The 57671-nt window shown below is 57.6% G+C and carries 56 protein-coding genes (2 of these 56 cut by a window edge); 23 read left to right on the forward strand and 33 right to left on the reverse strand.

Translation table 11 applies throughout. The features are described from left to right. The 7 genes from P4L78_RS04075 to P4L78_RS04105 form a co-directional block, all read left to right on the forward strand. Positions 1 to 532, forward strand: the final stretch of a protein-coding gene (locus P4L78_RS04075; protein ID WP_309327037.1) for a LacI family DNA-binding transcriptional regulator. It extends 554 nt beyond the left edge of the window; only the last 532 of its 1086 coding nucleotides appear in the window; the start codon falls outside the window, past its left edge; it ends in the stop codon at positions 530 to 532. A gap of 91 nt (positions 533 to 623) precedes the next feature. Next, a complete protein-coding gene (locus P4L78_RS04080; protein WP_309327038.1) occupies positions 624 to 1601 on the forward strand; it encodes an ABC transporter substrate-binding protein in 978 nt (325 codons plus the stop codon). 63 nt (positions 1602 to 1664) lie between these two features. Beyond that, complete coding sequence (locus P4L78_RS04085; RefSeq protein WP_283148901.1) at positions 1665 to 2012, forward strand: hypothetical protein; 348 nt, start codon at positions 1665 to 1667, stop codon at positions 2010 to 2012. Beyond that, positions 2009 to 3559: a sugar ABC transporter ATP-binding protein gene (locus tag P4L78_RS04090; RefSeq protein WP_309327039.1), complete on the forward strand. Its 1551-nt coding sequence runs from the start codon at positions 2009 to 2011 to the stop codon at positions 3557 to 3559. The genes P4L78_RS04085 and P4L78_RS04090 overlap by 4 nt, the downstream gene beginning before the upstream one ends. After that, entirely contained in the window at positions 3556 to 4527 is a 972-nt protein-coding gene (locus tag P4L78_RS04095) for an ABC transporter permease (protein WP_309327040.1), read from the forward strand. The genes P4L78_RS04090 and P4L78_RS04095 overlap by 4 nt, the downstream gene beginning before the upstream one ends. Before the next feature lie 3 nt (positions 4528 to 4530). Then, a complete protein-coding gene (locus tag P4L78_RS04100) occupies positions 4531 to 5565 on the forward strand; it encodes an ABC transporter permease (protein ID WP_309327041.1) in 1035 nt (344 codons plus the stop codon). Positions 5566 to 6033: 468 nt separating this feature from the next. Further along, positions 6034 to 6678 carry a PEP-CTERM sorting domain-containing protein gene (locus tag P4L78_RS04105; RefSeq protein WP_309327042.1) on the forward strand — a complete coding sequence of 215 codons (645 nt, stop codon included), beginning with the start codon at positions 6034 to 6036 and terminating at the stop codon, positions 6676 to 6678. 86 nt (positions 6679 to 6764) lie between these two features. Here the strand turns inward: P4L78_RS04105 and P4L78_RS04110 are convergent, their stop codons facing one another. Next, on the reverse strand, positions 6765 to 7721 hold the full coding sequence (locus tag P4L78_RS04110) for a hypothetical protein (protein WP_309327043.1): 957 nt from the start codon (positions 7719 to 7721) through the stop codon (positions 6765 to 6767). Between the two features lie 229 nt (positions 7722 to 7950). On the opposite strand from P4L78_RS04110, the gene P4L78_RS04115 reads away from it, so the two are divergent. From P4L78_RS04115 to P4L78_RS04130, 4 genes are all read left to right on the forward strand, one after another. Then, positions 7951 to 8472, forward strand: coding sequence for a GNAT family N-acetyltransferase (locus P4L78_RS04115; RefSeq protein WP_309327044.1), 522 nt, complete (start codon positions 7951 to 7953; stop codon positions 8470 to 8472). Beyond that, positions 8463 to 8792, forward strand: a complete 330-nt coding sequence (locus P4L78_RS04120; protein WP_309327045.1) for a DHCW motif cupin fold protein — start codon at positions 8463 to 8465, stop codon at positions 8790 to 8792. Before P4L78_RS04115 ends, P4L78_RS04120 begins: the two co-directional genes overlap by 10 nt. Positions 8793 to 8866: 74 nt before the next feature. Further along, the gene (locus P4L78_RS04125; protein WP_283148909.1) at positions 8867 to 9379 is read left to right on the forward strand and encodes a cupin domain-containing protein; all 513 of its coding nucleotides are present in this window, start codon (positions 8867 to 8869) and stop codon (positions 9377 to 9379) included. Positions 9380 to 9434: 55 nt separating this feature from the next. Beyond that, a complete protein-coding gene (locus P4L78_RS04130; RefSeq protein WP_309327046.1) occupies positions 9435 to 9755 on the forward strand; it encodes a hypothetical protein in 321 nt (106 codons plus the stop codon). Between the two features lie 27 nt (positions 9756 to 9782). Here P4L78_RS04130 and P4L78_RS04135 read toward each other — a convergent pair whose 3' ends face one another. Both P4L78_RS04135 and P4L78_RS04140 read right to left on the reverse strand, forming a co-directional pair. Beyond that, positions 9783 to 10952 (reverse strand): MFS transporter, encoded by a 1170-nt coding sequence (locus P4L78_RS04135; RefSeq protein ID WP_309327047.1) that lies wholly within the window; start codon positions 10950 to 10952, stop codon positions 9783 to 9785. A gap of 89 nt (positions 10953 to 11041) precedes the next feature. Beyond that, positions 11042 to 11884, reverse strand: coding sequence for a DeoR/GlpR family DNA-binding transcription regulator (locus P4L78_RS04140; RefSeq protein WP_309327048.1), 843 nt, complete (start codon positions 11882 to 11884; stop codon positions 11042 to 11044). 372 nt (positions 11885 to 12256) lie between these two features. Here P4L78_RS04140 and P4L78_RS04145 point away from each other — a divergent pair, with 372 nt between their 5' ends. The 5 genes from P4L78_RS04145 (at position 12257) to P4L78_RS04165 (ending at position 15565) form a co-directional block, all read left to right on the forward strand. Next, on the forward strand, positions 12257 to 13165 hold the full coding sequence (locus P4L78_RS04145; RefSeq protein ID WP_309327049.1) for an ATP-binding protein: 909 nt from the start codon (positions 12257 to 12259) through the stop codon (positions 13163 to 13165). Further along, positions 13162 to 13848, forward strand: a complete 687-nt coding sequence (locus P4L78_RS04150) for a response regulator (RefSeq protein WP_309327050.1) — start codon at positions 13162 to 13164, stop codon at positions 13846 to 13848. The genes P4L78_RS04145 and P4L78_RS04150 overlap by 4 nt, the downstream gene beginning before the upstream one ends. A 125-nt stretch (positions 13849 to 13973) precedes the next feature. Next, positions 13974 to 14672 (forward strand): flagellar basal body L-ring protein FlgH, encoded by a 699-nt coding sequence (locus P4L78_RS04155; protein WP_283148915.1) that lies wholly within the window; start codon positions 13974 to 13976, stop codon positions 14670 to 14672. Next, complete coding sequence (locus tag P4L78_RS04160; RefSeq protein ID WP_283148916.1) at positions 14672 to 15214, forward strand: cell division protein FtsI; 543 nt, start codon at positions 14672 to 14674, stop codon at positions 15212 to 15214. Before P4L78_RS04155 ends, P4L78_RS04160 begins: the two co-directional genes overlap by 1 nt. A gap of 189 nt (positions 15215 to 15403) precedes the next feature. After that, on the forward strand, positions 15404 to 15565 hold the full coding sequence (locus P4L78_RS04165) for a hypothetical protein (RefSeq protein WP_309327051.1): 162 nt from the start codon (positions 15404 to 15406) through the stop codon (positions 15563 to 15565). A gap of 118 nt (positions 15566 to 15683) precedes the next feature. On the opposite strand, the gene P4L78_RS04170 is transcribed toward P4L78_RS04165, so the two are convergent. Next, a complete protein-coding gene (locus P4L78_RS04170; protein WP_283148918.1) occupies positions 15684 to 16241 on the reverse strand; it encodes an NADPH-dependent FMN reductase in 558 nt (185 codons plus the stop codon). Positions 16242 to 16496: 255 nt separating this feature from the next. Continuing rightward, positions 16497 to 16757 (reverse strand): hypothetical protein, encoded by a 261-nt coding sequence (locus P4L78_RS04175; RefSeq protein ID WP_283148919.1) that lies wholly within the window; start codon positions 16755 to 16757, stop codon positions 16497 to 16499. A 297-nt stretch (positions 16758 to 17054) separates the two neighbouring features. Between P4L78_RS04175 and P4L78_RS04180 the strand changes: the two genes are divergently transcribed. Next, positions 17055 to 17312, forward strand: coding sequence for a hypothetical protein (locus P4L78_RS04180; protein WP_283148920.1), 258 nt, complete (start codon positions 17055 to 17057; stop codon positions 17310 to 17312). 125 nt (positions 17313 to 17437) lie between these two features. Here the strand turns inward: P4L78_RS04180 and P4L78_RS04185 are convergent, their stop codons facing one another. After that, positions 17438 to 17665: a hypothetical protein gene (locus P4L78_RS04185; protein WP_283148921.1), complete on the reverse strand. Its 228-nt coding sequence runs from the start codon at positions 17663 to 17665 to the stop codon at positions 17438 to 17440. A 434-nt stretch (positions 17666 to 18099) separates the two neighbouring features. Between P4L78_RS04185 and P4L78_RS04190 the strand changes: the two genes are divergently transcribed. Beyond that, positions 18100 to 19017, forward strand: coding sequence for a bestrophin family ion channel (locus tag P4L78_RS04190; protein WP_309327052.1), 918 nt, complete (start codon positions 18100 to 18102; stop codon positions 19015 to 19017). A gap of 18 nt (positions 19018 to 19035) precedes the next feature. Here the strand turns inward: P4L78_RS04190 and P4L78_RS04195 are convergent, their stop codons facing one another. The 6 genes from P4L78_RS04195 to P4L78_RS04220 form a co-directional block, all read right to left on the reverse strand. Continuing rightward, the gene (locus tag P4L78_RS04195; RefSeq protein WP_309327053.1) at positions 19036 to 19998 is read right to left on the reverse strand and encodes an alpha/beta fold hydrolase; all 963 of its coding nucleotides are present in this window, start codon (positions 19996 to 19998) and stop codon (positions 19036 to 19038) included. A gap of 105 nt (positions 19999 to 20103) precedes the next feature. Then, positions 20104 to 21120 carry a hypothetical protein gene (locus P4L78_RS04200; RefSeq protein ID WP_309327054.1) on the reverse strand — a complete coding sequence of 339 codons (1017 nt, stop codon included), beginning with the start codon at positions 21118 to 21120 and terminating at the stop codon, positions 20104 to 20106. Next, positions 21110 to 22045, reverse strand: a complete 936-nt coding sequence (locus P4L78_RS04205) for a carbohydrate kinase (protein WP_309327055.1) — start codon at positions 22043 to 22045, stop codon at positions 21110 to 21112. The genes P4L78_RS04200 and P4L78_RS04205 overlap by 11 nt, the downstream gene beginning before the upstream one ends. 138 nt (positions 22046 to 22183) lie before the next feature. Next, positions 22184 to 23221, reverse strand: a complete 1038-nt coding sequence (locus P4L78_RS04210) for an ABC transporter permease subunit (protein WP_283148926.1) — start codon at positions 23219 to 23221, stop codon at positions 22184 to 22186. Between the two features lie 46 nt (positions 23222 to 23267). Beyond that, positions 23268 to 24782 (reverse strand): sugar ABC transporter ATP-binding protein, encoded by a 1515-nt coding sequence (locus P4L78_RS04215; protein ID WP_309327056.1) that lies wholly within the window; start codon positions 24780 to 24782, stop codon positions 23268 to 23270. Between the two features lie 120 nt (positions 24783 to 24902). Continuing rightward, entirely contained in the window at positions 24903 to 25841 is a 939-nt protein-coding gene (locus P4L78_RS04220) for an ABC transporter substrate-binding protein (protein ID WP_283148928.1), read from the reverse strand. Between the two features lie 276 nt (positions 25842 to 26117). Here P4L78_RS04220 and P4L78_RS04225 point away from each other — a divergent pair, with 276 nt between their 5' ends. Next, the gene (locus P4L78_RS04225) at positions 26118 to 27200 is read left to right on the forward strand and encodes a LacI family DNA-binding transcriptional regulator (protein ID WP_309327057.1); all 1083 of its coding nucleotides are present in this window, start codon (positions 26118 to 26120) and stop codon (positions 27198 to 27200) included. A 128-nt stretch (positions 27201 to 27328) separates the two neighbouring features. Further along, on the forward strand, positions 27329 to 28420 hold the full coding sequence (locus P4L78_RS04230; RefSeq protein WP_309327058.1) for a hypothetical protein: 1092 nt from the start codon (positions 27329 to 27331) through the stop codon (positions 28418 to 28420). 4 nt (positions 28421 to 28424) lie between these two features. On the opposite strand, the gene yjfF is transcribed toward P4L78_RS04230, so the two are convergent. From yjfF to rquA, 7 genes are all read right to left on the reverse strand, one after another. Then, complete coding sequence (yjfF, locus tag P4L78_RS04235; RefSeq protein ID WP_283148931.1) at positions 28425 to 29516, reverse strand: galactofuranose ABC transporter, permease protein YjfF; 1092 nt, start codon at positions 29514 to 29516, stop codon at positions 28425 to 28427. Continuing rightward, complete coding sequence (locus tag P4L78_RS04240) at positions 29513 to 30595, reverse strand: ABC transporter permease (RefSeq protein WP_283148932.1); 1083 nt, start codon at positions 30593 to 30595, stop codon at positions 29513 to 29515. Before P4L78_RS04240 ends, yjfF begins: the two co-directional genes overlap by 4 nt. Further along, positions 30592 to 32130 carry a sugar ABC transporter ATP-binding protein gene (locus P4L78_RS04245; RefSeq protein ID WP_309327059.1) on the reverse strand — a complete coding sequence of 513 codons (1539 nt, stop codon included), beginning with the start codon at positions 32128 to 32130 and terminating at the stop codon, positions 30592 to 30594. The genes P4L78_RS04240 and P4L78_RS04245 overlap by 4 nt, the downstream gene beginning before the upstream one ends. Before the next feature lie 136 nt (positions 32131 to 32266). Beyond that, a complete protein-coding gene (locus P4L78_RS04250) occupies positions 32267 to 33232 on the reverse strand; it encodes an ABC transporter substrate-binding protein (protein WP_283148934.1) in 966 nt (321 codons plus the stop codon). Positions 33233 to 33288: 56 nt separating this feature from the next. Further along, complete coding sequence (locus P4L78_RS04255; protein ID WP_309327060.1) at positions 33289 to 33540, reverse strand: hypothetical protein; 252 nt, start codon at positions 33538 to 33540, stop codon at positions 33289 to 33291. A gap of 164 nt (positions 33541 to 33704) precedes the next feature. Further along, complete coding sequence (locus tag P4L78_RS04260) at positions 33705 to 35474, reverse strand: DEAD/DEAH box helicase (RefSeq protein WP_309327061.1); 1770 nt, start codon at positions 35472 to 35474, stop codon at positions 33705 to 33707. Between the two features lie 281 nt (positions 35475 to 35755). Continuing rightward, positions 35756 to 36496 (reverse strand): rhodoquinone biosynthesis methyltransferase RquA, encoded by a 741-nt coding sequence (gene rquA, locus P4L78_RS04265; RefSeq protein ID WP_309327062.1) that lies wholly within the window; start codon positions 36494 to 36496, stop codon positions 35756 to 35758. Positions 36497 to 36792: 296 nt separating this feature from the next. Here rquA and P4L78_RS04270 point away from each other — a divergent pair, with 296 nt between their 5' ends. Together P4L78_RS04270 and P4L78_RS04275 are read left to right on the forward strand one after the other, a co-directional pair. Continuing rightward, positions 36793 to 37887: an NADH:flavin oxidoreductase/NADH oxidase gene (locus P4L78_RS04270; protein WP_309327063.1), complete on the forward strand. Its 1095-nt coding sequence runs from the start codon at positions 36793 to 36795 to the stop codon at positions 37885 to 37887. A gap of 14 nt (positions 37888 to 37901) precedes the next feature. After that, the gene (locus tag P4L78_RS04275) at positions 37902 to 38786 is read left to right on the forward strand and encodes an NAD(P)-dependent oxidoreductase (RefSeq protein ID WP_309327064.1); all 885 of its coding nucleotides are present in this window, start codon (positions 37902 to 37904) and stop codon (positions 38784 to 38786) included. A gap of 254 nt (positions 38787 to 39040) precedes the next feature. Here P4L78_RS04275 and P4L78_RS04280 read toward each other — a convergent pair whose 3' ends face one another. Then, positions 39041 to 39529: an AtaL-like protein gene (locus P4L78_RS04280; RefSeq protein WP_309327065.1), complete on the reverse strand. Its 489-nt coding sequence runs from the start codon at positions 39527 to 39529 to the stop codon at positions 39041 to 39043. A 93-nt stretch (positions 39530 to 39622) separates the two neighbouring features. After that, positions 39623 to 40204: a TetR/AcrR family transcriptional regulator gene (locus tag P4L78_RS04285; protein WP_283148940.1), complete on the reverse strand. Its 582-nt coding sequence runs from the start codon at positions 40202 to 40204 to the stop codon at positions 39623 to 39625. A 142-nt stretch (positions 40205 to 40346) separates the two neighbouring features. On the opposite strand from P4L78_RS04285, the gene P4L78_RS04290 reads away from it, so the two are divergent. Then, the gene (locus P4L78_RS04290; RefSeq protein WP_283148941.1) at positions 40347 to 41291 is read left to right on the forward strand and encodes an NAD-dependent epimerase/dehydratase family protein; all 945 of its coding nucleotides are present in this window, start codon (positions 40347 to 40349) and stop codon (positions 41289 to 41291) included. 15 nt (positions 41292 to 41306) lie between these two features. On the opposite strand, the gene P4L78_RS04295 is transcribed toward P4L78_RS04290, so the two are convergent. The 12 genes from P4L78_RS04295 to P4L78_RS04350 form a co-directional block, all read right to left on the reverse strand. Next, positions 41307 to 42614 carry an autotransporter outer membrane beta-barrel domain-containing protein gene (locus P4L78_RS04295; protein WP_309327066.1) on the reverse strand — a complete coding sequence of 436 codons (1308 nt, stop codon included), beginning with the start codon at positions 42612 to 42614 and terminating at the stop codon, positions 41307 to 41309. Between the two features lie 7 nt (positions 42615 to 42621). Continuing rightward, positions 42622 to 44178 (reverse strand): hypothetical protein, encoded by a 1557-nt coding sequence (locus P4L78_RS04300; protein WP_309327067.1) that lies wholly within the window; start codon positions 44176 to 44178, stop codon positions 42622 to 42624. Between the two features lie 245 nt (positions 44179 to 44423). Next, positions 44424 to 45173: a YdcF family protein gene (locus tag P4L78_RS04305; RefSeq protein ID WP_283148944.1), complete on the reverse strand. Its 750-nt coding sequence runs from the start codon at positions 45171 to 45173 to the stop codon at positions 44424 to 44426. A gap of 119 nt (positions 45174 to 45292) precedes the next feature. Further along, positions 45293 to 46009, reverse strand: a complete 717-nt coding sequence (locus P4L78_RS04310) for an ABC transporter ATP-binding protein (protein WP_309327068.1) — start codon at positions 46007 to 46009, stop codon at positions 45293 to 45295. Continuing rightward, a complete protein-coding gene (locus P4L78_RS04315) occupies positions 46006 to 46776 on the reverse strand; it encodes an ABC transporter ATP-binding protein (protein WP_309327069.1) in 771 nt (256 codons plus the stop codon). Before P4L78_RS04315 ends, P4L78_RS04310 begins: the two co-directional genes overlap by 4 nt. Further along, positions 46769 to 47920 carry an ABC transporter permease subunit gene (locus P4L78_RS04320; RefSeq protein ID WP_309327070.1) on the reverse strand — a complete coding sequence of 384 codons (1152 nt, stop codon included), beginning with the start codon at positions 47918 to 47920 and terminating at the stop codon, positions 46769 to 46771. Before P4L78_RS04320 ends, P4L78_RS04315 begins: the two co-directional genes overlap by 8 nt. A 120-nt stretch (positions 47921 to 48040) precedes the next feature. Beyond that, positions 48041 to 48970, reverse strand: coding sequence for a branched-chain amino acid ABC transporter permease (locus P4L78_RS04325; protein ID WP_283148948.1), 930 nt, complete (start codon positions 48968 to 48970; stop codon positions 48041 to 48043). Positions 48971 to 49799: 829 nt separating this feature from the next. Beyond that, positions 49800 to 51284, reverse strand: a complete 1485-nt coding sequence (locus P4L78_RS04330) for an efflux transporter outer membrane subunit (protein ID WP_283148949.1) — start codon at positions 51282 to 51284, stop codon at positions 49800 to 49802. Continuing rightward, positions 51277 to 54429: an efflux RND transporter permease subunit gene (locus P4L78_RS04335; protein WP_283148950.1), complete on the reverse strand. Its 3153-nt coding sequence runs from the start codon at positions 54427 to 54429 to the stop codon at positions 51277 to 51279. Before P4L78_RS04335 ends, P4L78_RS04330 begins: the two co-directional genes overlap by 8 nt. A 9-nt stretch (positions 54430 to 54438) precedes the next feature. Beyond that, positions 54439 to 55644 carry an efflux RND transporter periplasmic adaptor subunit gene (locus tag P4L78_RS04340; protein ID WP_283148951.1) on the reverse strand — a complete coding sequence of 402 codons (1206 nt, stop codon included), beginning with the start codon at positions 55642 to 55644 and terminating at the stop codon, positions 54439 to 54441. 199 nt (positions 55645 to 55843) lie between these two features. Beyond that, positions 55844 to 56839, reverse strand: a complete 996-nt coding sequence (locus tag P4L78_RS04345; protein ID WP_283148952.1) for a ChbG/HpnK family deacetylase — start codon at positions 56837 to 56839, stop codon at positions 55844 to 55846. A 199-nt stretch (positions 56840 to 57038) separates the two neighbouring features. After that, positions 57039 to 57671 carry the end of an ATP-binding protein gene (locus tag P4L78_RS04350; RefSeq protein WP_309327071.1) on the reverse strand. The gene runs 2178 nt beyond the window's last position, so 633 of the gene's 2811 nt are visible here — the last part of the coding sequence; its start codon lies beyond the right edge, outside the window — the gene reads right to left on this strand; the stop codon is at positions 57039 to 57041.

Raw genomic sequence — 57671 nt, forward strand, 5'->3', positions numbered from 1 at the left:
GACTGAATATCTGATCAACGCGGGCCACACCCGCATCGGTTTTATCAACGGCGAACCGTGGATGGACGCGGCCAAAGACCGCTTCAAAGGTTACCGCCAGGCCCTGGCGACTGCCGATCTCCCGTTCGATCCCAAGCTGGTGCGCGATGGTGACTGGATGTCTGGTACCGGCTTTGAACAGACCTTGTCTTTGATGGCCGAGCCACGTCCGCCGACCGCCATTTTTTGCGCCAATGACCTGATGGCGCTGGGTGCGCTGGAGGGTTTGAAACAGCTGGGTCTGAAGGCGCCAGACGATGTGGCGATCATGGGTTATGACGATCAGGAAATCGCCCGGCATACGCATCCACCGCTGACCACCGTTCTGCTGCCTAACTATGAAATGGGCCGTTGGGCCATTGATACGCTCATTGCCGAAGCCGCTGCGCCCTTCGAAACCACGGGTCAAAATGGCCAGCGCAAGCGTCATATCAAGATGGAATGCCCGCTAGTGGTGCGTGATTCAGTGGAGTGCTCGCAATATGATCAATAATATTGGCAAATATTATTAATGAATCAAGAATCCTCTTCGTAGTCTCAAAACAAGAAGTACATTTTGCGAATGACGTTCCCCGAGGAGGTTCATGATGCGAGTACGATCTGCAGGCCTGGCTGTCTTGATTGCCAGCTTTGCCTTGGCCACTGCGACTGCAATGGCTGACGGCGTGCCTAAACTACCCAAGAAAGCCAGCTACGAAGTCGGCTTTGCCCAAACCGAAAGTAATAATCCCTGGCGTATCGCCGAAACCCAAAGTTTGAAAGACATTGCCGGCAAGTGTGGCTGGACGCTGGTGTACACCGATGCCGCCAGTTCTGCTTCCAAGCAAGTGGCTGACGTGCAAAGCATGATCGCGCAAAAAGTTGATCTGATCATCCTGGCACCGCGCGAAGAAAAGCCGCTGGTACCGGCAGTCATGGCCGCCAAGAAAGCCGGTATCCCGGTGATCGCCATTGACCGCGATCTGGATCAAAGCGTGGCCAAGCCGGGCCGTGACTACGTTACCTTTATTGGTTCTGACTTTATCGATCAAGGCCACCGCGCTGCGCAATGGCTGATCAAGGCTACTGGCGGCAAGGGCAAGATCATTGAACTGGAAGGCACCACCGGTTCATCGCCTGCCAACAACCGTAAAAAGGGTTTTGACGACACGGTGAAGAAACAGGCTGGCATGCAGATCATCGCTTCGCAAGATGGTGACTTTGCGCGCGATAAAGGTCGTCAGGTCATGGAGTCGCTGCTGCAAGCGCATCCGGATGTGACCGCTGTGTACGCGCACAACGATGAAATGGCGATGGGTGCCATTGCTGCGCTGGAAGCCGCTGGCAAAAAGCCGGGTAAAGATGTGATTGTGGTGTCGATTGATGGCACCAAAGACGCACTGCAAGCCATTATCGACGGCAAGCTGGGCGCCACCGTGCAATCGAGCCCATTCTTCGGCCCGATCTCCTGCAAAACCGCGCAAGAGTACGCCGATGGCAAGAAGATTCCGCCTTGGGTCAAGGTGTCGGACATGTTCTTTGACAAGAGCAATGCCAAAGAAAATCTGGCTAACGGGTTCTGATCTGACTGGTTGATTTTACCTGGCTGGCTCGTTCGGCAGCCGGGTTCTCATCCCAGGCGTTTTGTGATCCACACTGCAAAAAAAGTTTGTTCAAACTGCTCAGGGAAAAATACGAGAAGAATTCCGCCGGTGCCATTACGGCGCTGGTCTGTTACGCAAGCTGCGGCTTGCCGATGTTTGCTTCGGACAGAATTGGCGGTGCCGCGCGACTTCGCTGGTTCTGTCTTCCTCTCTCAGGCCGGCTTGCCGGCCATTTTTTTGCGCAGCAGTTGTTTTTCAGTGTTTTTTTCCATAAAAACCAGAAATATTTTCCATGAGATGCATGCTGTAAAGCTGCGGCTCAACGCGGCGGCGGTTCTGCGTGCCCCAGTGCAGATTGCCACCATGCTGGAGGAAACAGATACACCATGACTCAACCTGCTAACACTCCCTTGCTGCAGATGAGCCAGATCAGCAAGGCGTTTTCCGGCGTGTCTGCGCTCAAAGAGGCTCGCCTGAGTATTGCGACTGGCGAAGTCCACGCCTTGATCGGGCAGAACGGTGCGGGTAAATCCACGCTGATCAAGATTCTCACTGGCGCGTACAAGCGTGACAGCGGCGAAATCCTGTTTGCCGGTCAGCCCGTCAATTTCACTACACCGCTGCAGGCGCAACGCGGCGGCATCAGCACCATTTATCAAGAACTCAATCTGATTCCGCTGCGTTCTGTGGCAGAGAACATCTTTCTTGGGCGCGAACCACGCCGCTTTGGCCTGATCGACTGGCCGCGCATTCATGCTGACAGCGAGGCGTTGCTGGAAAAACTCGGCATCGGGGCTGACGTGCGTTTGCCGCTGAATCAGTGCAATACCGCTACGCAACAGATGGTGGCCATCGCCCGCGCCGTATCGCTGCAAGCCAGATTGGTGATCATGGATGAGCCGACTTCATCGCTGGATGAGCAAGAAGTCGAAACGTTATTCCGGGTGATACGCCAATTGAAAGCGGATGGTGTGTCGGTGATTTTTGTCAGCCACCGGCTGGATGAACTCTATGCCGTGTGTGATCGCGTCACGGTGATGCGTGATGGTCAAACCGTGGCCGAAAGCAGCATGCAGGATATGAACAAACTGCAACTGGTGACCACCATGCTGGGCCGCGAGTTGGCCAGCACCGTGGCGCGCGCCGCCAGCGAAGAAGTCGCGCAGGACGAAACCCGGCAGGCCACGGTGCAGATTTCGGCACTCAAAAGCGGCGTACGGGTGAACGATGCGTCGCTGGCGGTGTATCCGGGTGAGATCGTCGGTCTGGCCGGTTTGTTGGGGTCGGGCCGTACCGAACTGGCGCGCTGTGTCTTTGGGGCCGACCGCGTGGGCAAAGGTGAAATTCATCTCAAAGGCCAGAACGTGAAATGGCAATCCCCGGCCGATGCCATTGCGCACGGCGTGGCGTATCTGTCTGAAGATCGCAAAATCGAAGGCATCATTCCCGAGATGTCGGTGGAAGAAAACCTCACGCTGGTGTTGCTGCCACGGCTGGTCAAACTGGGTGTGGTCGATCGCAAGGCGCAGCAGCAGATCGTGCAGAAATTCATTGAGCGTTTGCAAATCAAAACCTCCGGTCCCAAACAGAAAATCCGCGAGCTTTCTGGCGGCAACCAGCAAAAAGTGCTGCTGGCGCGCTGGCTGTGCGCAAAGATTGATTTGCTGATGCTGGACGAACCTACACGCGGCATCGATGTGGGCGCCAAGGCCGAAATTCTCACGCTGATTCGCGAACTGGCTGACGACGGCCTGGCCGTACTGATGATCGCCTCCGAACTTGAAGAACTCACCGCCTACGCCCAGCGGGTAGTGGTGCTGCGCGACGGTTATACCGTGCGCGAACTCACTGGCGGGCAGATCAGCGAAAACAACATCATGGCGGCCATGGCGAATGCCGCGCTCAAAGAGACTGCCTTGCCGGAGGAATCCGTATGACCGCGCTTGCTTTACGGCTGACGCAAAGTCGGCGCTATATCCCGTCTGGCGCCTTGCTGGGACTGGTGTTGTTGCTGGTTTTCAATGTGGCGTTTACGCAGAATTTTTTGTCAATCCAGACCTTCAATATCAACCTGACTCAGGTCTCGACCATCGTGATTGTGGCGGTGGGCATGACCATGGTGATCGCCACCGGTGGCATTGATTTGTCGGTGGGCTCGTTGATGGCGATTTCTGGTGCGCTGGCGCCGCTGATTTTTGGCGCAAACAGCGGCCCGTTCGCCAATCCGGTAGTGGGCATGATCGGCGCCATCATTCTGCCGATTCTGGCCGCTGCGCTGGGTGGTGTGCTGAACGGCACGCTGGTAACGCGCTTTCGCATTCAACCGATTGTGGCGACGCTGATCTTGTTCATCGCCGGGCGTGGCGTTGCCCAGGTGATGACTAACGGCAATCTGCAAACCTTCAACAATGAGGAGTTTCGCTGGCTGGGTCTGGGCAAGGTGCTGGGTTTACCGGTGCAGGTGTGGTTGATGCTGGTGACGGTTGCGGCGGCGGCATGGATTATGCGCTCCACCTTGTTCGGGCGTTACATTCTTGCCACGGGTGGCAATGAGCGCGCGGCGCGGCTGGCCGGCGTGCCCGTTGCGCGGATCAAACTGGCGGTGTACGTGATTTGCGGAGCGCTGTCTGGGCTGGCTGGACTACTGGTGATTGCCATCAATTCGTCCGCCGATGCCAATCTGATCGGCATGGGCATTGAACTGGATGCCATTGCCGCCGTTGCCGTGGGCGGCACCTTGCTCACCGGCGGCCGTGCACGCATCCTCGGCACGCTAATTGGGGCGTTGATTATTCAAATGGTGCGCTACACCTTGCTGGCTCACGGCGTGCCCGATGCCGCGGCGCTGGTGGTGAAAGCCGCCATTATTCTGGCTGCGGTTTACCTGCAAAAGCGGGAGAGTTAAGTGATGTCCAAATCATTACATGCGGCGGCTGGCGTGGCGCTGACGCCGTTAACGGCAGCACCGGGCAACAACAAACTGCGGCGTCTGCATTTTCTGCGCACGCAAGGCGTGCTGGTCGCGCTGGTCTTGTTGCTGATCTTTGGCGCGCTGCGCTACGACAACTTTCTGGGCGCATATAACGTGCTCACCCTGCTGCGCTACAACGCCATGTTCGGGCTGATCGCCGTGGGTATGGCGTTTGTCATCATGACCGGCGGGATCGATTTATCTGTAGGCACCACGGCCGCGCTGGCCAGCGTGATCTCTGCCACGCTTAGCCCGCACGGTATCTGGCTGGCGTTGGCGGGCGGCGTGGGAGCGGGGCTGGTGATCGGCGCGGTAAATGGGCTGGTGATCACCCGACTGCGCATTCTGCCTTTCATTGTCACGCTGTGTACCTTCCTGGCGGCGCATGGGCTGGCGTTATTGTTTGCCGGAAACCAATCCGTATCGGTGTCATGGGACAGCGGGTTTACCGATTTTGGCCAGGGCGATTTTCTGGGCTTGCCGATTCCGGCATGGATAGGCGCGGTGGCGTTCATTGCCGGTTCGGTGTTGCTCAATTTCTCTGGCTTTGGCCGCACTGTGTTGGCGATTGGTGGCAATGAAGAGGCCGCCCGCTTGATGGGCTTGCCGGTCGAACGTGTCAAATTCCTGGTTTATCTGTTGAGCGGTGCGCTGGCTGGTTTGGCGGGAGTGATCCTCGCTTCGCAGTTTGGTGCAGGCCAACCCAATGAAGGCAATGGCTGGGAGTTGTTTGCCATTGCCGCAGTGGTGGTGGGTGGCACGCGTTTAAGTGGAGGCGAAGGCTCGATTGGCGCGACTTTGTCGGGCGTGCTGCTGCTGGGGCTCATCTTCAACATTCTCAACTTCGAGAATGGCAAAGGCGTGATCAGTTTGTCGGCCTATTGGCAGTCGGTGATCCGGGGAGTGTTCTTGCTGATTGTAGTGATCCTGCAAGCGCGCCTTGCACGCAAAGAGACCGATCTGCTGCATTGACGTCGCCGCACATTGGGTGATATTCGCCAAAAACAAAAGCCCGGTATTTGCCGGGCTTTTGTTTTGCTGCTGCAACTGGCCAGCTTTATACCGTGCAAACAAACCGGGCGGATTCTTTCCCGGCATATCAGTTACCAGTGCGCGGGTGAACCGAATACAGTCCTGTCTTCAAATTCCGCTTATACCGGCAAAAGCTGAGGTTCAGTATCTAACTTACTTATCGAAACAATCAGCCAGAAGCACATGCATGCACCGCTCTTGTTGCACTGCATCCAGGTATTGTTTGCGTTCAGGCTGGATTGGGTGAGTTTTTTCTGAAATGCCGTTGGTCTGAAACGTTGCGATCGCTTCCAGTGTGCGTCTCATATTCTTACTTTTAAGGAAAGTAAGCATTGATTTTAATGCGAGTGTCACATAGAGTAACTGTCAGGGAGCACAACCAGAATCATTGACATCGGGAGAGATGCAATGGCTTTATCAATACCAAGACTTTGCTGTGTTGCGGCCGCATTGTGGGCTTGCAGCGCGGCGGCGCAGGCCACTGTTTACCAGTTCGGCGATCTGCTCTCGGGTGGCGGACCGGCAACTGCCAATTTTGCTTCCCTCACCGTGACAGGAGAGGGGACTTCGGCGTTGCACTTCAGTTTGGCGCTGAACCCGGCCATGGTGAGCATTTTTGGTTCCAACAGCTTCATTGGCTCAATGGCTGTGGATGTGAGTGGAATATTTGGCACGGTCGGCATAACTGGCATCACCGGTACCGGGGTTGGCTGGGTGCCCAAGGTTACCAAGGCCAATGGCGGCGGGCCCGGTGGTGTCTGGGATTTTCGCTTTGACTTTGGCCAGGGCAATGACCGGCTCAAAAGCGGTGACACAATAAACTGGGTCGCCACATTTGGTAACGGCCATGTAGACCCGGTTCTGGCGGGAAAGGACTTTGCGTTACATCTACAAAACACCAGCTTCTGTAATGATGACAGCGCATGGTATGTGCCAAGCCAGCTCACGGTGCCAGCGGTACCAGAGCCAGAAACATATGCCTTGCTGGGCATGGGACTGGTTGGTTTGGTGGTTGCGCGCTCCAGACGAAGCAAGCCTGCTGCCAAGCAGTGATAGATGTCCCGGTAACGTGGGGCAAGCAAAAGGCCGATCAGAAGATCGGCCTTTTTCATGTCTGCATCGCGGATCTCGGTTGTTTTTCAAACTGAGATATTGAGCGCTTCGCTCGGGGTCTGATCCTGGCCTTGCCGGTAATGATGACTATGACCGCCATGCGCTTTAGCGCCTTGAGTCGCGCTGTTCTGCACGCTCGCCAGCGCGTCTGTGCCACCGGCGGAACTGCCGGTTGCGTTGGCCACGTTGCTGCTGGCAGCCAGACTGTCCGGCAATATATGGCTGGCGCCGCGATCTTTCAGCCAGTCACTCATTTGCTGCAGCAACATTTGATTGAGACTGATCACAAAACGCGCGACGCCATCTGCCGATGCCGATGCCGGAATCAGATTGCCGGTGCCCGCATTGGCGGCGCTCTTGCGGGCGGTGGGTGTCGCGCTTGCCGCGCTGCTGCCGGATTGCGGATTGGTCAGCGAAATTGAGGGCCAACCTGAGGTATCAAAGCGGGTTGGCGCGCCGGTTTGCTGGTCGCCGCTGCCACGGGCCTGGTTGCCACTATTGAAGGAGGCAACGGTGGCCGAGGTGGAAACCTGCAGCAAGCTCATGCCTGCCGAAAAACTGATCGTGCGGCCATCGCTGGTGGTGAGCGTGCCTTTGGCGTTCAGCTGGATCGCCTCGGCGGCATAACTGACACTGGCGCCTTGCGCGTGGTTGCCCTGCTGGCTGACTTGCGCCGCGTTGCCACTCTGCGCTTGTTCGCTGATATCGCCGCTAAATTGCATGGCCTGAATACTCACGCCCAGCATTTGCTCCAGCATGGACTTGAAAATGCTCATCTGCGGGCTGATCACCGAGTTCATATTGCCCGGATCATTGGCTGCCGCTTGCTGGCCAGCCGTGGAAATCTGCACGTCACTGCTGGGCGATGTCCCGCTACTGGCACCGCTGGCGGCGGAACTGGCCGTGTAAGTGCCGCTGAACTGTTGCTCGGCCTGGAATGAATACGCTGAGGCCAGCGTGACTTGAGAAGAATCGATACGCATGAGGGTTGCCTGATCGGCTTTTGGTCTATGTTGTATCGGCTTGTATCTGGCTGACTTGAGTCTGGTGCGGGCGAAAGTCGACCGATGGTCAGTCGTCGGCCTGAGTCTGCCGTGCTGGCTCGTTTTGCATCTTGCGCGTAATGAGGCGATGCGCCCCTGCAGACAAGAAAACCCGGGCAGACTGCGCTACTATTTGCTCCAACTTCACCTGCTTGTGGATGCCCCGATCTTGAATCTCATCACTTCAGAGCGCCTGAGCCTGCGTTGGCTCACTGCCGATGACGCGCCGTTTATTCTGGAACTGCTCACCAATCCATCATGGCTGCAATATATTGGTGACAAGGGTCTGAAAACCACCGAGGACGCCCGCAACTACATCGTTAGCGGGCCTATGGCGATGTATGAAAAGTACGGCTTTGGCTTGTACCTGGTAGAGCGGGTTGCCGATGGTGCAGCGCTGGGCTTGTGCGGCCTGATCAAGCGCGACGGGCTGGCCGATGTCGATATTGGCTATGGCTTCATGCCGCGGTATTGGTCACAGGGATACGCGCTGGAATCGTCACTGGCCGTGCTGGACTATGGCCGTAAAGCGCTCGGCATTGAACGGGTGGTGGCGATAACCTCGGACGACAACCAGGCCTCGGTGCGACTGCTGGAAAAACTGGGCCTGCGCCACACCGCCAACGTGCGCCTGAGTGATATTGCCCCAGAACTCATGCTGTTTACCCCGCAGGACGCCATATGCATCTAGCTGAAATTCCGTCTGGCACGACCGACTGGACCACGATCACCCGCACCGAGCATCCCGGTGAAACCGGCATGGCTTATTGGCGTACGCAGCACTTCGGCAGTATCCGCGTGCGCATGGTCGAGTATTCGCCAGGTTATCTGGCCGATCACTGGTGCGTGAAAGGGCATATTCTGCTGTGTCTTGAAGGCGAGTTGCATACCGAGCTGGCCGATGGTCGCCAGTTTGTGTTGGCTGCCGGCATGAGCTATCAAGTGGCAGATAGGGCCGAACCACATCGTTCTTCGACCGCCGTCGGTGCCCGATTGTTTATTGTGGATTGAGCCTTGCGCTCGTTTGGCCTTTCCCCCGAATGCCGGGTTTATACAAGCAGAATACTGTTATTGGAGTTGCCGCTTTGAGCCGTCCCGATTGCATTAAAAACTGGCGCGAGATCCAGTTGCCCGATGAAGGCAGTTATCCGGGTAGCCAGGAACTGTTTGGGCTCACCTCGTCATTCAGCCCGGTATTCGGCCTGACTCGGCTGGGAATACACCACGAAGTGTTGCCGCCGGGTCGCCGCACCTCTTGGCCGCATGCGGAAAAAACCGAAGAAGAATTTGTATTTGTGATTGAAGGCACGCCGGACGTCTGGCTGGATGGCGTATTGCACCGCCTTGCGCCGGGTGATGCCGTGGGCTTTCCGGCGGGCACCGGTGTTTGCCACGTGCTTATCAACAACTCACAAAGCGACGTGCGTTTGATGGTGATTGGCGAGCGTACCAAACCAGATAACCAAATCCACTACGCATTACACCCTCAGCGCAACGCGGAAATTGGCGAGCGCCACTGGCACGACGTGCCACTGCAACCGCAGGGCGATCACGATGGTTTGCCAGATCAATTGCGCGAATCGAACGGCCCGTTTTAATCAATGACGCGCGCTGGTCCGGCGTGCGTGGACATAACACAAGAAGAGAAAAACGATGCTGGTGATGGCGGTGTGGTTTGGTCTGGCTTTGTTGTTTTCAATCTTTGTTGATCAATGCCATCGGGCGCGCTGGCAAATTGAAAAACATTATCCGGAGTTTTTTGCGAGCGATGCCAAGCCGCCGATTGCGGGCATCCTCAACAGAGTGAACATCTATCAAAGCATTACCGATGTGCACGAGTTTCTGGATTCCGGCATTGGTCTGGAGAACTTGCCTGCGGATTGCCAAGTGCGGTTCACACGGATTCGCTGGCTGAAATGGACCATGCTGCTTTACCTGGTGACGGTGCTGGTGGCGGCATTCGTGCTGGGTTGACACGAACGCCATCACCATCCAGGTCGATTAATTAGCCCGTGGTTTGACGATCCGTGCGTTGAAAGCCACAAAGGCCATCAGCACGGCAGTACCGCCCAAGGCGATCGGTAGAGAAGTGGCGCGGGACAAAAAGCCGATCGCCGCCGGGCCAGCCAGCATGCCGGTATAGCCACACATGGTCACCAATGGCAACGCGGTGCTGGCCGGTACGCCAGGTATCTTGGCCGAGGCGCTGAACAGCACTGGCACAACGTTGGATGCGCCCATGCCCACCAGCACAAAGCCCAACAGGCTTAGCGGTACCCACGGCGCCGCGACAATCGTGACCAAGCCAGCGGCAGCCAGTAAACCGCCCACCAGCACCACTTTTACTGGCCCCAGTCGATGGGTGATGAAGTCACCGGTAAGCCGCCCGGCAGCCATGGCGACTGAAAACGCCGCGTAACCCAAGCCCGCACCCGCTTCAGATACGCCGCGTTCAAAGCGCAAGAACACCGCACCCCAGTCGAGCATGGCGCCTTCGGTGAGAAAACCAAAGAAACACAGCATGCCCAGTAGCCAGACCATGCTGGGCGGAAAGCGAAATTTGTCGTGCTGTTCATGCTGCGGTTCGGTCTGGGCATGCGGCAGCAAATGGCGTGATTGCAGCAATGTCGCCAGCGTAAACGCCGCGCCCACTGCCAGTGCGCACCAGGTCATGGTCATGCCGGTTTTCAGCAGCGCTGCGATTCCGACGCCACCCAGCAAACCGCCCAGTGAAAACAAACCGTGGAAAGACGACATTAACGGACGCCCGGCTTGGGCTTCAACAAACACTGCCTGGTTGTTCATGGTCACGTCCACTGCACCCAGCAGCGCGCCAAACAAAAACAACGCTACGGCCAGCCAGATAGGCGAGGGCGCAATGGCCAGCAAGGGTACCGAGATCACCATGGTGCTGCCGGCCAGCGTCAATACCCGGGCGCTGCCATAGCGTTTCATCAGCACGCCAGTCAGCGGCATGGCCAGCATGGCACCGCAGCCCAGTGCCAGCAAAATACTGCCCAGTGCGGCGTCGTTCAGGTTCAGCCGCAGCTTGGCAAACGGCACCATGGCCGCCCAGGCGGCATTGGCGATGCCGGTCAGCAAAAACAGCAGGCGGGTGGCGCGGCAGGAAAGATGCCAGTGCGTGCTGCTGGCAGTGTCGTTCGGTTTCATGTTGTTCCGTGGATTGACGGGCTGTTATCGCAGCCCTTGTTGGTCTTGGCTGGCCGGGCCAAAGCCCGGCTGATTGCATTGTCATATTTTCAGTCAGCACGCAGGATGTTGATTCCTGCATCAGTCAAACTTGTTCCTGCTTCAGCCAAGTGCTGGAGGTGTGTGGGTTCGGCATCGGCTTCCACGACCAGATGGGTAATTTCTGCCAGCGGGGCAATGGTGAACGGCGCGCCCGTACCCAGCTTTTCATTGGTCACAACAGCGACGATTGCGCCGCTAATGGCAACTAACTGCCGCTTGAATGCGGCATCTTCGGCCTGACTGGCACCAACGCCGGCCAGCGCGTCAATTGAGCAGATGCCCAGAAAACAAATGTCCGGGCGCATTTGCTGAATATCGAGCAAAGCCGCAGTCCCCAAAGTGCCGCCCACATGGTGATCCAGCGTGCCGCCAATCAGGATCACCCGCAGGTCTTCGCGCCCCACTAGCGCTGCGGCAATGGCGGGGGAGTTGGTGGCAATGGTCAGGCCGATGTCTTCTGGCAACACCTGTGCCACGGCCAGGTTGGTCGTGCTGGCATCCAGAAACACCAGTTGCCCGCCCTGAATCAGCCGCACTGCGCTTTGGGCCAGCCGCACTGCGCTTTGGGCCAGCCGCACTTTTCTGTCGACATGCTCCCTGCTGCGCTCGCCGATGGGGCGTCCGTTACTAGACATGGCAATCGCCCCGCCATAGACCCGCTGGCATTCGCCTGCCGCAGCCATTTCGCGTAAATCGCGGCGCACCGAATCTTCGGACAAGCCAAATTCCACCGCCAGTTCCGAAGCCAGCACACGACCATCGCGCTGTAAGCGTTCGCGGATTAACTGGTGCCGATCTATCGGTAATGCAGTGCCTGATTTAAAACGTTCACGACGTAAAGTGTTGCCCATCTCAAAATCCTGGCCGGTGATCAGTAAAAACTGCTTCAACTAATCGTGCATTAACGTGTATTAATTTGCAATATTTTATGCACAATTCAGCAAAATATTGCTCGAAATATATCTTGTTTGTGCGTGTTTTGGATCGTAAATGCAAAAAACAATGACATACGCAAACATGGTTGGCCGATGCCAACGGCATGGCTGATGTCCCGGATGTATCTGCACCCAGGTTGTTTTGTACCTGCTTGTGTTAAACGAACCCTCGACATCCGGCGCTACATTTAGATTGTTGTCAGGCTTTATTGACATTGCATAATGCGCCGCTTCGAGCGAACAGCATCCTGTCTGGCTCGGCTTGATCCTGTTAGAGCGAAAACAATAATGCACGCACAATTCAATTTGGGACCGCGCAACACGCTGGGCCAGGCCGGTCTGGTGGCGTTTGATCTGGCCCTCATCATGGCGCTTTGCTGGCCGCTGGCACACCAGTACGGATATGCCAGTGCGACGATGTGGATCATGGTGCCGGAGTTGGGCGTGCCCGGTTTTATCTTGCTGCTCAGTCGGCAGCAAACAGGTGCAAATCGCCGATCATTTGTTGCTGCATGGAAATCCTGCCGCCTTGCCGATCTGGCCCATGAGTTGCGTTCGCCGCTAACCGTGCTGGCGGGCGAAATTGAGGCGATGCAGATTGGTTTGCGCGAACCGGATGCGGCCACCCTGAATGCGCTGGCCGGGGAAGTACAACGCCTTTCCAGGTTATTGCGAGATCTGGAGCAGCTGTTGGGGCACACCAGCGGCGCGGAGCTGCCACCCGAGACGGTCGATGTGGGCCAGTTGATCGAGAACCTGCTGCGCCGGCATGACCGGCCCTTGCGTAAATCGGGCCTCACGGTGGATTTGCAGCTGGAACCGGCGCCATCGATACAGGGTGATCGGCTACGCCTGGAGCAACTGTTTACCAACTTGCTGCAAAACAGCTTGCGCTACACCGATGCGCCCGGCCGTATTTTGATCACGGTAAGCGAAGTACAAGCAGGTGTGTTGCAGGTGACGTGGGAAGACAGCTCCCCCGGCGTACCCGGTGGCGAGTTGCCCAGACTGACCGAGCGTTTTTACCGCGTGCCGGGCCACGGCGTGCGACACCCGCATTCCAGCGGATTGGGTTTGGCCATCGCCCGCGCCATTGCCGAAGCGCACAGCGCATCGCTGCATGCCCGGCACAGCGAACTGGGTGGTTTGTGCTGGACTTTGCGCATAAGCGCAGCTGACATGGAGATTTTGCAATGAGCCCGGTGGTACTGCTGGTTGAGGATGAAGCACCCATTGCCAGATTGCTGGCAGATTATCTGCGTAGTGACGGTTTTGAACCGATCTGGCAACGCACTGGCGACGCGGCGCTGAACTGGCTGGCCGAAAATGAAGCGGCGTTGATGTTGCTGGATCTGGGCTTGCCCGGCGTGCCTGGTATGGAAGTCTGTCGCCGGGTGCGTCAGACCTCAACCTTGCCCATCATCATGTTGACCGGGCGTGACAACGAAATGGATCGGGTACTTGGCCTGGAGATCGGGGCCGATGATTACATCTGCAAGCCCTACAGCCTGCGCGAAGTATGTGCGCGCGTGCGCACTGTGCTGCGCCGGGGGCAACCGGCACCTGCGCCAGCGCGAGAGCAGCTGATCCTGGATGACGATGCCGGGCGGGCGAGGGTGGCGGGGCGCGACGTGCTGCTTACCGTGGTCGAATATCAGTTACTGCGCTTGCTGGCGGCGCGGCCGGGACGATTGTTTTCCCGTGCCCAGTTGATCGATGGCATGTATGCCGATGGCCGCGTCGTGACGGAGCGTACGGTGGATAGTCATGTGCGCAAAATCCGCCAGAAACTGGCCGTGGTGGCGCCGCGTGTCGAGTTTATCCAGTCCGCTTATGGCGCGGGCTATCGCTACGAGATTGCCTCCCGCCGCCTGAGTTAAGCCGTATCGACTGACTTTCACATTTGCTGCACATTTGCTGCGCAATTGGTTTGCACACTGCACACAAAGCTTGACGACGCCCGCAGGGGCGGGTCGACCAGGCGATGTTTTCAGCGAGGCAGACCGTGGCATCCCGATATTTCCCGGATTATTTGCGTTTGGCAGCATGTGGTACGGCTTTGGCGCTGCTTGCCGCATGCAGTAGCGAGCCGCAATCCATGGTGACCCGGCCGGTGCGCGCCATTCCGCAGCAGCCGCTCAGCGCCTTCGATAACCAAGGCTCGATTTTCCAGACCGCCACCGCGCAAATGCTGTACGAAGAAGCCGTGGCCAGCCGGGTTGGCGACACACTGACCATCCAGATTCAGGAAAGTCTCACCGGCAGTAACTCCGCCACCACCAACGCCAGCAAAAACGGCAGCGTAGCCTTCAAGGGACCAGGGTCGACCTCATCCATGAGTGGCGTGGTCAAAGAACTGTTTGACCTGAACGTGACCTCTAGCGGGTCCGATACTTTCAAAGGCACCGGAACCACTAACAATACCAACAGCATGACGGGCACGCTGGCGGTGTCGGTGATCGACGTTCTGCCTAATGGCATGCTGGAAATCGCTGGCGACAAACGCATAGCGGTCAATGGCGATACCAATGTGCTGCGTTTTTCCGGGCTGGTGAAAAAACGCGATATCAAAACCGGCAACGTGGTGTCGTCGCAAAAAGTGGCGGATGTGCGGCTCGAACAAGTCGGCCACGGCGTGGTGGGTGATGCCAGCACAGTGGGCTGGTTGCAGCGCACATTCATGAGCGTGCTGGGTTTCGATTGATGTCATTGCGTTCATGGGCTCAGGTCGTCGTGCCACTTGTCATTACGTTGGGCCTGTCGGGCTGCGTGGTGGTGCCAACTTTTCCGCTGGGCGATGCAATCTCTGCCACGGCAGACGGGATAGCCACGGTGGTTTCGGTTGCACCCTCGTTCGGCTCGAACTCGCCTTTTGAATATGTGCGGCCTTATCTCTCACTCAAAGAAGTCTGCATAGACTGGAACGAAGTGGTATCCGTGCCCGACTTTGTGCCGTCTTTACAAGTACTGCTCAAACGCTACGGCGTGGAGAGCCGGGTGTATTCGCCAGGCAGCGCGCCCGCTGGCTGCGCCCAGCTCACCTATACGGCAACCCGCAAATGGGAGCGGCGTTGGGGCAACGATGAAGACTCTGCCTATCTGGCCGCAGCCTCGCTGGTCCTGCGGCGTAATGGCCAGTTACTGGGCAGCGCCACCTACGAATCCGGCAATTACGGTTTTGATAAATGGAAAAACACCGGCGCCAAGCTTGCTCCGGTGGTTGATACCCTGCTGGCCGGCAATTAAGCCTGTGCATAACTGAAAGCCGATGCCTGTGGTCGCCCAAGGCCGCTCGGGGTGATCGTTTGGAGCAATCCGGAAGATGGTCCGGCAGAGGGGTTCAAGAGGCCGGTGGCAGGGGTAATCAGAAATGGATAGGCGCAAGCGCGGGCTGGCATTTTTGCGCCTCTGGCGCTTTCTTGATGGAGAGTCTGTATGACGATCAATGCTGTCGGTTCAACCATGCCGCAGCCACAACGGCCAGCCAGCACCAGCCGTCCTGTGGCGCAAGCCCGGCCCCAGGTCGAAACTGCACCTGCGGTAACCACCCCGGCTGCACCGCAAGCAGTCAGTGGCTCGGTAAACGTGCGTGCTTGAGGCAACAAAGTGTGGCCGGTTTAACCATCGGCCGCACTAGCAAGGCAAAAGGCGAACCGGCTGACTGGTTCGCCTTTTTTTCTGGCAAAAACGGTGAACCTGGCGATGCCCTGGCAAATCAGCCCAGTTGTTTCTCTACCCAGGCAGCGTAACCATTGATGAAGTTCTGCAGGAAGGTGCGACTGCGTTCGTTATTGAGTTTGCCGTTCTCGTCAAAGATATCGCCAGCGCCGCCCACATAAGCTTCGGGCTGCTGCATGCACGGCACGTCCAGAAACACCAGTGACTGGCGCAGATGGTGATTGGCCCCGAAGCCGCCTACCGCGCCGGGCGAAACGCTGACCACTGCGCCCGGTTTGCCGCTCCACACTGATTTGCCATAAGGCCGCGAACCCACGTCGATGGCGTTTTTCAATACAGCGGGCACGGAGCGGTTGTATTCCGGCGTGACAAACAGCACGGCGTCGGCGGCTTTGACCTTGTCGCGAAAGGCAACGTAGGTGGCAGGAGGTGTGGCGTCGATATCTTCGTTGTACAACGGCAGATCACCGATCTCGACGATCTCCAGTTGCAATGATGCGGGCGCCAGTTCGGCCAGCGCCAATGCCGTTTTGCGATTCAGCGATGCTTTGCGCAAGCTGCCAACGAGGACGGCTACTTTACGGACAGTGCTCATTGCTGGGGACTCCATGGGTGAGGGAATGCTTGCCGCGCTGGCAACATGCCAGGCGGGTTGACGCTGGGCCACTTGATTCACTTTAGTTGCTGGCGCTGCACATCGCGGCAACGCGCCAGCCTCACGGTTACGGTGAGTGGCGGAACGGCGTGCTGATCAACGATCAACAAGTACGACTGACGCTGTAGCGCGCAGTTGCAATGGCCCGACGTGCCTCTCTGACCCGACTCCACGCCACCGGCCAAGCTGCGCGGATTAGTGCGCCCAGTCGCTGTCTTCTATTTCGTCGTCATCCAGATCATCGTCTTCATCTTCCAGTTCGGGATGCAGGATTTCCAGCGCCTCGTCATAGGCCGAATCCAGCCCGCGGCAGTATTCCGGTTGATCCCAGCCCTCACGCTCAAATGATTCAAGCATTTCCAGGTAAAAGTCGCGCCGCAGATCTTTATCGAGCACCGCTTTCTGTGCTGCGGTAATCAGATCTTCGAAGAGTTCACTGCCACCTTGCCATGACATCGGTGTTCTCCTGTTGCACTGCGGTAAAAAACGCGCTACCGATTGTCGGGTAGTGCCTGCGCTGTGTTTCTCGCGCCAGGCCGCGTCATTACTGCGATTAAGTGGAATTGTTTCAAACGTTCATTTAAGTGCTTTCACCTACAGACACTAATTATGCGACTGGATATGTTGCATTGCAGCAAGTTAGTGGAGTAGCTTGAAGGCATTCGGAGTTTTTGCTCGCCCCATGCGACAGGCGTGGTGGCAAAAAGTGCGATATCCGATGCGGTTTTCGTGTTTTGTGCAAGGAGATCAATCATGCAACAGCATCAGGGCTATCTAATCGAAACAGGCGCCGAGCTAGATGTAGAAACGCTGGAGTGGTATCCCACGTTGTCTATTGGCGTGGCCACCGACGGCGTTGACCCGCAGTTTGTTTTTCCGTGGCAGCGCGTCTCCAAACCGACCGAATACTGGTCCGAAGCAGCGGCCAACGCCGAGGCACTGAGGGTGGCGCGGCATATTATCGAGTCCGGCAAATTGCCGGCCCGCCACAGCCAGCGGGCGCTTGCCTGAACCGCTGAATCGGGTGGTGCGGACATAAAAAGGCGGACCAGATGGTCCGCCTTTCTGTTTTTGCTCATCGCCTGCTCATCTCTATATTCGTCTGTATTTGTGCCAGCTGGTGCTGCGGTCGGGGTTTACTGAGCCAGCAAGGGCTGCAGCAAATCCGGGCCTTTAACGGTCAGATGCAACAACATGTGCTCGGCTTTGCGCATGCTGGCATAAGGGCCGCCCACTTCCTGGCCGTGCTGAAACAGATACAAACCGGCAAAGCGGCCGATGCCTGTCTCATCGACATGCACGCATTCCCGCAGTTCGTAGCCTTCGTCCTTTCTCCAGGTTCTGGACCAACGTGTCAGCGCCATTTGTGTTCTCCCGATCTAGCCAAAAGCCATCATCCCGCGCGAAATGCACAGCGGGCATAGGTGCGGCAGATGCCGAAGGCTCGCTGACCTGGCGGGCATCAGAAGCCGCCGTGGTTGCAGCGAGGATTACGCCTGCCAGAAGTGCACATCAACCGGTGACATTCTTGCGCGAGCGATACGCAAAACACGGGCTGATACCTGGCTGGGCTTTTCTTTCATACCTGTAAAGATATAGCCAATATTTTGGTAGTGGGGGATGCCGCATCGCACCATAACCGGCCTGGCCCGCATTCCAGCTAGACATGCTCCCGACATACGGTACGTGAACGCATGTCATCACGGCGATTTCTACCTTTTGATACGCCCACCAGGAAGATTCTGAAAGAGTGCTCAGGTAATATGACGTCTGCCTGGTCCTTTCTGTCTTTATTCCCATGATTATTCGTCCCCACGCCCACTGGTTGCGCTTGTTGTTTGTCTGGCGCGGTTCGGTGTTGAGTCGCTTGCTGGAACGATTGACGCTGGTCTGCGCCGTGTCTGTGCTGGCTGTTTTGGCGCGCGGCTGGTGGACCGCTGAATTTGCCAATTCGTCATTGAGCATTCCGCCCTTTACCTTGATGGGTATTGCTCTAGCGATTTTTCTGGGCTTTCGTAATTCGGTAAGTTACGAGCGCTATTGGGAGGCGCGCAAGCTGTGGGGCGGTTTGCTGGTAACGGCCCGATCCATCACCCGCCAGGTCAGTTCCAGCGCGCCGCGCTCAGCCACAGGCACGGCTCTGAGCAAGGGCATGGTCGCGTGCGCCTACGCGTTGCAAGGGCAATTGCGTGGTAACGATACCTGGGCAGACGTACAACGTTTGCTGCCGCCCGAGTGCTGGCCCGCGCTGCAGCAGGCAAGCTTCAAATCCGCGTTTATCTTGCAATGGTTGGGTGAGCAGGCTGGCCAGATGCGCCGTGCTGGCGAGCTGACCGACTGGCAATGGCAGGCGGTGGATCACAACTTCAATACGGTGTCGGAGATCATTGGCGGCTGCGAACGTATTGCCGGCACGCCGATTCCGTTCAGTTATCGCGTGCTGCTCAATCGCACCATCACCTTGTATTGCATGTTGTTGCCGATTGGCCTGGCCACCAGCATAGGCTGGTTAACGCCGCTGATTTCCACCTTTGTGGCGTATACCTATCTGGCGCTGGACGTGATCGGTGAAGAGCTGGAAGAGCCTTTTGGCACCGAACCCAATGATCTGCCACTGGCGGCGTTATGCCACACCATCGAAGCGGCCACCTTTGAGGTACTGGGCGAACCGCTGGCTGTGACCGCACCGCTGCCGGACAACTACATTCTGCGTTGAACGAGCGGGGCGACTGGCTCAGGCGTCGCTAGCGAGTTGCATTGCAGCCTGGGCGTGCTGGGCTGGATGCTCGGTCGGCTCGGTGGCGGCAGCAAAATGCGCGGCCAGCAGCGGCACCAGGCGGGCGCAAACTCCGGGCGGCATATCGTGCGCCATGCCGGGAATCTCTTCAAACTGCGCACCCGGTATCTTGCGCGCCGTGTCGCGGCCACAGGCAATGGGCACCAGCGGGTCGTCGCTGCCATGCACCACCAGCGTAGGTGCGGTGATATGAGCCAGCAGCGGGCTGCGATCCGGGCTGGCTACAACGGCCATCAACTGGCGCAGCACGCCTTGCGGATAAATCGAACGCTCCAGGCTTTTGCCGATACGCTCCCGCTGCATTTCAGGTGCAGTTTCAAAGCCGGGGCTATGCAATACCCGCCAGTTTTCCTGCAGAAAATCGATCAGTGCCTCGCGCTGCGCCGGGTGATAAAGCCTGGCAGGCGTGCCGCGCAATAGCGCTATTTGTGCGGCCTTGGTCGGGCCGGGCAGGGTACGGTCCCCCGTGGTGCTCATGATGCTGGTCAGTGACAGCGTCCGCTGCGGCGCCTGAATGGCCAGCAGTTGCGCGATCATGCCGCCCATTGATGCGCCAACGATATGCGCTTGCTGTATATGCAAAGCGTCCAGCAAACCCAGACTGTCACGCGCCATATCTGCCAGCGAATACGGCGGACGAATCGGCAAGCCCAGTTTGTGTTTCATGGCCGCCCACAGCAATTTGGGCTTGCCCAGATGATCCAGATGCGACGACAGACCGACATCTCGGTTATCAAAGCGGATCACAAAATAGCCCTGTGCCGCCAGCGACCGGCAAAAATCCTCCGGCCAGCCGAGCAACTGCATACCCAAACCCATAATCAGCAGCACAGCCGGATCAGCCGGGTCGCCAAAGGTTTCGTATTCGAGTTCGATATGATTGGCAGCAACGTGGGTCATGGTGGGATGTGGTAGTGGGCCAATGCTTATAGATTGCGTGAATCACCCGGCTACGTCCACCCCAGGAATTGCTATCGGTTGCGTGATAAATACACGGCAGCGATTTCAGGTGTCTGACTGGCCCGGCCCTGCAGCGACGCTGATCCGGTATTGCAGCGTGACCGGTTTACCCGCATGGAGCTGCAGGCCGCGCCCGGCCAGCGGATGGCCAGCGGGTGGCCGTACCACACCGCCCAGTTCAAACACGCCATTGACCGGCTCGATACCCAAGGCAAAATTGCGGCCCAACCACGGCGCCTGGTCCCGCCCGCCATTGCTGATCCACAAAACGGCATCGGGTAACTGGCTGGCGTCCCAGTTCAGGGTTACCACTACGTTTTCTTGCTGATAATGCAGTGCAAATTCACCATCGCAATCCACCAGTTGCAGCAATTCTTCGCACGGCTGCGCCATGGGCAGATGGCTGAAGTCGTGCGTGCCACCATTCAGACCAGGCAGTGCGGCCAGATCGTGCGCCAGCTTGCTGTGGGCCAGTTGCGAGCTGGGTTCAAAAGCCGTCGGGAAGGTAACCGCCCTGGCGAAAGTTCCCGGGCGCAAACTCAAACTGCCGACTTCTTTGGGGACCCGAAAAGTAGGGTGCAAGGCAACCGGCATGATCGTAGCTACGCGCGGCAAGATGCGCAGGCTGATCTCCAGTGCCGCGCTGTGCGGGTCGGCTTTGATCTCCCGGCGCAAGCTGGCGATGGCCGAGTCGGCAGGGTAGTCGATGCCCAGCACAATGCGGTTGGCGTCGCGTTCCAGTAACTGCCATTCCTGGTTGGCACCGGGCCCGTGAATCTGTTGATAGGCCGGATCTTCCGGCCGGTGAATGGTCCAGCCGGGGGCGAGTTCGGTCGGGGTTTCGACCCGACTGAACGGCACGCAAGGCCATTCTCCACGCATGCTGCGCAGCAAGCCGGGTAGCGCTGGATCGCAAGCCCACGGTGCCACGTAAAACGGTTGAAAATGGCGCTCTTCAGACAGGCGAAAATAAACCGGCCCCAGCATGCCGCCCAGTGCTTTGATGCACGCGGTGCCATGCGGCCAGACCAGTTGCCAGTTGCCAGGGGTGTCACTGTGCATGCGGAGATTCCGTGATCTGTTGCGCCAGCAGGCTGCTGACTTCCTCCCAACAAGGGGCATAGGCGCCAGTTCTGGTGGCGACCAGTGCCGCTGTGGCGGCAGCGAAACGCAGGTGAGTGGCGGGGGCAGCGTCTGGCTGGCGCAGCAGACTGGCCATCCAGCCGCCCATGGCCGCATCGCCGCAGCCAACCGTGTCAGCCACGGTGACAGGGAAAGCCGGTTGCGTGTATTCGATCCCATCACAGAACAAGCTCATTCCTGCGGCGCCACGTGTCACCATGATCTGCGCAAAAGGTGCCAGCGCCCGTAGATGGGCGATAGCCTCACGCTGGTTAATGCCAGGAAACAGGTGCTGCAAGTCTTCGTCGGACACCTTGAGATAATCTGTGATGCCAGCCATCACATGAAAAGTGTCACGATAGGCGGCGTGGGTCATCAGATTGCGCCAGTTCGGGTCAAATGCGATGCGCTTGCCGGCCAGATGCGCAGCCAATGCCACTTCAACCAATTTGCTGGCCAGCGGCTCTCGCGCCAGGCTGATACAGCCAAAGTGCAGAATCTGGGCGGCGCTCCGCCAGCCGACGGGTAAACGGTCTGGATCAAACCGCAAGTCGGCACTGCCTTCGCCGATAAAGAAGTATTCCGGCGGTTGCGTAGACGGCACCATTGCCAGTAGCGGCGGCGCATCGAAGCGCTGGGTAAAGCGCATATCCAGCCCGGCTTCGGCGGCCAGCATGTAGAGGGCATCGCCAAACAGATCATTGCTGACAGAACCGGCATAACCAGCGGCAACGCCCAGGCGTACGCCAACGCAAGCCACATTCCAGCAGGCGCCGCCAGGTTGCGCGGCCCAGCGGCCATCGCTTTGCCGGATAAAGTCGGTAAGTGCTTCGCCAAATACGACGTAAGCGGGCAGGGTCGACATGATGCTCTCCTGGCAAATTGCGGCGTGCAGTGGCCCGCATGCTGCGTTTGCGGCAAGGTCGGAAAAACAAACGGAGAATGCGGGGCCGGTCAGGCAAGGCTCCGGCCCACGATCATTGGGGGTGGAGCGTGCGGAATATCAGTTGGTGCTCGACTGCTGCTGACGCCATTTATCCAGCATGACTGCCAGCACAATCACCACGCCCTTGGCCACGTATTGCCAGAAACTGGACAAGCCCACGATAGTCAGGCCGTTGTTCATTACGCCGATAATCAGTGCACCAATCACGGTGCCCCAGATCGAGCCGACGCCACCCATCAAACTGGTCCCGCCCAACACGACTGCGGCGATGGCATCCAGCTCATAACCGGTGCCCCAGTTGCCATTGGCGCCATACAAGCGGGACGCGCTCATGGCACCGCCGACGCCAGAGAACAGGCCGTTGATGGCATACACGAACATCAGCACGGCGCTGACGCGAATGCCGGTCAAGCGTGCGGCTTGCGGGTTGCCACCTACGGCGTAGATATGCAGCCCCAAGACAGTCTGGCGCAGGATGAACCAGCTGATCAGCACTACGCCGATCGCTACCCAGATCAGCCACGGCACGCCCAGAAAATTGCTGTTACCCAGCCATTCAAACGAGGGAATGTCGCGGTTGAGTACGGTGGTGCCATCGGCAAACAGGTAGGCCGCACCGCGCAAGGCAGTCATGGTGCCCAGGGTGACCACAAACGGGTTGATCTTGAACCCGGCCACCATCACACCGTTGAGCGCACCCATGACCAGCCCGGACAGCAAGAACACTGGCAAAGCCATGGCCGCCATGTGTCCCGGCAGTGACGCCAGCATGCCCAGTACCGCCGATACCGCCAGAATTGAACCCACCGACAGATCGATCCCCGCCGTGAGAATGACAAATGTCATCCCGCAAGCCAGCACCAGATTGATGGAGGTCTGACGCAAGATGTTCATGGTGTTGCCGGTGGTCATGAAGTTCGATGTGCCGTCATCACTGAGGTAACGCGTCAGGAAATAGAACGCGATATACATCAATACCAGCACCGGCAACATGCCGACGCGGTTGAATATTTCTTTGAAACCCATATGGGTTTTGGGCTGGCTGGGCGCCGGAGTAACTGGCGCCAGGCCGTTGGCAGAAAGAGGGTTGGCCATGATGATGTCCTTGATTCGGTGTTGCGTGATCAGTGTTCGGTGCGCGTCAGGCGGGTTCGGCAATGCGTTCGGGCACAGCCAGCGTGGCGTAGGTCATGATGGTTTCCTGGTTGATTGCTGCGCCAGTGACTTCGCCTGTTACATGGCCTTCGCGCATGACAACAACGCGATCACAAATGCCAATGACCTCGGGTAGTTCGCTGGAAATCACCACTACCGCTACACCGCTGGCAGCCAGTTGGCTGATGATGCGGTAGATCTCGCTCTTGGCACCGACGTCTACACCACGTGTGGGTTCGTCCAGAATCAGCACCCGCGGCTTGATAGCCAGCCAGCGAGCCAGCAACAGTTTTTGCTGGTTACCGCCGGACAAACCACCGACGATGCCGTCCGGCCCTGGTACTTTCACGGAAAGTTGCTTGATGGCGTCTTGCGTCAGCTTGCGCAGCGCCTTGTGGTTCAACAGGCCAAAACGCGAGTTTTGCTGCAGTACGCTCATGGTGGTGTTGGCCAGCGCCGACAACTGCAAAAACAACCCCTGGCCTTTGCGGTCTTCCGGCAGATAGCCAATCCCCAGTTTCATTGCGTCCAGTGGTTCGCGGATTTGCGCCGCCTTGCCGTCCACCAGGATTTCACCGGCAAGCATGGGATCAGCGCCAAAAATGATCCGCGCCAGTTCAGTGCGACCAGCACCCACCAGACCGGCCAGCCCAAGTACTTCCCCGGAACACACATGAAACGATGCATCGTTGATCTTGCCGCTGCGCACGTTACGCACTTCCAGGCGCACTGGTCCCGGGGCAGCGGTTTCGCGGCGCTGGTAGAAATCGTCGAGCGGGCGGCCGACCATCATCTGGATCACGCGTTCGGGCACGGCTTCGGCGCGCAGCAGCGTGCCCACATAGCCGCCATCGCGCATCACCGCCACGCGATCAGCCAGTTCGGTCATCTCAGCCATGCGGTGGCTGATATAAACAATGGCAATGCCATCGGCACGCAAGCGGCGGATCACTTCAAACAGGCGCTCCGTTTCGCGGTCTGACAGGGCGGCGGTGGGCTCGTCCATGATCAGTACGCGGCTTTTGTGGATCAGCGAGCGGGCGATTTCCACCTGCTGCTGGTCGGCAATACCCAATGAGCCCGCCAGCGTGTCAGCACTGAAGCGCGCACCTAGCGAGGCCAATACCTCGGTGGTGCGATTGCGCATTGTGGTCAGATCAACCCGGCCAAAACGGCCTTTGGGTTCGCTGCCCATAAACACGTTTTGCGCCACGGTCATGTGCGGCGCGACGGCCAGTTCTTGATAAATCAGATTGATCCCGGCCGCGCGGGCATCGCCGGGAGAGTTGAGTTTGACCACTTGCCCGCCAAGGCGGATCTCACCGGCATCGGGTTGGTAAACGCCGGACAGCACCTTCATCAAGGTGCTTTTGCCCGCGCCGTTCTCGCCCATCAAGGCCAGAACTTCGTGACTGCGCACTTGCAGCGCAACGTCATTCAGCGCTTTGGTGGCGCCGAAACGTTTGCTGATGTGCTCCATTTCCAGAACAATTTCGTTCATGGCAGAACTCCAGGGTGTGAGAAGGAGAGCGAGAGGAGCGAGGCGTGGGTTGATCTGGTGCGGTGACTGTTGCTGGCAGGCAATATGTCCGCACCGTACGCCAGGCTCCTCACACGTCGCCTACTTCACCCAACCTTGGTAGGTGGCGATATTGGCTTTGGTAATGGCCGGAGTAGGCAGCAGCACCACGTTCTTGGCGGGCTTTTTGCCATTCATCAAGTCGTAACCCATTTGCACGGCGGTCTCGGCCATTTTGTATGGGTCTTGCGCGGTGGAAACCGCAAACAGGCTGGACTTGTCTTTCAATGCGGCTTGAGCGTCCGGCGCACCATCTACCGAGGCGATCAGTTTTACGTCGGTGCGGGCAGCCTGTTTGATGGCCAGCTCAGCGCCAATCGCAGATGGGTCATTAATCGCAAATACGCCGTCAATTTTCGGATGAGCCGTCAGCAAGTCGGCCATGACCTGCATGCCACCGTCGCGGCTGCCTTTGGCGTCTTGATTGTCAGACAGCACCTTGATGCCCGGGTAAGTGGCCAGTAGCTTCTTGCACCCCGCAACGCGGTCGATCACAGAAGTCACGGGCGGGCCATTCACGATCACCACATTGCCCTTGCCATTCAGTTGCTTGGCCAGAAAACGGCAAGACTCCGTGCCGGCCATGGTGTTGTCTGACATGACGGTGATGTCGGCACCCTGTGCGCCAACGTCCACGGCCAGCACGATCACACCAGCGGCTTTGGCTTTTTCCAGGGCGGGAGCAATGCCTTTCGGATCAGCCGCGTTGACGATAATCATGTCGGCTTTATTGGCGACGAAGTTTTCAATCTGGCCGACTTGGGTATTCAGATCGTACTTGCTGGAAACGGTCGTGACTTTGACATTGGGGCCAGACAGTTTTTTGGCTTCATCTTCCGCACCTTTGCCGATAGCGACGAAGAACGGGTTAGCCAGATCCCCCACGGTGACGCCAATGTACTTGATTGGCTTGGCCGCAAACACGGGCATGGCAAATGCAGCTGCACACGTGGCTACAATAAGGCGTTGGGCAATACGCATTGTCGGACTCCTGATCCATATGAAGAAAAATGCCTGCTGTGAGCTGCTTTGGCATTGGTGCGGTGATTGGTTTTGTCTTCCGCTGGAAATAAATGTACACGTGTACACATTTAAAGGCGAGTATGCACCAATCATGGGCTGACGGGCGGTATAAGGTGTTTTTTGTACTTAATAATGGTGCACTACAACAAATAAAACGGTCGTTAGAGCAGCTTGTGGCAAGTATTTCGCCGGTTTGTGTACACTGTCCTTTACACGCGTTCATATTGATTTCACATGACAAATAGCCCAGGCGGGCAACCCGTGCCGCCAACCGAAACAGTCGCCACGCCGGATGGATTCGCCGGGGTGGTCACCATGAATGACGTGGCTGCTGCGGCCGGTTTGTCGCGCACCACGGTCAGCAAATTTTTCAACGGCAGCGCAACACTCAAGCCTGACACCCGCGAAAAAATCGAGCGTGCATGTCGCGAACTCAACTATGTGCCGGACTTGCACGCGGTGAGTCTGGTGACGGGGCGCTCCAACCTGGTGGGCGTGGTGCTGCCGTTTATTGCCGAGCCGTTTTTTGGCAAGGTGTTGCAACTAATGGAGCGTGAAGCCGCCGCTTTGGGATTGCAGATTGTGATTCAGGCATCCAACAACGACACTCGCCGTGAAGCTGCCGCGTTGATGGCATTACGCGCCATGAAGGTGCACGGCATTATCCTCACGCCGATTGAATCGGAAGATAACCGCGCTTTGCTGGCCAGCCTGCAAAAAGAAATGCGCATTGTTTTTCTCGATAGTTTCATGGACGAAAATTGCCACTTCGTCATGAACGATAACCATCAAAGTATCGGTTTGATGGTTAACTACCTGTTAAGCCGCAACGTGATTCCCGCCTACCTGGGTACGCCCAAAATCGCCAACCCATCACGCCCCGAGCGCCAGGCCGGTTATGAAGCGGCCATGCGGCAGGCCGGTGAAAAACCAAGGGTGATTCCGGTGATGCTCGATACGCCCACCTGGCAATTTGAGGCGTTTGCCTACGAGCAATTGCTGAACTGGTGCGGGCAGGGTGGCCTGCGTGATTCCGGCGTGGGCGCCATCATGTGCACGACCGATCGCGTGGCTTTCGGCGCGGCCAAAGCCTTGCGCCGCTTTGGCAAACATCCGGGCAAAGACATGTTGCTGGCGGGCCATGATGATCTGGATATCTGTGAATACATGGACCCGCAACTGACCACAGTACACCAGGATATCGAACGCATCAGCAAGGCGGCGATGCACTTCATCCAGCTTGATCCGGGTGCGCTGGCGGGAAAGTATTATCAGCAACGGTTCCCGGGACGGCTGGTGATACGCGAATCGGCGTGAACCTGTCCCACACGCTGTAGTCGCACCACTGACAAACTTGTGAAGCAATTGCTGTCAGAATCGGGTGACATTCATGTCCCGATTGAGTCACTGCGGATGTTTCCATCAGCCGCGTGACCGATCTGCCTATGCGAATTTTGCTGCTTTCTTCGGCGATTATGGTGACATCGTCGCCCATTTTTGCCACGCCGTGCCAATCCATTACCAATAACAAGCAGCGCCTGGCTTGTTACGATGAATTCTTTGGCCGCCCGGACAATGCCCCGCAAGACATCCCCGCTGATGCGCTCAATGCTGCGCAAGCGACTCAACCTGCGACGACACGCAGCAATGCCGCGGCCAGTGCTGTCGTCAGTGCGAATCCCGCCAAACCGGGTGCACTTGCGGCCTCCGACGCCGCTGCGGCTTCCGCTCATCACTTCTGGAACGACTTTGCGCTGCGTGACGGCCCGGGCCCCAATGCCACCAACCCGGCGGTACTGGCGATAACCCATGGCTCCGAGAATTCATCCTCGCTCGTCCAGGCGGGGCTGACTTGGCGGCTGGGCAAAAATTTTCTGCCACAAACACTCACGGATTGGGGCTGGCGCTGGTATTCGGCGCTGTGGATCAACATGAATACCGAGTCTGACAACCCCTACAACACGCGTGGGGCGCAACTGGGCGCAGCAGGAACGCTGTTCGATGCCAGGCAGGACGGGTTTGCTTTGGGCAGCTCGGCCAACATCAATATCAAACAGGATTCGCAAAACCACACGCAATCACAGGGCGTGGCGTTTGATACGCGACTGATCCTGCCGGGCTGGCTGGTGATCGGTAAACCCTACAGCCCGGATCGCGCTTCGTGGTTTGTTTACCCCTTGGGCGGCGTGTATGTGGACCACCTGGCGCGCGTGGTCAAAGGTGATGAGACCGGCACGACCATGGGCGGTTATGCTGGGGTCTCGGGCGATTATTATCCGGGTGGCTGGCTGTGGCGGCTGCGCTTTCACGCCTCATTCCTGGCCGCCAAAGACCTGGAAAGCACGCCGGGTTTGAATCGGCGCTACTCGCGCTTAAACCGCTTTGGCGTCGATTATTCACTGGCACCAAACAAGGATGGATCGCGCCCATCGGTGATGCCGTCGATCTCGCTGGAGCGCATTGTGGGCGACAACTATATCGACGGCACCGCCTACACTGCGCAGACGGTGCTGTCGCTGAAGTTGCTGACCAATTAACGCATTAGCGCGCGCTGCCTTGCTGCAGCGGGATGGCGGCTTCGGCAGCCACTGGCGTTGTCGGCGGCGCTGCAACTTTGCGGACGTTACTGTGCGCAGTGCGGCGAGCGGCGGTGTGGCGTTCCAGCAGTCGCTGCATGACGCAGAAAGCGCAGAGCAAAGCGCCAATGACAATGCGGGTCCACCACGAACTGAGCGTGCCATCAAAGGTGATCAAGGTCTGGATCACGCCCAGTATCAGTACGCCAAACAGCGTGCCGGTGACATAACCAACGCCGCCCGTGAGTAGCGTGCCGCCGATGACGGTAGCGGCGATGGCATCCAGTTCCATGCCCTGCGCGTGCAGGCCGTAGCCAGACAGCATGTAAAAGGTAAATGTCACCCCGCCCAGCGCCGCGCAAAACCCTGACAACGTGTACACCAGCACTTTGGTGCGCGCGACCGGCAGACCCATCAACAGGGCAGAGCGCTCGCTGCCGCCGATGGCGTATACCACCCGGCCAAATTCGCTGTAATGCGCCAGCCACAGCGCCGCCACAAATGTCGCCGTGGCGATCAGCACATTGGCCGACAGGTCTGCGCCGGGCAGATGCAACCGGAATTCAGACACCGCCGTATAGGCCGGATCGCTGATGGTGATCGACTCGATATTGATCAGAAAGCACAGCCCGCGCGTGAGGAACAAACCGCCCAGCGTGACGATAAAGGGCTGCAGCCGGAAATACTGGATCAGCACACCCTGAAACGCACCAAACGCTGCGCCAATGGCCAGAACCAGCGGCGTGACCACCCAGATCGGCCAGTGATGCGATTGCACCAGCGTGGCGGAAATCATGGTGGTCACCGCCACCAGTCCGCCTACTGACAAATCGATGCCGCCGCTGATCACCACAAACGTCATGCCGATGGCGACAATCAGTAAAAAGGCGTTATCAATGAACAGGTTGAAAAACACTTGTAGTGAGAAAAACCCGCGATAGGCCACCGAGCCATAGGCAAACATCAGCAGAAACAGCCCGAGTGTGATTAGCAACGGCAGGGTGCGAACATCGGTCAGCCGGTCAGTGCGCAACCAGCTTTTGGCAAAGGTGCTCATCGCATTGCTCCTTGCCATGACGGGTCACGGATAATCAGTCGCCGCACCGGCTCGGACTGCACCACGCACACCACAAATACGACTATCGCCTTGACCACCAAATTGGCTTCGGGCGGAACGCCAATCGAATACGTGGTGTAGGTGAGCGTCTGGATGATCAACGCCCCAATCAGCGAACCCACCAGACTGAAGCGCCCACCGGCCAGCGATGTACCGCCCAACGTTACCGCCAGGATGGCGTCCAGCTCCATCAACAAACCGGCGTTGTTGCCATCTGCGCTTTTGACATTGGCGCTAATCACCAGCCCGGCCGCACCGGCCATCAAGCCAGAAAAACCGTAAACGCACAGGGTAATGGCGCGGGCTTTGATCCCGGCGAAATGCGATGCCGTGGGGTTGATGCCGATGGCGGTAATAAACAAGCCCAATGCCGTGCGTTTGGTCAAGAACCACAGCAGCAAGCCCACCGCCGCCACGATGTAGAGCGCAAACGGCAAGCCAAACAGAAAACCCGCACCGAGGAAGAAATACGGCTGGTAGTAAATGGTGATGATCTGGCCGGAGGTCAGCAGTTGCGCAATGCCGCGCCCAGCCACCATCAAAATCAGTGTGGCGATGATAGGCTGCATGCCCACCACCGACACCAGCGCGCCATTCCACAGCCCGCAGAGCAAGCCGACCGCCAGCGCCGCGATAATGGCTACCGCCAGCGGCACGTTGGATACGTAGGTCTCCACGCCGTTAACGATCTGCATATTGCCGCCAATCAGCACGGCCGCCGTGGCCGCGCAAATGGCCACCACCGCGCCGACCGAGACATCGACCCCGCGCGTGGCGATCACCGGTGTCATGCCCAGCGCCACCAGCGCCAGTGGCGAAGCGCGGTTAAGGATATCGATCAGGCTGCCAAACAGATGGCCGTCTTTGTTCTCGACGTGGAAGAAATGCGCGTTGAAGGCGCGGTTAACCAGCAGCAGTACCAACAGTGTCAGTACTGGCAGAAACAGCGGGTGTCGCGTCAGCGTCTGGCGCAGCGAGCGGATGCGCGCTGGCCACGACGTTAGGGTCGTATCGGTCATTGTTCGCCTCCGGCAATCATGTGAAATACCGCATGTTCATCGGTCTGGCCTGCGGGCAGTTCGCCCACTTTGCGCCGGTCACGCAGCACAGCAATGCGGTTGCTGACGCGCACCACCTCGCTCATCTCGGATGAAATAAACAGAATCGCCAGTCCTTTGCGGCACAACGCCAGGACCTGATCCATGATTTCGAGTTTGGCGGCGACATCGATGCCACGGGTGGGTTCATCCAGAATCAGCATTTTCGGGTCGGTCGCCAACCAGCGCGCCAGCAGGGCTTTTTGCTGGTTGCCGCCAGAGAGCAAGCCAATGGGTTGTTCAGCATTGGGTGTCTTGATGCCCAGATGCTGGATGTACTGTGCAGCGATGGCGTCCTGACGTTTGCGGGGCAGATAGTGAAACAAGCCGCGCCGCGCCTGCAGTGCCAGGATGATGTTTTCGCGCACAGATAAATCGGCAATGATGCCTTCGTTCTTGCGATCTTCCGGGCAGTAGCCAATGCCGTGGCGGATGGCATCGCGTGGTGAGCTGAAACGTGTTTCATGGCCGCTCACGCTGAGCGCGCCGCTTTCGCATTTATCCACGCCAAACAGCAGGCGGGCGGTTTCGGTGCGGCCCGATCCCAGCAATCCGCCCAGTCCAAGGACCTCACCGGCGCGAATATCCAGGTCCAGTGCCTGCATGCTGCCGCGATGACTCACGCCTTGGGCTGCAATGAAGGTTGCGCCGGGTTCGGTCTCGGCCCACTGCGGCTTGTTCAGGTGTTCCAGATCAATCTCGCGGCCAACCATTTTGTGAATCAGACTCAGGCGTGGCAGTTCGGCAGCGAGATATTCGCCTTCGCGCTCGCCATTGCGCAGCACGGTGATGCGATCAGAAATAGCGTAGGTCTGTTCCAGAAAGTGGGTGACAAACAAAATGGCCATGCCGCGTGAGCGTAGCTGGCGCAGCAAGGCAAACAGTTTCTGGACTTCGTCTTCATCCAGGCTGGAGGTTGGTTCGTCCAGAATCAGCACTTTGGCATCGACACTCAGGGCGCGGGCGATGGCCACCATTTGCTGAATGGCGATAGGGTAGGTATCGAGCGCGCGGGTGACATCCAGATCCAGCGACAGTGTGGCCAGCAGCGCCTGCGCGTTGCGATTGAGCGTCGCCCAGTCAATCTTGCCCGCCTTGCGTACAAAGCGGCCAATGTAGATGTTCTCGGCCACCGACAGATTGGGGCACAGGTTCACTTCCTGGTACACGGTGCGGATACCGACGGATTCCGCCGCCTCAGGTGAATCAAGCTTCACGGTTTGGCCGTCAAATACAATTTCGCCCGCTTCAGCGGGGTGGACGCCGGTGAGCACTTTGATCAGCGTGGATTTACCTGCGCCGTTCTGGCCCATCAGGGTATGAATTTCGCCCGCGAACAGGCGAAACTCAACCTGCTTCAAGGCATGCACGCCGGGAAAGCGCTTTTCTATCCCGCTCATATGCAAAATGGCCTCGCTATTGGGGCGGCGAGGCGGGGAACTGGCAATGGCATTCATGGATCTCGGTCCTTGTGGCGCAAGCCTTTGGTTGAATGTCGGTTCGGGGCTGGCGTTGTTCTTGTCAGGAGAACAGGAAGGGCCAGTTACGGCAGGGCGCCGCTTGACGACGCCCCGCCGTGACTTTCAACTCAACTTAATACTTGCGTGACGGGAAGGCCGCAGCTGCGGTTTCCATCGGGAAGACCGTTTCTTTGGTGACGATGCGTTTCGGAACCGACTTGCCGGCAGCAACCAGCTTGGCGGTATCCATCAGTTGTGGTCCGAGCAACGGGCTGCATTCCACAGAGACATTCATCTTGCCAGCCATCATGGCCTGGAAGCCGCCCTTGGTCGCATCAAACGACACAATGATGATGTCTTTGCCTGGCTTCAGACCGGCTTCTTCAATGGCTTGAATCGCGCCAATCGACATATCGTCATTGTGCGAATAGACCACCTGGATTTGCTTGCCATAAGACTTGAGGAAAGCTTCCATCACTTGCTTGCCACCGGCACGAGTGAAGTCGCCGCTCTGGCTGGCAATGATCTTGAAGCGGTCATCGCTCTTGATGATTTCAATCAAGCCGTTGTGCCGATCAATGGCCGGTGCCGAACCCACTGTGCCTTGCAGTTCTGCGATATTGATCGGGCCTTGTGCGCCTTTGTAGTGATCTTCCAGCCAACGGCCACCACGGCGGCCTTCTTCCAGGAAGTCCGAACCAATGAACGCGGTGTAGAGCGAGTCGTCTGATACTTTGACTGCACGGTCGGTCAGGATGACCGGAATCTTGGCGGCTTTGGCTTCACGCAATACTGGCTCCCAGCCCGATTCCACCACCGGCGAGAAAGCAATAACATCCACTTTTTGCGCAATGTAAGAGCGAATCGCCTTGATCTGGTTTTCCTGCTTTTGCTGGGCATCCGAGAACTTGAGGTCTACGCCTGCATCTTTGGCGCTGCTCTTGATGGATTCGGTGTTGGCGGTGCGCCATTCACTTTCTGCACCCACCTGGGCAAACCCCAGTACCAGCTTGTCTGCGGCATGGGCTAGCGAGCCACACACCATCAGCCCGGCAGCGACCATGACCGCGGCCAGAATCTTTCTGCTCGACTTTTGCATAATCTTCGACTCCTTCTAATGGATTGTTTTGCCGGCACTTTCTTGGTGCGGCCGGATCAGGCTTTCATGATTTCAAAGCCTGTAAAATCCTGCGCCAGGCCAGCATTCATACCAATGTAATTTTCGGCTGAAGCTATGCACAAAACAGGACAAATGCGCACTGTGATGGGGCGTTGCTTACCAATGAAAATGAGGCGGTTATTGGCATTGCGGCAAAAAGGGTGATCTGGCGGATGGACGAATACGCCAGAACAGGGCGACAAAACGGTTGCGCATCCATGCGCGCCAAAAAGTGCGAGATGGATCAAACGGTTGGCGTGAGGCCGCTGAAATGAGTGGTCAGGCGGCCGAAGTGACCATGCATGCGCGCTGGTTCAGGGGCGAAAACTGGGGAGATTTGCTGCTGAAAAGGCATAAAAAACGCCCGACATGTCGGGCGTTTTTGGTACTGCTCAAAGGTACAAGTCTGGTCTTAGCGATGACGGCCATGCGAGCGACGCGGCTGGTCAAACCAGGCCGACACCGGTGTGTTCTCGTTGGAGACCGGTTGCGCATCACCGCGCAAGATGGCTTCGCGTTGCGATTTATCCATCTTCTGGCCGGTGCTGGCGGTGCTGCTGCGATCACCGCGCTGGCTGTTGCCACGGTTGCCGCCGTCGCGACCTTCACCAGTGCCGCCAGTGCGAGGTTGTTGCGGGCGGTCATTGCGGCGAGCGCCAGCTTGACCATTCGCTGCGGCACCTTGACCCTGGCCCTGACCTTGGCGACGACCTGGATTCTGACCCTGACCCTGGCCTTGTCCCTGACGGCGTTGACCGTCAGCCGCCTGGCCTTGACCACGACCACCGGTAGCGCCATCACCTTGCGGGCGTGGCTTCTGGTTGCGATTGCGGTTTTGATCCTGGCGTGGCGGGCGACCATCAGCCGAACGACCTTCGCCTGGTTCGCGCGGTGGACGGGCTTCGCCGCCTTCCGCTGCCGGGGCGCGTTGCGGGCGATCTCGACGTGGTTGTTGGCTGCGGCCACCACGACCCTGGCCTTGTCCTTGCTGCTGGCGGCCACGTCGACCCGATTCAATCGGCTCGGGCTTGGCGTTAGGATCGGGTTCAAATGTCGGCACGATCTCGCGTGGCAGAGCACGTTTGATCAGCTTTTCGATATCGGCCAGCAGGCGCATTTCATCGATACACACCAGCGACAAGGCTTCGCCTTGCGCGCCAGCACGACCCGTACGACCGATGCGGTGCACGTAATCTTCGGCAACCATCGGCAGCTCGAAGTTGATCACGTGTGGCAGTTCTTCGATATCAATGCCGCGTGCGGCAATATCGGTAGCAACGAGTACCTGCAACGTGCCGGACTTGAATTCGGTCAAGGCGCGGGTACGGGCAGACTGACTCTTGTTGCCGTGAATGGCCAGAGAAGGAATTTCTTCTTTGGTCAATTGTTCGGCCAGACGGTTGGCGCCGTGCTTGGTGCGGGTGAACACCAGCACCTGGAACCAGTTGTGTTCTTTGATCAGATGCGCCAGCAAATGGCGTTTCTTTTCGCGATCCACCAGCACGATCTTCTGGGTGATGGCTTCAACAGTGGCATTGCGGCGGGCAACTTCGATCAGCACCGGGCTGTTCAGCAAGTTGTCGGCCAGTTGTTTGATCTCGTCCGAATACGTGGCCGAGAACAACAGGTTTTGCCGCTTGGCTGGCAATAGTGCCAGCACTTTCTTGATGTCATGGATAAAACCCATGTCCAGCATGCGGTCGGCTTCGTCCAGTACCAGGATTTCCACCCGCGACAGATCAACCGTGCCTTGCGACAGGTGATCCAGCAGACGGCCGGGCGTGGCAACCAGAATATCAACGCGACCTTTCAGTGCCTTGATTTGCGGGTTGATGCTGACACCACCGAACATGGCGAGCGATTTATGCCCGGCATATTTGCCGTATTCACGCACGCTTTCTTCAACTTGCGCCGCCAGTTCACGCGTTGGTGTCAGCACCAGTGCGCGAATCGGAGCATGCTCGCCGCGCTTGACCGTGATCGGGCTGGCGCTGAGCAATTGCAGAATGGGAAGCGTGAAACCAGCGGTTTTGCCTGTGCCGGTTTGAGCTCCGGCCATGACATCCTGGCCGGCGAGAATGGCTGGGATAGCCTGTGTTTGAATCGGTGTGGGTTCCGTATAACCAAGATCGGATACGGCACGCACAAGTTCGTCCGCAAGACCTAAAGCGGAAAAAGTCATTAATTAACTCCAGAGCGTGTATCGGCCATTGCTGCAAATGCAGCTCCAGTCCGTTGGCGGATACAGGAATGTCGTGTGTGGGAACAGCGAAGACTGGATGCGCTCTGCGTAGTTCCGTGGGTTCCTGGAGCGGGTGCCGGTGAGGCGAGTTGTACTCAACAGGACGGTGCGCGCTTTAGCGCAAGTTGCTGGCGGATAGTAATGCTCCGGGCAACCAACTACGCCCGGCACATTATACGCATGCGTTGGCTGGCGTCGAGTGTTTTGCCAACGCGGTTACATCATTTTGCAGGGCGAGTGGCGATGGTGCATTGATACACGCCGCCGAAGAAGGTCTTTTTGGTCCAGCAAAAATCGCCGGAATACCGTGCATATTCGGGAATCTGCCGTTGCCACAAGGCGTGTGCAAACGGTTCCAGCCAGGCGTTCACTACCCGCAGCAACCAGCCGATGGGCTGCCACGCGGCAGGGCGGTGATAGTCCACAAAGATGGCCTTTCCGCCTACCGGTACTTTGGCCAGCATGTGATCAACGATGGCGTGTTTTTTGGCTTCAGGGACTTCATGCAGCAGGAAGAAACTGCAGACCACGTCATAACGCGTATCGCTGGCAAATGTGGCGGCATCGGCCTGGCAGACGTGGGCCCAGCGTATGTCAGCCAGTTTGGCGCTGCCGTGGCGAACCTGGGCGGGGGTGACGTCTGTGAGGTGGAATGCGCCTTTGGGGCCGACCTTGGCCGCCGCGCGTTGTACAAGGTCACCATAAACATGAGCCACTTGCCACACCTTCATACCGGGCTCGAGTTCTTTAAGGTAAGCCCGCATCAGGCGCTGATCGTTACCAAACAGCAGCGTGCGCACTACCCAGTTGTGATCAAGTTTTTTGACATGATCCGGATTTACGTAAGCCCAGTCATATACCTCGATCATGTAATCGGGCACACCGGCGTAATCGAGGTTCTCGTGCTGGTTTTCTTGATTTTCTTGAGCAGCAAGGGTTGCGCTGGCGGTATCTGGCGGCATTGTCACACTCCTGTATTGTCAAAATCTCGAAAATACTAAGGGCGGTTACGACAATGGAATTTGCGTTGACGCAGAAACGGCCAATTTGTTGACTCCAGATGTGCAAAGTGCCAAGCCAATAGCCGTTTGTCTGGCGTTGTGAAGACCGCTCACTACAATGCCAAGGGAATATCTGGATCAAGCTACGCGATCGGTCTGTGGTTATGCCTGAAAATTGCTTGACTAGACTGATTGGTCTATTGGTAGACTTTGCGACTTGATTGCAGCACAACCCATCATCCGGACCGGAGAACACCATGAGTCATTTGTTTGCCCCGTATCAGTTGCGCGGTCTTGAACTCCCCAACCGCATTGTGGTTTCGCCCATGTGCGAATACTCAGCGGTCGATGGCTTGGCCAATGACTGGCACCTGGTGCATCTGGGCAGCAGAGCGGTGGGCGGAGCTGGACTGATTATTTTTGAAGCAACTGCCATCGCGCCGGAAGGGCGCATCAGCCCGGAAGATCTGGGGCTGTGGAATGATGAACAAATTGCACCGCTGGCACGCATTACCCGCTTTATCAGCGAACAAGGCAGCGTGCCGGGCATTCAGCTGGCGCACGCGGGCCGCAAAGCGAGCACTTTTTCGCCATGGCGCGGTTCGGGCGCGGTATCAGAAGCTGAAGGCGGCTGGGCCAATGTGGTTGCGCCATCCGCCATTGCGTTTTCGCCTGAATACCCGCAACCGCATGCGCTGGATCAGGCGGGGATAGACAAGGTGGTCGCCGGTTTTGTGGCGGCAACGCATCGTGCCGTTGCGGCCGGTTTCAAAGTGGTAGAAGTCCACGCCGCGCACGGTTACCTGCTGCATCAGTTTCTCTCGCCACTTTCCAATCTGCGCACCGACCAGTACGGCGGTAGCCTGGAAAACCGCGCCCGTTTGCTGCTGGATGTGAGCCGCGCGGTAAGGGCGGCCCTGCCGGACGATCTGCCGTTGTTCGTGCGGATTTCTGCCACTGACTGGGTTGAAGGCGGCTGGACGGCCGATGAAAGTGTGGTGATATCGCGCTGGCTCAAAGAAGAGGGCGTTGATCTGATCGATGTCTCCAGCGGCGGCACCGTGCCTGTAGCGCCGATTCCGGTTGGCCCGGGCTATCAGACCCGCTTTGCTGACCAGATCCGCCGCGAAGCGGGCATTGCCACCGGCACGGTGGGCATGATTCTGGAACCCGCCCAGGCCGACCATATTATCCGCACTGGCCAGGCTGACCTGGTGTTGCTGGCGCGTGAATTGCTGCGTGAACCCTACTGGCCATTGCACGCTGCGACGGCTTTGCACACCACGGCATCATGGCCGGAACAATATCTGCGTGCCGCGCCCAAGGGCTCAACCGCACGAACTCCACGTTAAGCGAGGTCTACATCATGAAAATCGGGCTGATTGGTTTGGGCAATATGGGCGTGGGCATTGGCGGCAGTCTGCTGCGCGACGGCCATTCGCTGACCGTTTACAACCGCAGTAAAGACAAAGCAGACGCGTTGTTGGCACAGGGCGCACGCTGGGCCGATACCCCGCGTGAACTGGCGCAGGGCCAGGATGCCGTGCTGACGATGGTGGCCGATGATGCTGCCTTGCTGGCGGTAACGCGCGGAGACAATGGCCTGTTGGCCGGATTGGGGGCAGGCGCGGTCCATGTCTCTTTGAGTACGGTCAGCCCGGCTTTGGTGGAGCAACTGGCGCAAGAACATGCGGCGCAAGGCAAAGCGTTGGTCGCCTCACCGGTGTTTGGTCGCCCCGACGCCGCTGCTGCGGCCAAGCTGTTTGTGGTGGCATCGGGCAAGCCGGAACACATCACCGCTGTGCGCCCGGCGCTGGAATGCATCGGCCAGAAGTTGTTCGAGATTGGCGATCAGCCGCAGCAGGCTGCGTTGGTGAAACTGATTGGTAACTTCCTGATCAGTTGTGTGATTGAAGGCTTGGGCGAAGGGGCCGCGCTGGCTGAAAAAGCCGGTGTAGCGCCAGAAAAACTGATTGAAGTGCTTACTGGTTCCATCTTCGCCGCACCGGTCTATCAGGTTTACGGCGCGCTGATTGCCAATGCCGGTTATCTCAACCCAGGCTTTGCCTTGCCCTTGGGCCAGAAAGACAATCGGCTGGTGTTGCAGGCGGCAGAGGGTTTGAATGTGCCGCTGCCGTTTGCCAGCATCGTGCGGGATCGCTTTGTGCGGGCAAATGCGCAAGGCTTGGCTGGCGCAGATTGGTCGGCGATTGCCAGCTTGTCGCGGCAGGACGCAGGGTTGCCGGATTGATTGGAGTCGGATTTGGGGGAGGGTCGACTCGTAGCCCGGATGGGGCCGAAGGCGAGCATCCGGGATGCAATCGTGGCGGGCTCCAATGCAGTTGATCCGTTGACGTATTGTTGCCCGGATTCTCGCTCCGCTGCATCCGGGCTACGGTGCTTGGGTTGCTGGTTTTCGCTCTGGCTGAAACGCCGGCAACCGGGTGTCAGATACTAAAAAGCCAGGGAGTAACCCGCCTGCCGGAGGATGAACTGGCCCAACGCTCAATGCCCCAGCGAGCCTTGGGCAGCCAGTTCACGAATGCGGCGTACGGTATCGATATCAGCCTCATGGTAAGCCGACTTCACATAGGACGAGAAATACGCATCGCTGGCATCATCGCTTCCTGCCGCCACGGTATCGGCCAGGGGGGTGTTGTAGGTGAAGCGTACAAATAACTGCGCTTCATCTGGCGTTTCGATGGCGATGGTCAGAATGCCCCCGTAGTGTTCGTCATTGGGCTGGGTATGAAAATGAATGGTGCGGCCTTCATCCCACTCGATATTGTCGCGCACATGCAGATTGCCCAGCCGGAACGAGCGCACCATGTAATCGTCGCCGCGCTCGTGGATTTTAACTTCAGACACGTCATCCTGAAAGTCTTGCGGTTTCTCGGCGCGCCACAGCAACGCTTGCCATACCTGTTGCGCGCTCAGCGGCGTCAGCAGCGGGTTCAGCGGGTCGTTGATCTGGACCAGATGTTCAAAATGCACAAGTAGCTCCTTTGGCCTTGGTGATCGGGCCAGCGCGATGTTGCTGCGCGCTGCTTCAATCGTGTTTTATCAAATATTGAGTCAATTATAGGCTCAGGCGGGTTTGAGCAAACCATGCAGCTGGGCGTCCAGCATTTGTTGGCCCTGTTCCTGGGCCGTGGCACTGGTAAAAAGCGGGCAGGTGAGTTTCAGGCTGACAACCCCATGTAAACCCGCCCACAACAACTCAGCCAGCGCCTGGCTGGGCAAGGCACTGGCCAGCTTGCCGGATGCGCGCAGCGCCTCAAACGCATTGATTAGCGCCATAAACACTTGCATGCCCGCGCTCTCTTCATCGTTGCCTTCGGTGACGGCGTTGGCGTATTCCGGTTTGGTCATGAAGATCAGCCGGTAAGTCTCCGGGTGATCCAGCCCAAACTGTATATAGCCCTCACTGAGCACCCGCAACTGTGCCACCGGCTCGGATTCGGTAGCCACCGCAGGCAGCAGTTCACGCGCGAATTCAGCATAACCACGCGTACATAACTGGTAGGCGATCGCGTCCCGGCTCTCGAAATGCAGATAGAGCGTGGCGGGAGAGTATTCAATCGCATCGGCGATTTTGCGCATGCTCAGCTCAGCAAAGCCCTCGCGCACCACGATATCGAGTGCGGCTTGCAGAATGAGCTCACGCAATTCTGCCTTCTGTCGTTCTTTTCGGTCGGAAATAGCCATACCGCAATTTTGGACTTGACGACTTGAAGCGTCAATATAAAATGAACGATGTTCAGTAAACACTGTTTATTAAATTTACACACGTTCACGGAGATGGCAAAATATGGAAAAAATCGCATTGGTCGGTGCCACTGGCGCCATTGGCAACAGCATCGCCCACGCCTTGCAGATAGAAGGGCGGCCGTGGCGTGCTATTGCCCGCTCGCAACCTGCTTTGCAGCAACAGTTTGGCGCCGATCGCAATGCTGAACTGATGACCTGGAATCCAGACAACGAACAATCCATTGAAGCCGCGCTGCAAGGCATCGATACCGTGGTGTACATGGTTGGCGTCAACTACTGGCAATTTGAACTGCATCCAGTTCTGCTGGGGCGCACGGTGGAAGCGGCAATTCGCGCTGGCGTCAAACACTTCGTGCTGATTGGTACGGTGTATCCATACGGTCTGCCGCAAACCGAACGTGTGCGCGAGGATCATCCACGCCAACCAAACTCGGTTAAAGGTGCACACCGTAAAGCGCAGGAAGACCTGTTATTGGCCGCGCACGCAGCCGGGCGCATTCAGGGCACCGTGCTACGTTTGCCGGACTTTTACGGCCCGGGTGTCGACAAGAGCTTGCTGGATGGCGTGTTCAAAGCGGCCGTTGCAGGTAAAACCGCCGACATGATCGGCCCGATTGAAACCGACCACGAATTTGTGTTCGTCCCCGACGTCGGCCCGGTAGTGCTGAAACTGATCGCTGAACCCCAAGCCTTTGGCCGAGTCTGGCATTTTGCCGGGGCCGGCGTCACCAGCCAACGGGCGATGGCGGAACAGATTTTTGCCACCGCAGGCCACAAGCTACGTACCCGGGCGATCGGTAAAACCGCCTTACGGGTAATGGGCTGGTTCAACCCGTTCATGCGCGAACTGGTGGAAATGCATTATCTGCAAACACAACCGGTCATCATGGACGACAGCGCATTGCAGGCCTTGATTGGGCCACTGCACAAGACCTCATATCAGGATGGTATCCGGCTGACTGTGCAGGCAATGACCAGAAGCTGAAGCTGGGTCCGCACTTTAGAATTGGTAGCGCAGCCCGGCTTGGGCAGAAAGCTGTTTTTCATCGTCACCATACAATGCGCCCAGTTGCAGATTCAGTGTCCATTGCGCGGTCAGGTTCTGATTGAGGCCCGCTTTGACACCCACCTGGTTGCTGGCTCGATCCAGCGTGACGCTCCGATTGTTCATGGTCAGCGTGGTTTCGCCCCACCCATGACGCCAGTCAAGGCTTATAAAAGGGGAGGGTGACCCGGCTGGAGTGAGCGGATTAACCCCACCCAGACGCACCCCCAGCCGGCTGCTGAAGCCTCGCGGATCGCCGGTGTTCACGTGGGTGTTGGTGTCTTTTTCAAACACGTCACCGCCAAAGTAGCGGTTCCAGATGACTTGGGCGAACGGAGTGACCGAGGCTTGCGGATTATCGAACGGGTTCAGTGTATAGCCGCTTTCAATCGAGACGGTGGCGGCACCGGAGTTGTAATTCTGCGTAGACAAATAATCGGCACTGATCTGGTTGCGTTGCCAGCCATAAAGTAACCAGCTATCAACATAAGCACCCTGGCGATCCGTGTCATTCTGGAACCACGTCCCGTAAAGCCCGGCTGCGTAATTATCCAGGCTGCCCGTGGCGCGATTAGGGTTGCCGTTTGCTTGAGCCCAGGTGTCAACGTGCCCGTACCCAGCCATGACACCGAGGTGCAATTGTCCGGTGGCACTGGTAGCCCGATCAGCCAACTCTGTACCGCCATGGATCAGCCACTGGTGCGATTGGAATTGCACCTGGTTTTGCACCGCGCTGGCATTGCTGCGGGCACCTTCCAGCCTGATCCAGCTGGAACAGCGGTCATTACCTGCGCCGGTCACGGCATTGTCCGCGGTATTGCAGCCGACATTGTTCAGACGATCATGCAAATCGTGGTTGAAAAGGGTGGCTGCGGCATAAGCGTTGCCGATATAGGCGCCGATTTCTGGTCGATAGCGCGGCGTAAGACCAGGTACTGGCGGTATGGGCACAGGTGTTGGCGTTGGCGCGGGAGTTGGTGCAGGCGCCGGTGTTGGCGCGGGAGTCGGTGGCGGGGCTGGCGGAGTGACCGTAGATTGTAGATACCACTGTTCAGTGAATGGATCGTGCACCAGGCCATATTCATACAACCCGGCCACGGCGCGCCCAGCCAGTGCAAATGAAGTGGTTGCCGACGCTGCACCATTTTGCAGTGCAACAACCAGAATACCCTGCCGTGTGATATCTCCGGTTCCACCGACGTTACTGACACGGACTGAGGTCTGACCGGTCGCCAGCGCGATGCCTTGAGCACCGTCCAACACCAGTTGGTCAGAGGCAGAACTGTCGCCGCCCCAACGCTGTATTCAACAGCAAAGATCCCTGACCGTTCAAACTGCCAATTAGATGCAGTTGATTGCCTGGCGTTTGTCCACGCAGATTTATGGTGCCGTTATTAGTCAGTAAACCAGTCAGCGTGAGTGCACCGCGTCCCTCGACATCCAGTGCGGGCGCTGCATCTGCCACGTCGATGTGTCCCTGATTGGTCACATTTGCATTGATTTGGCCATAACCGCCCAAAGTGCCGTTGTTGATGATTCCCAACGGGCTGTTCAAAGTTGCCTGTGGTCTTGCTGCTGCGCCAATCAATAGCGTGGCACCAGGGTCAATCCGGGTACCGGAACCTTGCAACGTACTAACGAGCTGCAATGTACCGCTTTGCACATGCAATGCGTCAAGCGAGCTTGCCCCCAAGGTGACGGGGCCAGACAAAGTCCATGCCTCACCATTCATGATCAAATGATCAAACCCCGAAATGGGGGCATTTTCGGTTCCAAAATCGGTCAATTGCACGGTGTTATTGTTGCCGATACTGACCAGATTGCCGGTGACGCGCGAACCTCGACCCGTTACATCAATACCCAAAGTGGGGAAAGACACATGCGAGCCCAGCACGACAGTGTTGTTATCCCCGGTGAACTGCAGGGCAGTGGCACCCGATAAAGCGCCCAGGTTGTATACGCTATTGCCATTCCCGGCCAGTAACATGGCGGTACCGCCTGCAGAAATACTCCCGGCATTGACGAGGATGTTCTGATCAGCGCTGGACTGAATGGCGTTACCGGTTGTAGGGTTTTGAATCAGGCCATAATTGATCATCAGGCTTTGGGCTGCGGCGGTAAACAGCGCAGTGGCATCGCTGGCATTACCCCCGGTAATTACTCCGGTCGCTGTGTTGAGCAGCGAGTAAATGCCTCCGCCAAAGAACCAGAGTGCCCTGCCCGTGGTTGATATTGTGCCGTCATTTTCGATCGTGATCGCGTAGGCACCGTTGGAAACAATCCCCATCCTGCCAGTGATTGTGCCGCCTTGAAGGTTTTCGACCAAAGCGCCACGGCCCGAATAAATTGCAGACGATTGGGTCGAATTGATCTGGCCCGAGTTATAAACCTCAATTGAGCCGTTATCGGTATGTATGCCGTCCGGGCCCGAGATCACTGCGCCTACGTAGTTGTAAACGACACCACCATTGGTGAACTGGATGCCAGATGGCCCGCCACTATTAGCGGCATTTGACTGGATGGTGCCGTAGTTATCCACCCTGGTTGTCACGCCGCCGGTAATCCGGTCAAGGCTCCCCAGTTGCAGTGCCGAGGCTTGGATCGTGGCGTTATTCAAAACGCTGCCGTAATTGATGAATTGCCAGTCCTGTGTGTTGTCACCAGAGACTGCGATGCCCGCGTTGACAATACTGGTGGTCGGCCCAACCGCAAAACTGGCCTGCCCCGGATAGTTGTTATCCAGGTCGACGGTGGCACCGCTGCTGCTGGGCAAAAGCACTTGGGCCTGGGCAAGCAGGCTGGAGAATACTGGCCCCAGTGCCAACATGGACAATCTGATGCGGGGGGCACCACCGCAATGTTTATTGACGCACATCTTGACTCCCCCCGTTTGTTACTACGGTCTGCCAAGGGCTGTTGGCGAAAGGGCGAGCTCTGCGCACATCAAAGGGTGACCGTTGCAACCTGCTCGACCAGGGTTTATATGCCTAGTCTAGTGCGCGGACCGGCGAAAGCCAGGGCACACCGGCGAAAGCAAACACGTCATGTAACGGAGAATATCGGGCAGAACACTTACCGGCTGTACCACAGCATGCCGACTCGCTCGTGAAGCGCCCAGTAACTGGCAGTGAGCGATGGTGCGTCGGGCAGCAATTCCAGCAGCGTGAACGGGCGTTGGGTCTGGTATGACGTTGGCGCCAGCGTCACCATGAATCCAGCCTTGGTGAACACTTGCGCAGCGCGCGGCAAATGCCAGGCGCTGGATACCAGGGCGATTCGGCGATATTGCGGCAGCATCTTTTTGGCGAGGAATACCGCGTTGTCACTGGTGTCGGCGGCCTGGCTTTCTATCCAGACTGGCGTCATGCCGTAATCCTGTCGCAGTACGCGCGCCATCAATTCGCCTTCGCTCAGCGCTTCCTGGAACACCGCGCCACCGGTCACGGCCAGCGGTTTGCCAGTGCTGCGAGCCAGGCGCGCGGCGTAACGCACACGTTCGGCGGTGGTGCCATTAACGTCGCGTTCGTCCGGGTTTTGCAGTGCGCCAAACAAGGTGCCACCGCCCAGGCACACGATCGCATCCACTTGGGCCAGTGCGGCGGGGGAGATTGGCGGCGGTTCCAGCGATGCCGTTAATGCTTTGCTGACCACGGGTGTGGAAATGGCCCACAGTACCAGCAGATTCGCCGCCAGCAAGCCACGCGCCAGACGTGGACGGCGATGCCACAGCCACAAGCTGACCAGCCCGAGCAGGATAATGCAGCCCGGTGGCAACATCAGCGCAGCAAGACTGTTTTTGATCAGGAATGCGGGGTTGGTCATGGCGAGATCGGGTTGGTGGTGCAAAGTGGGCAAAGCATGCCGTGAGGCAAGCCGCAAAGCAAACGGGCCGCATGATGCGACCCGTTCAGGCTTGTGGCAATGACCACGCCTGTTACCAGCTACTCGCCCAGATAAGCGTGCTGGATACTCTCGTTGGCCAGCAGATTCTGTGCGGTGTCAGCCAGGGTGATCTTGCCCGATTCCATGACATAGCCACGATTGGCGGTTTGCAGCGCGAGCTTGGCGTTTTGCTCCACCAGCAGCATGGTTACCCCTTCGGCCGCGATCATGCGGATGATCTCGAAAATCTTCTGCACGATGATCGGTGCCAAACCCATCGAGGGCTCATCCAGCAACAGCAATTTGGGGCGGCTCATGATGGCGCGGCCCATCGCCACCATCTGTTGTTCGCCGCCAGAGAGCGTCCCGGCGAGCTGTTTCTGGCGCTCCTTCAAACGTGGGAACAGTCCGTAGACTTTCTCCAGATCAGTAGCGATCTCGGCTTTGTCGTTACGGGTATACGCGCCCATTTGCAGGTTTTCTTCGACCGTGAGCCGCGAGAAGATCCCGCGACCTTCCGGCACCATCGCCAGGCCATGTTTCACGTAGGCAAACGACGGCAGTTTGAGCGTCGGCTGGCCGTCATAAATAATCTGGCCACCCGCAGGCTTGAGCATGCCGACCAGGGTTTTGAGCGTGGTGGTTTTGCCAGCGCCGTTGGCACCAATCAGCGCCACCAGTTCGCCCTTGTTGATTTCCAGATCAATGCCTTTTACGGCCTGGATACCGCCGTAGGCCACTTTCAGGTCTTTCACTTGCAACAGCGGGGTGGTCATTCCGGGGCTACTCCAAGATAAGCTTCGATCACGCGCGGGTTGCTTTTGACTTCTGCCGGCACGCCTTCGGCGATCTTTTTACCGTAATCGAGCACGGCAATACGATCACACAGCCCCATCATCAGTTTTACATCGTGTTCGATCAGCAGCACGGTAATGCCGTCGCCACGGATTTTCTCCAGCAGCGCTTTCAATGCCACGGTTTCTTTCGGGTTCATGCCGGCGGCGGGTTCGTCCAGTGCCAGCAGGGTAGGGTTGGTGCCCAGCGCGCGGGCAATTTCCAGCCGCCGCTGATCGCCATAAGACAAGTTGCGCGCGGTTTCATCGGCGTGTTTGTCAATGCCCACATAGCGCAACAATTCTTGCGCCCGTGCTTTGATCGACGCTTCTTCCGCTCGCGTTTTCGGGCCACGGAACACCGCGCCAAACACGCCGGATTTTGTCCGTACGTGTTGACCGACCATGACGTTTTCCAGCGCGGTCATATTGGCAAACAGCCGAATATTCTGGAAGGTACGCGCAATGCCGCTTTCCACCACCACATAGGGTTTCTGGCGGAACAGATCGATCCCGTTAAAAGTGAATTTGCCTTCATCCGGTTGATACAGGCCGGTGAGTACGTTGAACAGCGTGGTTTTGCCCGCGCCATTCGGCCCGATCAGCCCGTAAATTTCGCCCTTGTTGATGGTCAGGCCCACATCGTTCAGTGCATGCAAGCCGCCAAAGCGTTTGTGAATGCCTTCAATACTCAGCAGTGTTTCAGCCATGAGCGTGCTCCGCGTCCTGTAAATCGGACTTCTCTTGTTCAGCAATTTCGGCCGTCGGGTGCAGCTCGGCGCGACGGCGGCGTGATGGCCACAAGCCTTCCGGGCGGATCAGCATGATGATGATCATGGCCAAACCGAACAGCAGCATGCGCAGGTTTTCCGGGTCGACGATGCGGCGGCCAAACAAGCCTTCCTGCAGCGGGTTGATCACATCTCGCAGGATTTCCGGCACGATCGACACCAGAATCGCCCCCAGAATCACACCGGGGATATTGCCCATGCCGCCCAGCACCACCATGCACAACACCATGATGGATTCCATCAGCACGAACGATTCCGGGCTGACAAAGCCCTGGAAGCTGGCAAACAGCGCGCCAGACACGCCACCAAACGACGCGCCCATCGCAAACGCCAGCAACTTCACATTGCGGGTGTTGATGCCCATGGCGTTGGCGGCAATTTCGTCTTCGCGAATCGCCACCCAGGCCCGGCCAATGCGCGAATGCTGCAACCGGCTGGTGACAAAGATGATCAGGCAGCAGAACGCCAGGATCAGGTAGTAGTACGAGTACACCATCTCGAAGCGCACACCGAGAAAATCAATCGGTTTGCCCAGCGTGTAGCCAAAGAAATGCACCGGATCGATATTGTTGATGCCTTGCGGGCCGTTGGTGATGTTGATCGGGCGGTCCAGGTTATTCATGAAGATCCGCACGATCTCGCCAAAACCCAGCGTCACAATCGCCAGATAATCGCCGCGCAGTTTGAGCGTTGGCGTACCCAGGATAATGCCGAACAGGCACGCCACCACGCCGCAAATCACGATCATGATCAGAAAGGGTGGATGTTGCAGCCACAGCGGCATCACTGCCTGCAACTGCGGAGAATTGAAGATGGCATACATATAGGCGCCCACCGCATAAAACGCGATATAGCCCAAGTCCAGCAGCCCGGCAAAACCCACCACAATGTTCAGACCCAGCGCCAGCATGATGTACAGCAGCGCGAAGTCCACCGCGCGTATCCACGATTTGCCGCTGGTAAAGCTGACGCCGAGTATCCACGGCAGCACCAGCAAAAACGCCACAAAAATGAACAGCGCAATTTGCCGTTGGCGGGGTGTTTTTAGAAAAGCAAAAGCCATATCCAATATCCTTGATGGCCGCGTAGGGTTTGCATGCTTTGCATGCGAACGCGTTCAATGCCGATAAATGTTTATCTTGCTGGGGCCATCGGTGCGCACAAGTGCGCACCCTACGTAAAGTTACGCGCGTTCTGCGACGCGCTCGCCCAGCAGGCCGGACGGACGGAATACCAGCACCAGGATCAGCACCAGGAAGGCAAAGATGTCCTTGTAGTTACTGCCGAGGAACCCGCCAGTAAGGTCACCCAGATAACCCGAGCCCAGACTTTCGATAATGCCAAGGGTGATACCACCCAATACCGCGCCCTGCAGATTGCCGATCCCGCCCAGCACGGCTGCGGTAAACGCTTTCAAGCCAATCAAAAAGCCCATATAAGGGTGAGCCTGATCGTAATTGGCGGCGACCATTACGCCAGCCACCGCGCCGAGCGCCGAGCCGGTGATAAAGGTCATCGAAATAATGCTGTTAATGTTCACGCCCATCAGCCCGGCGACTTCCGGGTTCTGCGCTGTAGCCCGCATGGCGCGGCCCAGCTTGGTGCGCTCGATCATGAAGAACAGCCCACCCATCAATACAATGGCCAGAATGATGATGGCCACTTGCAGATCGGTAATCGCGGCGCCGTAAAAGTCATGCACGGTTTGCGGCAGTATTTCCGGGAAAGGCCGATAACTGCGGCCCCAGATCAGGCTGGCCACTTGCTGCAGCACAATGGATACGCCAATGGCGGTAATCAACGGTGCCAGCCGCGGCGCGCGGCGCAAGGGCCGGTAGGCGATCCGTTCCACGGCAAAACCCAGCAGCATGGAAACCGGAATAGCCATCAAAAGGCCCGCCAGTAACATCAGCGGGCCCGGTAAATGAATGTTGTGACCAACCAGCACGTTAATGCAGGTAATGGTGACCATGGCGCCGAACATCACAATCTCGCCGTGAGCAAAATTGATCAGTTGCATGATGCCGTACACCATCGTGTAACCCAGCGCGATCAGGGCATAGATGCTGCCGATCACCAGGCCATTGATGATTTGTTGTAAAAAAATGTCCACGTTGTTTCATCTCCGATGACTGCTTTGGCTTGCTGGCAAAACTTACGAATGAACCTGTGGACCTGGCGCTTATGGAGCCGCTGGCGAAATGGCCGGTCCGTCGCTTGTGGCGTTGGAGTTCGGGTTTCGATGCGATCCCACGGTGGTTGCCTTCGTGAAAAGGGTGCAGTCAGTTACGAAATCAACCATAACAGTTGCTGCGGTCAACCTTACCTGTGTCAGTTTTTAGCGAACACCTGCTGCTTTCCCTTACAGTCAAGTCTTTAGTTATGCCTTTGTGACATATTCCCCGAGCCGCGCGCAAACTTGCTGCGGCGCGGTGTGGGGTGTGGTTCACAGAATTGGTGCAAGGCCGGGTTGGGCGAGGATAAACAGCAGCGGTAAGGATTGTTGGTGAGATTGCTGCTGAAAGATAACGAAGCAGGATGTGTGCCTGATACAGGGCATATCCAGGTGAACGGGGAGCGAGAGAGTTTGCTGAGCTGAACGATCCGCGCACGGCAGGGAGCGACGCCGCAATCTATGGGCACCACGCATCATCGGGTTCCTGGCTTGTGTCTGTTCAGCTTCGCCCGGCAGGTCGCTTTGCGGATCCGGCGACGGGTTTGCGCAGCCCGCAACTGCCCAACTTCATGTTAACGGCGCGGAAATCCGTTCAATAGATAGCCAGGGCGCATCGTTAATTGCGGTTGTTTGCACCAAACAAGGGCGCGACTTCAAACCCTGCAAAACAAAAAATCCGGCCAGCCGGGTAGCCATACAAACACCCACTGTTTGTATGGCACGCCGACAGCCGGATTCCTCACTTGCACGCAAACAACACTTTCAACTACGGCGTAGCCGGGGCTTTCTCGGTGTTGCTGGCCACCGGAGTGCCGCCACTGGCTTGAATCTGCCAGCCGCCACCCACCGCTTTGTACAACGCGACCCGGTCATTCAGCTCGGCCAGTTGCGCCTGTACCAGCGAGAGCCGGGCATCGAACAGATTGCGTTCGGTGTCCAGGACGTCCAGATAGCTGGAATAACCGTTGTCGTACCGCAAAGTAGCCAAGTGCAGCTGGCGGGTCAGGGCGATCACTTTCGCATTCTGTGCTTGGGTCACCTTCGCCGCCTGGTTGTTCACCACTAACGCACCACGCACGTCGCCAAAGGCGTTTTGCACAGCACCGCGATACCCGGCAAGCGCTTCACGCTCCACGGCTCGGGCTTGATCGACCTGTGCCGCCGTTAACCCACCGTTGAACAAAGGCATGGCCAGGTCGCCTGCAAACGACCAGGTCTTGGCGGCACCCGTAAACAAATTGCCAAACGCCAGGCTTTCCACCCCCGCTAAACCGGTCAGGCTCACCGTCGGGAAATACCCCGCCCGCGCTGCTTCGACCCGCGCGCGCGCCGCGATCAAACTCGCCTCGGCTTGCTGAATGTCGGGACGACGCAGTAGCAGGTCAGATGGCAAGCCAGCGGGGATCGTCGGTGGATGGCCGATCTCCTCGATCCGTTTGCCACGTGGCGGCAGCGTCTGCACGATGTCTTTGGGGCTTTGACCCAACAACACCGCCAGCGCCGATTCAGTCTGGGCAATTTCTCCGACCAGATTAGGCTCGGTGGCCTGCGCGGTATTCAACTCGGCCTCGGACTGGCGCACATCCAGTTCTGAAATCAGACCACCCTTGAAGCGCTTGGTCTGCAGGTCGTAGCTCTCAACGCGCGAATGAATGGTGTCGCGGGCAATTTGCAACTGGCCATCCAGAGCCAGCAAGTTGAAATACGTCTGCGCGACTTCTGCATCCAGCGCCAGAATCACGGCATCCTGGTTGTATTGCGCGGCCAGCAGGTCACGCCTGGCGGCCTCCGTCTGATTGGCCAGACGGCCCCACAAATCGATCTCCCAACTGGCAGAAGCGGCCACTTGGTAGTCGTTGTACGTCCCAAGCGCAAATGATGGGCCTCTATCTGAGGCTTTTTGCCGTGAACCACCCGCAGCAGCATTCAATTGCGGTAACTGCGCTGACGAGTTGATACCGACCACCGCGCGCGCCTGATCAACCCGTGCCGCGGCTTGCGCCAGGTTCTGGTTGTTCTGACGCGCCGTGGTGATCAATTGCTCCAGTAGCGGGTCACCAAACTGGTTCCACCAATGTTGGTCGATCCAGCTGTTGTCTTGCTGCATTGCGCTGTCGGCTGGCAGCTCGGAAACCGGGGTCGATTTGTCTGGCTGGAAGAAGGCGCAGCCGGGCAGGGCGGTGGCGATCAGCGCACCCAGCAGGGCAGTGCGCAAAGGTTTGGTTAACAACACGAGGGAGGGCTTATTCATGATCCACCCCATGGCTTTCGAGTGCAGGTGTGGCCGGTTCTGCCTTCTTTTTCTTGCTCCCCAAACCCATGATCAGCCGGAAGAACAGCGGAACGAAGAAGGTCGCAAGGCATGTCGCTGCCAGCATCCCGCCAATCACCCCGGTACCAATCGAGTGCCGGCTGGCCGAGCCGGCGCCCGTTGAAGTTACCAATGGCACGCAACCCAGAATGAAGGCGAGCGAGGTCATTACAATTGGCCGGAACCGTAATCGCGCGGATTCAAGCGCAGCATCCAGCAAGCTCATGCCCTCCTGATGTTTCTCTACCGCAAACTCGACAATCAAGATGGCGTTCTTCGCCGACAGGCCGATCAGCGTCACCAAGCCAATCTGGAAGTACACGTCGTTGGTCAAGCCGGTCGCCCACACCGCGATCAGTGCGCCAAACAGCCCGAACGGCACAGCTGTGATCACCGCAATCGGCAAGGTCCAGCGTTCATACTGCGCGGCCAGGATCAGGAACACCATGATGATCCCGAAGATAAACGCTTGCGCCGAGGTGCCGCCCGCCAGTTTTTCCTGGTAAGCACTACCCATCCAGGCAAGCGAATAATCGCCGCTCAGCGTTTGCGCGGCTATTTCTTCAGCCGCTGCAATGGCCTGACCGCTGGAAACACCGGGCGCTGGCGTCAGCATGACCTTACCGGCGGAAAAGACGTTGAAACGCTCAACCAGTTCTGGCCCGACAATCGGACGCACTTTGACCAGTGAACTGAGCGGAATCATCTCGCCACTAGCGGAGCGCACAAAGACGTTCCGAATGTCGTCTGGCTGCGAGCGGAAGTCTGCCTCAGACTGCAACTGCACTTTGTAAGTCCGGCCAAACAGGTTGAAGTCATTAACGTATTGCGAGCCGAAAGTCGCCGCCAAAGTGTTGAATACCTGGTTAACCGGCACACCCAGCGTCTTGGCTTTGTCGCGATCCAGATCAAAGAACATTTGCGGCACGGTGGCGCGATACGTGGTGCTGACCGTGGCAAATTCCGGCCGTTTCTTCGCTGCCTCCAGATAGGCCTGAATGGTTTGCTCAATCGCTGCCGGATCAGTGGTGCCGCGACTCTGGATATACGCCTCCAGGCCACCGGTAGTGGACATGCCGGTAATGGGAGGAGGGTTGAACGCCAACACGATGGCGTCTTTGATGCGTGCGCCAGCGAACATCACTTTGCGTGCCAGCGAGAACGAATCTTCACCTTTCCCTTCACGTTCTTTCCAGTCTTTCAGTGTCACAAAGCTGGTTGCGGCGTTGGAGCGATATGTACCCGAGATAACGTCAAAGCCACTGAAGGTAAGTGCCTCGGCGACTGATTTATCTTTCAACAGGGCGGTATCCAGCTGCTTGGTCACTGTCTCGGTGCGCGACAGCGATGCGGCATCAGGCATGATTGGTACCACCATCAGGTAGCCTTGATCTTCGTCTGGGACCAAACCGCCAGGAACCGTTTTGAACAGCACCAACAGCAGAACGATCATCGCACCAAAGATGAGGAAAGCCACGCCAACACGCCGGTTTAGAAACGCCACGCCGCCGACGTAGCTATTGGTCACCTTATCAAAGTTGCGGTTGAACCAGCGGAAGAAGCGGTTCGGCTCATGGTGGGTGGGTTTTAGAATCAGCGCGCACAATGCAGGGGTGAGCGTCAGCGCCACAATGCCGGAAATGACCACCGATACGGCGATTGTCACTGCGAACTGTTTGTACATCACGCCGGTCATGCCACCCATGAAGGCCACGGGCAAGAACACCGAGCACAGCACCAGCACAATGGCGACCACCGGGCCAGAGACCTCATCCATGGCCTTGATGGCGGCATCTTTGGGCGAGAGCTTCTCGGTGGTCATGATACGTTCGACGTTTTCGAGCACCACGATCGCGTCATCCACCACGATACCGATCGCCAGCACCATCCCGAACAAGGTTAACAAGTTGATCGAGAAACCAAACGCGGCCATCCCGGCGCAGGTACCAATCAACGACACCGGCACCGCCAGACAAGGAATCAAGGTGGCGCGGGCGTTCTGCAAGAAGATGTACACCACCACAAATACCAGCACGATGGCTTCAAATAGCGTGTGGAGCACTTCTTCAATCGAGATCTTCACAAACTTGGTGGTGTCATAAGGGATGTCGTAGCTCATCCCTTGCGGAAAGCGGCTCTTGAGCTCGTCCATCTTTTTGCGGATGGATTCAATCACCGACAACGCATTGGCACCTGGCTGCAGGTAAACCGCCATACCCACCGAAGGCTTGCCATTGTGGTTCGCCACCACGTCGTAAGCGTTGGAGCCCAGTTCGACGCGGGCAACGTCTTTGACGCGAGTTTGCGAACCGTCTGGATTGGCCCGCACGATGATGTTGCCAAACTCTTCAACGCTTTCCAGTCGGCCTTTAGCCGAAGCGGTATAGGTAAATTCTTGCGGGCTGGTTGACGGCTCCGCGCCGATTTTACCTGCGGCAAACTGCTGGTTCTGTTCCTGGATTGCGTTCAGCACATCGGCTGGCGTCAGTCCCAATTGGGCCACTTTGTCCGGGCGCAACCAAATGCGCATGGCGTAGTCGCCCGAGCCAATGATCGATACGTCACCCACACCAGACAGGCGCTTGATTTCGTCCACCACGTTCAACGTGGCGTAGTTGGACAGGAACGAGGCGTCCTGATTACCGCCTTTGGAATCGAGCGTCACAAAACCCAGAATGGACGTGGATTTCTTTTTAACGGTCAAACCCTGGCGCTGGACCTCTTGCGGTAGCTGGGCAATCGCAGCTTGCACCCGGTTGTTGACGTTAATGGTGGCCAGGTCAGGGTCTGTGCCCACTGCAAAGTACACGTTCAGGTTCATGGCGCCGTTGGAAGCGGCGGACGACTGCATGTAAAGCATGCTTTCCACACCGTTGACTTGCTGCTCGATCGGTGCGGCAACGGTTTCGGCAATAACTTGCGGAGAAGCGCCAGGGTAATTGGCACTGACTGAAACGACGGCAGGAACAATTTGCGGGTATTGCTCGATCGGCAGCGACTTCATGGCCGCAAGGCCACCCAGCACGATGATGATGGAGATAACGCTGGCAAAGACCGGCCGTTCAATAAAGAACTTCGAGAACATGACCGCTCCTTACTTGTCGGTGGAAGCGTTGGATACGGCAGCAGCAGCAGGAGCATCGGCCGCTGCAACAGCACTGGCATCCACCGGTTCAACCGGTGAGCCCGGTCGCGCCTTGAGTACACCCTCCACAACGATGCGTTCGTTGCCTTTCAATCCAGAGGCGACGATAAAGTCTGTGCCATAGGCATTGCCCAGCTGTACTACTCGTGACTCCACCACGTTCTTGTCATTGACCACCAACACCGCTTTGTCAGCCTGAATCTGTACTACGGCGCGTTGCGGAATCAGGATGGCGTTCTTGCGCATGATGCCGCCAATCAACACGCGGACAAACTGCCCCGGTAACAAGGTGCCGCTGGGGTTAGGGATGATGGCGCGGCCACTGATGGTGCCGGTGGTAGGGTCAACCTTGCTGTCAGCAAAATCGATCAGTCCGGAGTGGTCGTAAAGGGTACCGTCAGAGAGCCGAAGTTTTACCGGGTAGCGTTGGTTCTGCGGCAACACCACATCGCCGCGTTTTTCGGCCTGCTGCAAAGCGAGCTTGTCGGTTTCGGAAATCGAGAAATTGGCATACAGCGGATCAAGCTGGTCGATGGTGGTCAGCAGGCCGCCGTTGCTGGTGGCTGGTGATACCAGACTGCCTTCAGAGAAATTGATTTTGCTGGCCATGCCGCCAATGGGCGCGACCACGTTGGTGTAGCCCAAGTTGATGCGGGCTTCTTCCGATTTGGCTTTGGAAGAATCCAGATTGGCCTTGGCTGAATCATATGCAGCCATGGCGTCATCGTAATCTTTGCGGGAAACCGCGTTTTCTTTGTATAGCGGAATAATCCGGTCGCGGTCAGCGGTGGCTTTATCCAGTGCGGCCTTGGTCTGCGCTTCCACACCGAGAGCTTGATCCAGTGTGGCTTTGTAGGTGGCTGGGTCGATCTGGAACATCAATTGACCGGCTTTAACCGGCTTGCCTTCCGTGTAATCGCGCTTCAGCAAGATACCCTCAACGCGGGCGCGAACCTGAATCTGCCGGTAGCCTGCGGTCTGGCCCACTGTTTCATAGGTGGTTTCCAGCGTCCGTGGTTGCAATTGCAGCACGGTAACTTTGGGCGGCGGTTGCTTTGGCGCTTCGGCCTTTTTGTCGCAGGCGCTTAGCGCGAAAGCCAGGGTAAGGGAAACAGCAAGAGGTACAGCAAGTGGTAGAGCGCGACCGGATGACACGAAGTTTCCCCTGGCAGGGCAATGCCGGTATCTCGAAGGCTATGTGTGGTCTAAAGCCTTATGCAAGACAGGCACTGCGTAGTTTGTATGTAAGGCACTAAATACACCTCCGTTATATATAGGCCAGGGAAAACACAATTGCGCAGTGGGTCAGGGGAAATCTTGTATCGCTACGACATGGGTTGTGTTGATACAACAATTACCGGTTGATGGCTTGGGCCAGACATTCATCGGTATCGGCGTTGATCTTGTCTTGTAAAGACTGCATTGCCGCAAAATTGGAAAAGCGGATTCGGTTTTGCAATGCAGTTTTGGTAATGTCCCCGTTGCTCCAGATGGCAAAGTCTGACGTTCGCAATGGCAAGTCACTCAGTGCGGTACGCGCCGCCACGCTGCTCTGTGCCGGGTAAATGCTGAGTAGATTGATCCCTGCGGGCAAGGAGCGTAGCAGACGTCCATAGTCGTCAAACCGTTCACCTGGCTTATCGGTTGTGACGTCGAACAGCGAGCTGGCGGTGTCCGGCGTAACAATGCCCGCGCGCTGCCCATTACGATTCAGGGCCAGTTGTTTATCTAAAGGCATTTCGCTGAGCGAGGTCACCACCGGGTAGCCGGTTTGCTGTGCGAGCGACAAATACAGCCTGGTCAGCATGGGGCTGGCGCGCCAGAACGCATTGCGTGATTCCAGATGCGTAATCTTGACGCCACTTTCTTTTACCCTGGCAATCTGCGCCAGCAATTCCTGGCGAGCATCTTCTTCGGTAGCGTGCAGCGCCAGTTCTGCCGGGGTACGCCACAAATTGCCCTGACTGTTATAAAGCGACGGCACACTCTGGACGGGCAGTACCCCGCGCCAGGGTAGTTTGTCTTGCCATTCGTTGGTCAATGCCAGCGATACGCCCACGCCCAGATCACGGGCTTTGGCGCGGCGTAGTGCCATGTCTGATTCGTTTCCCACCGGCATGATTGCCAGCGTCTGGATGGTGCCCGTTTCAATCAAGCGAAAGGCCGCAGCGTCGATATCTGGCTGCATGCCAACGTCGGCCGCTTCAACAATCAATACTTTGTCCCGAGGTTTGAAGCCCAGACAACTGCTAAGCGGAGTGGCGATTGCGGTGGTGGCAAATAACAGGCCCGCGCAGAAGGGCAGAAACTGACGAACAAGCGTCCGGGATGGTGCAAACAACAAGGGCATGGCGGCGGGTCCGTTGGGGTACAACGTTGGAGCGGGTTCCTTGGCAGTGTGCGTGGCTGCGGGAACCGTCTATTTCACTTCTGTTCAACGCTTCAATGGGCAGGAGGATAACAACAACTTGCACAAGGCAGTATTTGCTGCGGGCCAAGTGTTGTGAATGGCGCAAGAGCGGACCAACGCTGCGCCGGTGGGCGGGGATTTAACTGATTTCGTCGTTTAGCGACTCGGTCGCCAATTGCCGGGCACGCCGCGCAAGGATGGCGCTGGCGGCGGCCAGCTCCAGTTGCGCCACGGCCAGTTGCATGGCTTCAGGCGCTTGTTCCAGCGCATCCAGCGCGCGCATCAGCTTGAGCATGCCAATCTGCCCGGCAATGCCTTTGGCGCTGTGGGCATGGCGGCTACGCTCGGATAACTGTTCTTGTTCAGCCAGTTCTTGCAATAGCACGCCAATGCGGTCGAGCCCGCGCTGGGCAAACGGAACGGCTTTTTCCATGCTGTAGCCAAGGGCGGCCGCGGCTTCTTCCAGTGATGCCGGAATGGCGTGCTGGGGCTTGACCAAGGTTTTTTCTACCAGCGTGCGCAGCAACTGGTCACGGGTGAAGGGTTTGGTCACCCAACCATCCACACCAGCCGCAGCCAGTTCGGTCGCATCAGGTGAATGCCCGGCGCTGACCAGATAAAACTGCCCGGCAAAGCCGAGTTTGCGCAGGCTTTGGGCCAGCCGGATGCCGTTCATGAAGGGCATGTGAAAGTCCGCGAGGATGGTGTCGATATGCGGCTGGCCGCGCCACACACCCATCGCGTCTATGCCGTCTTCAGCGCTGAGCACAGT

Source organism: Silvimonas sp. (assembly GCF_031291215.1).
GTDB classification, from domain to species: Bacteria; Pseudomonadota; Gammaproteobacteria; order Burkholderiales; family Chitinibacteraceae; genus Silvimonas; species Silvimonas soli.

Coding starts and splice junctions, on each gene's coding strand:
- P4L78_RS04080 (WP_309327038.1), top strand. CDS start 624: ATGATGCGAGTACGATCTGCAGGCCTGGCTGTCTTGATTGCCAGCTTT.
- P4L78_RS04175 (WP_283148919.1), bottom strand. CDS start 16,757: ATGTCATGGCAAGGTGGCAGTGAACTCTTCGAAGATCTGATTACCGCA.
- P4L78_RS04250 (WP_283148934.1), bottom strand. CDS start 33,232: ATGCAAAAGTCGAGCAGAAAGATTCTGGCCGCGGTCATGGTCGCTGCC.
- P4L78_RS04305 (WP_283148944.1), bottom strand. CDS start 45,173: ATGACCAACCCCGCATTCCTGATCAAAAACAGTCTTGCTGCGCTGATG.
- P4L78_RS04195 (WP_309327053.1), bottom strand. CDS start 19,998: ATGACCCACGTTGCTGCCAATCATATCGAACTCGAATACGAAACCTTT.
- P4L78_RS04240 (WP_283148932.1), bottom strand. CDS start 30,595: ATGACCGATACGACCCTAACGTCGTGGCCAGCGCGCATCCGCTCGCTG.
- P4L78_RS04200 (WP_309327054.1), bottom strand. CDS start 21,120: ATGCACAGTGACACCCCTGGCAACTGGCAACTGGTCTGGCCGCATGGC.
- P4L78_RS04145 (WP_309327049.1), top strand. CDS start 12,257: ATGCACGCACAATTCAATTTGGGACCGCGCAACACGCTGGGCCAGGCC.
- P4L78_RS04165 (WP_309327051.1), top strand. CDS start 15,404: ATGACGATCAATGCTGTCGGTTCAACCATGCCGCAGCCACAACGGCCA.
- P4L78_RS04270 (WP_309327063.1), top strand. CDS start 36,793: ATGAGTCATTTGTTTGCCCCGTATCAGTTGCGCGGTCTTGAACTCCCC.
- P4L78_RS04210 (WP_283148926.1), bottom strand. CDS start 23,221: ATGGCCAACCCTCTTTCTGCCAACGGCCTGGCGCCAGTTACTCCGGCG.
- P4L78_RS04320 (WP_309327070.1), bottom strand. CDS start 47,920: ATGGCTTTTGCTTTTCTAAAAACACCCCGCCAACGGCAAATTGCGCTG.
- P4L78_RS04330 (WP_283148949.1), bottom strand. CDS start 51,284: ATGAATAAGCCCTCCCTCGTGTTGTTAACCAAACCTTTGCGCACTGCC.
- P4L78_RS04345 (WP_283148952.1), bottom strand. CDS start 56,839: ATGCCCTTGTTGTTTGCACCATCCCGGACGCTTGTTCGTCAGTTTCTG.
- P4L78_RS04205 (WP_309327055.1), bottom strand. CDS start 22,045: ATGTCGACCCTGCCCGCTTACGTCGTATTTGGCGAAGCACTTACCGAC.
- P4L78_RS04090 (WP_309327039.1), top strand. CDS start 2,009: ATGACTCAACCTGCTAACACTCCCTTGCTGCAGATGAGCCAGATCAGC.
- P4L78_RS04230 (WP_309327058.1), top strand. CDS start 27,329: ATGCGAATTTTGCTGCTTTCTTCGGCGATTATGGTGACATCGTCGCCC.
- P4L78_RS04170 (WP_283148918.1), bottom strand. CDS start 16,241: ATGAGCACTGTCCGTAAAGTAGCCGTCCTCGTTGGCAGCTTGCGCAAA.
- P4L78_RS04180 (WP_283148920.1), top strand. CDS start 17,055: ATGCAACAGCATCAGGGCTATCTAATCGAAACAGGCGCCGAGCTAGAT.
- P4L78_RS04335 (WP_283148950.1), bottom strand. CDS start 54,429: ATGTTCTCGAAGTTCTTTATTGAACGGCCGGTCTTTGCCAGCGTTATC.
- P4L78_RS04105 (WP_309327042.1), top strand. CDS start 6,034: ATGGCTTTATCAATACCAAGACTTTGCTGTGTTGCGGCCGCATTGTGG.
- P4L78_RS04095 (WP_309327040.1), top strand. CDS start 3,556: ATGACCGCGCTTGCTTTACGGCTGACGCAAAGTCGGCGCTATATCCCG.
- rquA (WP_309327062.1), bottom strand. CDS start 36,496: ATGCCGCCAGATACCGCCAGCGCAACCCTTGCTGCTCAAGAAAATCAA.
- P4L78_RS04120 (WP_309327045.1), top strand. CDS start 8,463: ATGCATCTAGCTGAAATTCCGTCTGGCACGACCGACTGGACCACGATC.
- P4L78_RS04135 (WP_309327047.1), bottom strand. CDS start 10,952: ATGAAACCGAACGACACTGCCAGCAGCACGCACTGGCATCTTTCCTGC.
- P4L78_RS04245 (WP_309327059.1), bottom strand. CDS start 32,130: ATGAATGCCATTGCCAGTTCCCCGCCTCGCCGCCCCAATAGCGAGGCC.
- P4L78_RS04220 (WP_283148928.1), bottom strand. CDS start 25,841: ATGCGTATTGCCCAACGCCTTATTGTAGCCACGTGTGCAGCTGCATTT.
- P4L78_RS04110 (WP_309327043.1), bottom strand. CDS start 7,721: ATGCGTATCGATTCTTCTCAAGTCACGCTGGCCTCAGCGTATTCATTC.
- P4L78_RS04260 (WP_309327061.1), bottom strand. CDS start 35,474: ATGACTTTTTCCGCTTTAGGTCTTGCGGACGAACTTGTGCGTGCCGTA.
- P4L78_RS04190 (WP_309327052.1), top strand. CDS start 18,100: ATGATTATTCGTCCCCACGCCCACTGGTTGCGCTTGTTGTTTGTCTGG.
- P4L78_RS04150 (WP_309327050.1), top strand. CDS start 13,162: ATGAGCCCGGTGGTACTGCTGGTTGAGGATGAAGCACCCATTGCCAGA.
- yjfF (WP_283148931.1), bottom strand. CDS start 29,516: ATGAGCACCTTTGCCAAAAGCTGGTTGCGCACTGACCGGCTGACCGAT.
- P4L78_RS04300 (WP_309327067.1), bottom strand. CDS start 44,178: ATGTTGGCACTGGGGCCAGTATTCTCCAGCCTGCTTGCCCAGGCCCAA.
- P4L78_RS04100 (WP_309327041.1), top strand. CDS start 4,531: ATGTCCAAATCATTACATGCGGCGGCTGGCGTGGCGCTGACGCCGTTA.
- P4L78_RS04130 (WP_309327046.1), top strand. CDS start 9,435: ATGCTGGTGATGGCGGTGTGGTTTGGTCTGGCTTTGTTGTTTTCAATC.
- P4L78_RS04160 (WP_283148916.1), top strand. CDS start 14,672: ATGTCATTGCGTTCATGGGCTCAGGTCGTCGTGCCACTTGTCATTACG.
- P4L78_RS04290 (WP_283148941.1), top strand. CDS start 40,347: ATGGAAAAAATCGCATTGGTCGGTGCCACTGGCGCCATTGGCAACAGC.
- P4L78_RS04185 (WP_283148921.1), bottom strand. CDS start 17,665: ATGGCGCTGACACGTTGGTCCAGAACCTGGAGAAAGGACGAAGGCTAC.
- P4L78_RS04140 (WP_309327048.1), bottom strand. CDS start 11,884: ATGGGCAACACTTTACGTCGTGAACGTTTTAAATCAGGCACTGCATTA.
- P4L78_RS04225 (WP_309327057.1), top strand. CDS start 26,118: ATGACAAATAGCCCAGGCGGGCAACCCGTGCCGCCAACCGAAACAGTC.
- P4L78_RS04215 (WP_309327056.1), bottom strand. CDS start 24,782: ATGAACGAAATTGTTCTGGAAATGGAGCACATCAGCAAACGTTTCGGC.
- P4L78_RS04275 (WP_309327064.1), top strand. CDS start 37,902: ATGAAAATCGGGCTGATTGGTTTGGGCAATATGGGCGTGGGCATTGGC.
- P4L78_RS04315 (WP_309327069.1), bottom strand. CDS start 46,776: ATGGCTGAAACACTGCTGAGTATTGAAGGCATTCACAAACGCTTTGGC.
- P4L78_RS04310 (WP_309327068.1), bottom strand. CDS start 46,009: ATGACCACCCCGCTGTTGCAAGTGAAAGACCTGAAAGTGGCCTACGGC.